Genomic DNA, 54,396 nt, shown 5'->3' with positions numbered 1-54,396 from the left:
GCGGTGAATCGCTCCATCCACGCCGCCCCCGCCCATAAGTGTGGAGTTGGCGGCGTTCACGATAGCATCGGTCTTTGAGAGCGTAATATCTCCGCGTACCAGGAATGTTGTTTTCCCAGGCGGCACAACAATGCGCACTCGGTTTTCCTGCACGGTTTATGTACTGTGGCCTACTTGTCGGTCAGAGCCTCGACCCCCGGCAGCTTCTTGCCTTCCAGAAATTCCAGAGAAGCGCCGCCACCGGTGGAGATGTGCGTAATCTTACTGCTTACGCCGGCCGCATGCACGGCGGCCACCGAATCGCCTCCGCCCACGATGGAGGTTGCGTCGGTATTTCCGGCAACTGCTTTGGCCACAGCAATCGTACCGAAATCGAACGGATGGGTTTCAAAAACCCCCATCGGCCCATTCCAGACGATGGTCTTGGCCTTTGCGATCTCATCGGCGTAGAGCTTTGCCGTCTGTGGGCCGATATCGAGGCCCATCTGGTCGGCGGGAATAGGCTGCGAGGCCGCGAGCGTAGAGGTTTTTGCGCCGGCTTCGATCTTCGGTGCAATCACATCATCCACCGGCAAAAACAATTTGATGTTCTTTGACTTCGTCTGCTCCAGCAACTGCTTCGCCAGCTCAAGCTTGTCATCTTCCACCAGGGATTTCCCCACCTGCCGCCCGCTGGCCTTGAAGAAGGTGTAGGCCATGGCGCCGCCAATGAGCAGGGCGTCAACCTTGGTTAGCAGGTTTTGGATCACGCCAATTTTGTCGGAAACTTTGGCCCCGCCCAGGATGGCGACAAACGGACGTTGCGGATTCTGCAATGCGCGGCCCATGTATTCCAGTTCTTTTTCCATGAGGAAGCCGGCGGCGGATTTTTGCACAAACTTCGTAATCCCTTCCGTGGAAGCGTGCGCCCGATGTGCCGAGCCGAATGCGTCATTGACGTAATAATCCGCCAGGCTGGCCAACTCTTTGGCGAACGCCGGATCGTTGGCTTCTTCCTCCGCATGAAAGCGAAGATTTTCCAACAGCAGGATGTGCCCAGCACCCAACTTGCCGGCCATCTCTCGGGCTTCAGCGCCGACGCAATCCGGACAAAACCCAACGTTCTCACTCGGACCGAGGTCATGGTCCAGCAGCATACGCAAGCGCTCCGCTACCGCCTTCAGGCTCATCTTCGGGTTGGGTTTGCCCTTGGGACGTCCCAGGTGCGAAGCCAGAATCACTTTGGCTTTGTGCTTCACCGCATACTCAATGGTGGGCAGGGTTTCAACGATGCGTGTGTCGTCGGTGACGCGGCCGTCTTCGGAAAGGGGCACGTTGAAATCCACCCGCACAAATATGCGCTTGTTTTCCAGGTTCAGGTCTTTGATCGAAAGTTTTGCCATAAATTTGTTTCACCACAAAGGACACAAAGGAATCACAGAGGAACACAAAGAAAGGCAATCAAACATCAAAAGATGGCCGAATCGAATGATTCAAATCCCTTCGTGTCCTTTGGGTTGTACTTCGTGTCCTTTGTGGTTAGATTCCTTTTGCGCCGATGTAGTTGATCAGATCGCGCACACGGCACGAGTATCCCCACTCGTTGTCGTACCACGCGATGACTTTGACGCAATTGCCATCCACCACGCGCGTCATGGGAGCATCGACGATCGAGGAGCGCGAGTCGCCCTTGTAGTCCGAGGAAACGAGCTCCGCCGTCTCGTATCCCAGGTATCCCTTCAGCGGACCGGCCTCAGAAGCCTGCTTTAACGCAGCGTTGACTTCTTCTACCGAGGTCTTCTTCTCCACGAACACAACCAGGTCCACGACTGAGACGTTGGGTGTGGGCACACGCATGGCAAATCCATCAAGCTTGCCTTTCATCTCGGGAATCACCAGGTAAATGGCTTTGGCTGCGCCGGTGCTGGTTGGGATCATCGAGAGCGCCGCCGCGCGTGCGCGCCGCAGGTCTTTGTGCGGGAAATCGAGGATCACCTGGTCGTTCGTATACGAGTGAATCGTGGTCATGGTGCCGTTCTTGATCTTGAAGTTGTCGTGTACGACCTTCGTCACCGGGGCCAGGCAGTTCGTCGTGCACGAGGCGTTGGAAAGTACGTGGTGCTTGGCCGCATCGTAGGCGCTTTCATTGACGCCCATCACAATGGTGATGTCTTCGTTGGTTGCCGGGGCCGAGATAATCACTTTCTTCACCGGGCCGCGCAGGTGCTTGCGGGCATCCTCGGCGTTGGTGAATCGGCCGGTGGATTCCACTACCACCTGGACGCCAACGGAGGCCCAATCCAGCTTGGCCGGGTCTTTTTCCGCAAAGACGCGAATCTTGCGGCCATCAACACTGATGCTGTCGCTTTCGGCTTTAATGTCGTTCTTCAGGTTGCCGAGGATCGAATCGTATTTCAGCAGGTGGGCCAGCGTGCGCGGATCAGTAAGGTCGTTGACCGCCACGAATTCCAGGTTTTTGTCTTGCAGGGCCGTACGCAGAATATTGCGTCCAATGCGGCCGAAGCCGTTAATTCCAACTTTAATTGCCATTCTTCCTCCCGGGAAAAGTAAAGACTCAATAGGTTGATGAAAATGTAGTGTTTGAAACCTTCAATCCTAACATGCCGGGCCTTTCTGGAAAAACTGTTCGCAGCCGTGGGCAATGGTACAGTTTGAGATATCCGGCCACGGGAGTATGGGCAAGATGCCCACACGACAGCCGGCGAGACGCCGGCGCTACGTCAAACTGAACCACCACCCAGCCGCGATGCGAAGGAAATCTCAACGAGTGATTTGCATCACAGAGATAGAGAGAAAATTGTTCAAGAAACATTGCTATCCTCTCTGCTTCCTCTGCATACTCTGCGGTTAGGCCGCTGCTTCTCCCTGAGGACTGACGACTGACGACCGCTCTTGAAAAACCCCTACAAATCCAAGTTTTTTCAAGTTTACAGAGCTGGGACTCCCACAGAGAATGGATTGCCCAACCAGACGGTTTTGTGTTACACAAGGCCTACATGGGCAAATGGAACCGTTTCCGCCGTAGTAAAAAGAAGCCTGCCTCCCCCGCAGCTCAGGATTCAGAGTCCACGGGCCGGGTGGGCCAGCCGTTGGGGCCGGGGCAAAGCGCAATACAACCTTCATATCTACAGGATGATGACCCGCAAGATACCGGTGCTGCGAGAGAAGAGCACGAGCCTGATATCCATAGACCCGAGTCTGACATCCATAGACGTAAGTACCATATGGAGACGCAGCCGGAGGAGCCTATGCTGCCGCCCGCGCCGCCAGGGCAGGCTACGGGACGTCCGCCGCAAAAGGCCCCCCGCGCTCTTAAGGGCGTAGTTGTCTTGGCCATCGGATTACCCGGATCGGGCAAAACCACCTGGTTCAAGCGGCGTGGTGTCACCCCGCTTTCGAGCGATATGCTGCGCACCATCCTTTTCGATGACATTACCGAGCAGCGCTATCAGAGCCTGGTGTTCTCAACCCTGCGCTCGCTCTTGCGCGCCCGCCTGATCGCGCGCATGCCGTGGAACTACGTGGATGCCACCAATCTCTCTCCGCATGAGCGCCGGCAATGGATCCAGATGGCGCGCCAACTCGGCTACGAGGTGCAGGCCGTGTTTTTCGACGTGCCGGTCGAGGTCTGCCTGGAGCGCAACCGCAAACGCGAGCGCATGGTCTCGGAAGACATTATGCGGCGCATGTCGTCGAAGCTGCGTCCGCCGACGTTTGAAGAGGGTTTTTCCAAAATTGTTGTCGTCCGCGTCAAAAGCAAAGAGGGAAGCGGCGAAGCCGTCGAAGGCGAAATTTAAGCCAAGAATTGGCTGCCCAGTGCATTGGCCAGCTCTGACGCAGCCGGATGCCCTCGTCTGCGGGCCAACTGCCAAGCCGTACAATAGCCGCAATGCTGACCATCGCTGGAGTCCTGAGCCTGCTGATCTGGCTTTATCTTTTTGCTGCACATGGAAATTTCTGGCGGACCGGCAAGATCGTGGCCCAATCGCCGCAGGCCAGAGCGGCGTCCTTGCGCATCGCCGTGATCATTCCCGCGCGTGACGAAGCCGACGTCGTGGGCTGTTGCGTTACCTCGTTGCTGCATCAAATCGGCGGCCATTCTCTCCATGTCTTTCTCGTCGACGATGCCAGCAGCGACTCGACGGCGCAGGCTGCGAACGAAGCCGCCCAGGCGGCGGGGAAGTTCGAGATGCTCACCGTGATCCAGGGCCGTCCACTGGTTCCTGGCTGGTCGGGAAAACTTTGGGCGGTCGAGCAGGGAGTACAGCAGGCGCGCGCGCTGAATCCGGACTTTTTCCTGCTCACCGACGCCGACATCGAGCACGCCCCGGATAGCGTCGCCACGCTGGCGGCAGTTGCCCAGGCCGGCAGTTACGATCTGGCTTCCTGCATGGTACGGCTCCAGTGCCGGACGCTGGCCGAACGGATGCTGGTTCCGGCTTTCGTCTTTTTCTTCCTCAAGCTTTACCCGCCCGCCTGGATCGCCAATCCCCGGCGCAAGACGGCAGGCGCTGCCGGCGGTAGCATTCTCATCCGCCCGGAAGCGCTGGAGCGTGCCGGAGGCATCGAATCCATTCGCGGCCAAATCATTGATGATTGTGCTCTGGCCCGCAGAGTCAAGCAGAGCGACGGAAAAGTTTGGCTCGGACTTTCCACCGCAACCTGCAGCCTTCGCTCTTACAGCTCGTTGGCTGCGATTGGGCGGATGATCTCGCGCACCGCCTTTAACCAGTTGCAGCACTCGAACCTGCTGCTTCTGCTGTCGCTTCTGGGACTAGGCATCACCTATCTTGTGCCGCCGGCATTGCTGTTTTTTAGCCGGCAGTTGGTTCCGGCGCTCCTCGGAGCCGCCGCATGGGTGCTGATGACCATATGTTTTCTTCCGACGGTTCGCCTCTATCGCCTGAGTCCGCTTTGGGCCGCAGCTCTGCCCGCGATTGCGGCCTTCTATATGGGGGCGACTTTCCACTCCGCCTTCAAATTCTGGACGGGCCGCGGCGGCAAGTGGAAGGGCAGGGTCCAAGACCCGGCAGGAAACCAAAGCTGACAAGCCCTTTGAGCGGTCAGCTAGTCCCCCGCCCGAAAGCGGTTACCCCCCAGTAAATGCGGACATAGTGCTTTTTCCGTCGGGCCGATTTAGAAGTAAGTTATTGATTTTGATTTGGCTGCCCCCCAGGGATTCGAACCCCGATATGCTGATCCAGAGTCAGCTGTCCTACCATTGAACGAGGGGGCAGTGAGAACGATTGGTTTGCAGCAATTCGATTGTATGATGCGCTCGAACAGCCGGTCAACCAACCTCTTATCCAGGCAGTACCTACAGTTCTAAAGATACAGATTCGAAATGATCAGTTCATGCGCGGCCACCATCGCCTAGCCTGGCGGCAGTATGCTTCGTACTCTTGCCCGAAGGCTCGACGTAGAGTGGGCTCCTCGTAGAACACCACGAAGAGGTGAGTCGCGAGAAAGAAAAAGCCAGCATAAGCCAGAAGCGGCAACGACTTGTAGAAGAGCGCGGCGCTGGCGAGGGCGAGTCCTGCACCAATGTACATGGGATTCCGCACGAAACGGTAGGGACCTTGAATCACCAGCCGGCGAGGCGGATCGAAGGGCGCGGGAGTGCCTCTGCCGATGGATACGAAGGTGAATATGCACCACAGGGCGATCGCCGCACCAGCGGCCCCGATAACCATCCCAGCAACCTGCGGCACTGCAATCGCCGCAGGGCGCACAATGCCCGACCAAGACAAGAGACGTGCCGGCATGTAGATGAGCACGAGGCCAATAAAGAGCGCAGCGTAGGTGATCGCACGAACAAGAACAAACATGGTTACCTTAGCAATCCATATCAATCCATCGTGGAACAAACAGAAAGAAGGACACGATGCCGGCCTTCCGATGGTACATGTACCATAGATTAATATGCTTATTTATCAATACTTTATACGAGTTAATTTATGATGACCTAAAGTAACCTTGACTGTGACTCGGTTTCTGGATTGTGCATCTTACGTTAAGATGGCCAATTAAGATGAGCAATAAAATTATTATCCCACACTCCAGCTATGAGCAAGCAACACAGAACGGTCACGGTGCAAATACCAATTCCCGGAAACGGCCGGCAAAAGCTCCGGATGTCGCCAAGCTCCGGACGGCGCGTGACAAAATCACCAGAGTTTTTCGTTACCTCGAAGCCCTCAATCAGCATCGCAATCCTGTGCAGCGGCAGATCAGTTCTCAGCTCTGGAGTCTATGGCTGCATGACCTGCCCAGTCATTCCTCCGTACAGCGAGGCGTCACGCGCCCGGACTCAGTGACGCCCAACAGACTCGATACCAAAGTTCAAAGCATTGACAGGCCCAGCAGGGAAACATTCGTTTTCAAAGTGGAGAGGCCAAGATTGAGCCAGGCGCCAGAGCCTCCTAAAGAACTTGCGTTGTGGCTCAAAGAAGACTGGGACGATCCGGCAAAAGAAGTTGCTTTGCATGAAACGCGAAATGAGCGGGGCCGTGACGGCGATACCAAAGTCGAAAAATTCCGCGATGATCCAGCCAGGGTTACGGTTTTTCGGCGTTGGCAGTTGCAGCGCGATGAGTGGGCCGTGGCTGAAAAGCCTGCGCGTGCCGCTATGAAGATTTTTGAAAGCTTATATGAATTGCATGGACGGCTGGAGCGCGAAGCGGAACGAGTGGAGCTCATTCTGGGCGACGGCATTTTGAGTTGGCGCCGAGCGGAGGGAGACATCTGTCATCCGGTCCTGCTGCAGCGTCTGCAGCTGGAATTCAATGCGGCTGTGCCGGAGTTCATTCTCGCGGAAGCGGAGTATCCGGTGGAATTGTATTCTGCATTGTTCCAGACTCTAATCGACGTGGATGGGCGCGCCATAGGACGTTGCCGTGAAGAGTTGGAGCAAGGAGGCTATCATCCGCTGGGCGAAGAACCTACTTCTTCTTTTCTGAAGCGCCTGGTTGTGCAACTCTCCCCGCGCGGGGAGTTCGTTGAGGAAAAAGCGCCTCAAGGTGAACGGAACGAGCCGCGCATCTATCGCGATCCGATTATTTTCCTGCGTTCCCGCACGCTGGGTTTTGCTTCCGCGATTGAGGGTGTACTTGAGGACTTGCGTACTCGCCAGGATTTGCCCTGGTCACTGTTGAACATCGTGGGAGAAGAATCGCCGATTTTCACGGACGATACGGCAATCGAGGAACAAGAGTTGGCGCCCCATCCTCTTCGTCAAGCCGAGACAGATGTGCTTCTCAGTAAGCCGGCAAATCCAGAGCAGATCAGAATTGCCCAACAACTGGAAAAGCACGGCGGGGTCTTGGTTCAGGGGCCTCCGGGAACGGGCAAGACGCATACCATCGGTAATTTAATCGGCCATCTTCTGGCACAAGGGAAGAGTGTTCTGGTCACAAGCCATACGACGAAAGCCTTGCGAATGGTGCGGCATCATATTGTCCCGGGGTTGCGGCCGCTGTGCGTGAGCGTTCTGGAAAATGACCTCGACAGCCGACGACAGTTGGAAAGCGCTGTAGCTTCGATTGCCGAAAGACTGGGAAGCGTCGAGCCTGGTTCACTGGAGAGTGAGGCCAGCAAACTGGAGGCCGAACGATATGCCTTGCTCGGAGGATTAGACCGAGTGCTGCAACAACTGGCGGAAGCAAGAGCTGATGAGTATCGCAAAATCATAGTAGACGGCAAAGCCTGGACTCCTGCCGATGCAGCTCGCGCAGTCGCACAAGAGAAAGAAATCCACGGGTGGATTCCTGCCCCGCTACAAGCAGAAGCCCCGCTGCCGCTTTCTGACGCTGAATTATCAGAGCTGTATCGAACGAATGTTTCACTTTCTCCGGAAGATGAGCATGAGCTCGCAGGTGATCTTCCGGAGGTTGCCGATCTTCCTACGCCTGAAGACTTTGAGGCGACGGTTCGCGAAAGAAGTCGGCTTCGTCTTGAAAAATTGGATCTCCGTTCCGATCTTTGGCAGCCTGGCGCGGCCCGAGGATCGGAGGAGCAAATCGAAGCTCTGGCGGCCCGATTGACGCAAGCTGTAGAACCATTGTCGGGCAAAGAGAAGTGGAAGCTCGCCGCGGTCTACGCGGGCAAATATGGCGCGACATATCGGCAACCCTGGGACCAACTGGTTAGTTTTATACAGCTTGTTCATCGCGAGGCGGCAGATGCGCAGGAGACGCTCCTGCAATATGGTCCTGTGCTGCCTGGCAACAGGCGACCCGAGGAGCAGGAACAAATCGCGACAGAGATTCTTGCTCATCTCGAACAAGGAGGGAAACTCGGTTCCTTCGTTTTGTGGAAGCACAAGCCTTGGGAAGAGTTCGTGGCAACCACGCGCGTCAATGGCGGACGGCCATGCCTGACTGAACACTTCTATGCACTGCGCCGGTTGTGCAGGTTGAAAATTCTGCGGCAGGATCTCGCAGTGCGATGGGACCGACAGGTTGCTTCATTAGATGCTGCTCCTTCGAGTCAAATGGGAGACGCAATTGAGAACACGCTCATCCAGTTCTGCGGCCCCATTCAGGGTTGCCTGGCGTGGCATGAACTCGCCTGGGCCCCGCTGCAAGAAGAGCTCAAGGACCTCGGTTTTTGCTGGGAGAAGTTCATTGCCGAGCAACCCGTGTGTATTGGCACGTATGGAGAGTTGACCCGCATTGAGCGGGCTGTCATTACAGCTCTTCTTCCCATTCTGGGAGCACACCTGCAAAAACTCAAATTACAGCGCATAGAGAATCAATTGCACGAGTTATCGATCGGCCTCGATCTCGCGTGGCAGAACTTCGGCTCATCTAGAGTGATTGCCGGACTCACAGACGCGGTCAATCGCATGGATTCTGGCAGCTATGCTGAAGCCCATGCACGCCTTGCCGATGTTGCGAGCCGGCGGGCTGATTGCGATTTGCGTCATATCTTGCTCAACCGGCTTGAGAGTGCAGCTCCGGCGTGGGCCACATGCATTCGCAATCGTGATGGCGTTCATGGCGGCGCTCAGATTCCTGGTGATCCCACACGTGCCTGGACTTGGCGCCGGCTGAATGACGAATTGGAGCGGCGAGGCGGCGTTTCTCTGGAAGATCTGCAAAATCAGAGCGAGAAACTCCGCGAGCAGATTCGTAGAGTCACTGTTGATCTCATTGACCGGCGAGCGTGGGCGCATCAGGCCCGCCGGACATCATCGCATCAGCGGCAAGCGCTCATCGGCTGGTTGGATACCATCCGGCGGATTGGCAAAGGAACCGGTATCCGCGTTCCCTTGCTGCGCGCGGAGGCCGCTCGAAAAATGAGTGAGTGCCGCAGCGCTGTTCCAGTTTGGGTCATGCCGCTTTCGCGGGTGGTGGAGAATTTTGATCCGCGAGTGACCCGATTTGACGTCGTTATTATTGACGAAGCCAGCCAAAGCGACGTCATGGCACTTCTGGCGCTCTACCTAGGCAAAACTGTTCTGGTCGTTGGAGATCATGAACAGGTAAGCCCAACCGCTGTAGGCCAGGACCTCGGCATGGTCGGAAACCTGATTTCTCAATACCTACACGGCATTCCCAATGCTCATTTGTATGACGGCCAAATTTCCATCTATGACCTCGCGCGCCAGTCTTTTGGCGGAACCACTTGCCTGGTCGAGCATTTCCGTTGTGCGCCGGAGATCATTCAATTCAGCAACATGGTTTCGTACGATCAACGGGTGAAACCGCTGCGCGACGCAAGCCGGGTTCAAATCCGGCCGCCAGTGGTTTCTTACCAGGTTTCCGGATCCAGCCGCGACGAAAAGATCAATCGTCCGGAGGCCCTGGCGGTTACCTCTTTGATTGCCGCGGCCATCGAACAACCGGAGTATCAAATCAACGAGGCCGGAGGGCCAGTGAGCTTCGGCGTTGTTTCTCTGCTCGGGGACGAGCAAGCGGTTGAGATTGACAGGTTGCTGAGAGCTCATCTGTCGCCCGATCGCTACGAGATGCACCGCTTGCTTTGTGGAAACGCGGCCCAATTTCAGGGAGACGAGCGTGACGTTATCTTCATCTCAATGGTGGACACCTCCGAGCGCGGTCCATTGCGCTTGCGCGATCAACAAATATTTAAGCAGCGCTTCAATGTGGCCGCCAGCCGGGGACGCGATCAAATGTGGATTATCCACTCGCTGAATCCAGAGCGGGATCTTAAAGATGGCGATCTGCGCCGGCAATTGATCGAACACGCATACGATCCAACCCATCTCATGCTCGCACCTGAGAAAACAGAAAAGAGAGCTCGGTCGTCTTTCGAGCGCGAACTCATGAAACACCTTGAGGGACACGGCTACCAGGTAACGCCACAGTGGCAGGTAGGGGCGTATCGAATTGATCTGGTGGTTGAGGGCAATGGAAAACGGCTTGCTATTGAATGCGACGGCGATCCATATCATGCCTTCGATATGGATAAGCTATCGAGCAAACTATCTGAAGACATGGAAAGACAAGCTATCCTTGAGCGCTTGGGATGGGTTTTCACGCGCGTTCGAGCTACGGAATTTTTCCGGGATGCTGAGCGAGCTTTGCGCCCGGTCTTTGAAAGACTGGATGTGCTGGAAATACCTCCGGTGTCGGATATGACGCGCCGACCGAGGCCAGCTGACATACCAGATCAAACCGGATTGATGGACACAAACGAGTCACTTGTTTTGGCTGGTGCAGATACCGGTGCGGAGAATGAAGAACCGCAGCCTATCGCGCCTGCTGATCTGGTCGCGCGCGTGATTCACCGTGCAGATGAATTGCGCGAAAAATGGGCGTTGCGGCAGTGAGATGAGTACATGTACTATCCGCTGATCTAACAGGTTTTCTGGATTGACAACGTTTCTGTCTTTGTATATATACTAGTCGGCCCCGATTCTTGTTCCCGGGACTTCCGGAAGCCGACAGGAGATTTGGCCCAGAGAGTACACCTCTCTGGGCCATTTTGTTTTTAAACCATTTTGTTTTAGCCATGCGGTACGAAAGGTTGTGGAAATCATGGCAAGGACATCTGTCTACCCTGAGCGCTCACCCCGCCGCGCAACGCTCCTGCTTGTGCTGGTGATGCTTGCGAGTGGGATACAGAGAGCAAACGCTCAAGACGATGACAGCAATCCCGGCGGGGCCAAGTTTTCTCCTGATGCAGTGGCCACTTTCAATAAGCGCTGCAGTGCTTGCCATACCTACGGGAAGGGAATCAAGGTTGGGCCTGACCTGAAAGGCGTTACTGAGCGGCGTAAGCGGGAGTGGCTACTCCGGTTTATTCACGGATCCTCGGGCGTAATCAAGTCGGGAGACCCAACTGCCACAGCGTTGTTCGTACAGTTCAAACAGCAGCGCATGCCGGACTGGACGGACCTGTCAGAAAAACAGATCAACGACATCCTGGATTACCTGGCAGGCGGTGGCCCCGACATCAAACCACTCGACGAGCGCAACGCAAATCTCTCCACTCGTGCAGAGATCGAGACAGGACGACAGTTGTTTTACGGCCAAATGCACTTCAAGCACGATGCGCAGCCGTGCGCTACCTGTCATAGCGTTCAAGGTTCCGGGCTGCGTGGGGGCTCGCTTGGCCCAAACCTGAGCAGCGTTTATTTCAAGTATCAGGATAAGGCACTCACATCATTCTTGCGACATCCGTGCTTTCAGTGGGATTCAGACATTTCCGCGACGAGCTATCTGACAGCAAAAGAGTCATTTGCCCTGAAGGCTTTTCTGCGGCAGGTGGCCCTGCAACAGCCAACCAACACTGCAAAAGCCGCCGACCGCTCTGAAGGAAGCAGCAACCGATGAAGCCCAACTTTTTGTTCGTGGCATGGCCTTATGTAGCACTCGCACTGTTTTGCTTCGGCATCGCAGGCCGCTACCTGCTATCGCGAAAACAAATGGCTGCGGTGGAGGCAGAGCTGACCGATGCCTGGGCGGTGTTCGGTGGCAGCAAACTGTGTCGCGTTAGCCTGCTGTTGCTGTTGCTGGGACACCTTGCGGGATTGATTTTCCCACACGGAATTCTTTTATGGAACGGCAGCACGATACGGCTCTACCTGTTGGAAGGTTTCGCTTTTACGGTTGGAGTCGTGGCGTTCGTGAGCTGGGCTGCGCTGATGTGGCGGCACCTGGAACGATCTAGCGACTCGGCCGCAGCCGAGTTCGCGGACACGGTTTTTCTCGCGCTCTTGTTTGTGGGACTTCTTTCCGGTTTGCTCATGGCGGCCTTTTATCGCTGGGGTTCATCGTGGGGCGCGATGACGTTGACGCCTTACGCGGTCTCGCTGCTCCGAGCGAATCCGACGGCTGGGTTCGTGATGCAGATGCCATTTCTGGTGCGCCTCCATATCTTCTCTTGGTTTGCGGCAGTTGCTGTACTTCCGCTTACGCGTCTGGCCGCGTTTATAGTGCTCGCGCTGCATCGCTGCTTTGGGCTGATGGGCAGACCAGTTATTGCTGTTGGCCGTGCCGCCGAAGCGTGGATGCAACGGCATGACCCGGCAGCACGAATTTGGCCGGAGGAGGACTGAAGCGCGATGCGACTGCAGTTGGTTCTCTGTGGCGTTGTTGGCCTGGGTCTGGTGAGCGGACTTGGAGCGTGGCAACTCTCGCGGGTGGGAATCCATCAGGGTTACGCGCCGGAGCAGCCTATCGCCTTTCCCCATAAGGTGCACGCCGGAGACAACAAGATTCCGTGTTTGTATTGCCACTATGCCGCACGCACCAGCCGCCATGCAGGAATTCCGCCAGCCAGTCTCTGCATGAACTGCCATACCATGCTGGAGAAGCAAACAGTTGCCATTGAAAAGCTCAAAGAAGCCGTGCAACAGCAGCGCCCGATCGTGTGGGTGAAGGTGCACAACCTGCCCGATTTTGTTTATTTCAACCACAGCCAGCACGTTCTTTCGGGAGTCGCTTGTCAGCGCTGCCACGGGCCCGTGGAGAGCATGGACCGGGTGCAGCAAGTTGCTCCACTGACGATGGGCTGGTGCCTGCAATGTCATCGTGAGCACGCAAATATACCGACGGTAGATCTTCAGCGAGCGGCACTAAGCCTTTCCCATAAGCAGAAGCCGGTGGCGGGACTTGATTGCGCGAGTTGCCACTACTAAAGAGAACGCCCGAGGAGCAAGGTGTTCGGGGTTGAAGTTGAAGGAAGAAGGAAAAACAGGAATGAACCACGATGATGAGAGCGGCGGAAGCAAAGGCTCCTGCAAGAGTTCGAAGAAGCAGTTGGTGCAGATCGGCGAGCCAGCGGCCCCCGCTTATTGGAAAAGTATAGAGGACTTGCGCAACGGCCCGCGCTTTACAGGCGAGTTTCCCGGAGGACTGCCCCCGATCCTCTCTGACTTGCCTGCGAAGACTGAAACTACGCGGCGTGATTTTCTTACGCTCATGGGATTCTCCCTTGCCGTCGCTGGTCTTTCCGGATGCCGCGCGCCGGTGCAAAGCGCCATCCCGTTGCTGGTGGGCTCGGACCAGATCGTTCCCGGCGTTTCCAGTTGGTATGCCACGACGTGCCGAGGCTGCGCGTCTTCCTGCAGCTTGCTGGTTAAACAGCGAGACGGACGGCCTATCAAAATTGAAGGCAACGCTCAATCAACTCTGTTCGGCAGTGGTACGTGTGCTACGGGCCAGGCAAGCGTTCTTTCGCTCTATGACGATGCGCGCCTGCGCGGGCCACTCTGGCATGGGCAGCCGGTGAAGTGGGAAGAGTTAGACCAACATGTGCTCGAATCGCTGAGCGCGTCGCAAGCCGGCAAGCGCAAGGTTGTTCTTCTCTCTGGGACGATTACCAGTCCTTCGACGCGAGAGATTATTAGCGAATGGGGCAAGAGCTATTCCAACTTGCGTCACGTGGTGTATGACGCCGTCTCGCTGAGCGCGATGCGAGCGGCCAATGCACAGTCCTTTGGCCGAGCGGTGATTCCACATTACATGTTTGATAAAGCACGCGTCATTGTGGGATTGGAAGCGGACTTCCTGGGTACATGGCTTTCGCCGGTGGAATTTGCCCGGCAATATGCCAGCAATCGCAAGCCTGAGGGTACGCCGTCGCTGCATATTCAATTTGAATCAGGCATGTCGGTGACCGGAAGCAATGCCGATGCACGAATTGCAGTTGCTCCATCGGACTTGGGAGTGATCGCTGTGGCGCTGCTCAGGCGCATTGCACGCAGAGCTGGGATTGTAGACGCTCTGGAAATGCCCGAGATGATTCTCGATCTGGACGTGAATCTGGATGGCGAGAAGCTGGATGCAGTGGCAGAAGCGCTATGGAAGCATCGTGGCCAAGGATTGGTCGTCAGCGGCAGCAACGACGTGGCCGTGCAGATGGTGGTAAATGCGCTGAACGCTTTTCTGGGCAACATCGGCAAAACTATTGACCTGGCCCGGCCCTCGTTGCAGCGCAGCGGTGACGATACTGCAATGGGGGAACTGGTAGAAGAGATGAATCGTGGCGAGGTGCATACACTGATTCTCTATGGCGCGAATCCTGCTTATGACTATCCCAATGCGCAGGAGTTTCTCAAAGGTCTGGAGAAAGTCACGCTTTCGGTTTCGTTTTCTGACCGGCCGGACGAAACCAGCTCTCATGTTCATGCGATCTGCCCGGACCATCATTTTCTCGAGGCGTGGGGTGATGCTGAGCCGGTAGAGTCTCACTACAGCCTCGCTCAGCCGTTGATTGCGCCATTGTTTGAAACGCGCGCAGCGCAAGAGAGCCTGCTGCGGTGGCTCGGTCACCCCCAGCCTGACTACTATCCCTATCTGCGGGAATATTGGCAGAAAAACATATTCACGCGCCAGAGTGAAATTCAGAACTTCGACGCTTTTTGGGACCGTTCTCTGCAGGATGGGCTGGTTGAACTTCCTGGCAGGCGCGCCTTCTATGTGCCAGTCTTCCACGGTGAGTGGAGGAGTGCGATACACTCCATCGCCGACCGCACTCAGCCAGCGCACATCCCAAAGGACGAAACTTACGAACTTCATTTCTATGAAAACGTAGCGCTGCGCGACGGTCGTCATGCGAACAATCCGTGGTTGCAGGAGCTTCCCGACCCCATAAGTAAAGTCACGTGGGGGAACTACGCTGCGGTTGCTCCTAAGCTGGCGGAGAAGCTAAATGTCGCCGATGGTGACGTTGTTGCGCTCAAGACCGCGAACGGCCAGATCGAACTCCCTGTGTTTATCCAACCGGGGCAGGAGGGCCGGACGATTTCCGTGGCCCTGGGTTACGGACGGAGACAAGCCGGCAAGGCGGGAAATAAGGTGGGCGTCAATGCGTCTCCGCTCATGCCGATGGTGCGCGGGTTCCCTCAGTATTCCGCAGCCAATACAACGCTGGTGAAAACCGGACACCGGGAAAAAGTCGCCAGCACGCAAAGCCATTTCTCCATGGAAGGCCGGCCCATCGTTCTGGAGACAACACTCGAAGATCTTCACAAAGGAGGCGCAGCGGACGCTGAAACTTCGGCCCTTCCCACGTTGTGGGCGGAGCGGCTGCACGGAGAGCACGCCTGGGGCATGGCCATTGACATGAACTCGTGCACGGGCTGCTCAGCATGTGTGGTTGCCTGCCAGGCAGAGAACAATGTTCCCGTAGTGGGAAAAGACCAGGTTGAACGAAACCGCATCATGCACTGGATCCGCATTGACCGCTATTACAATGGTCCCGAAGATAACCCGGTCAGCGTTCACCAGCCCATGATGTGCCAGCACTGCCAGAACGCTCCATGCGAGACGGTATGCCCGGTGCTGGCCACTACCACGAGTTCGGAAGGTTTGAACCAGCAGGTCTACAACCGCTGCATTGGCACGCGATATTGCGCTAACAATTGCCCCTACAAGGTGCGGCGCTTCAACTGGTACAACTACACCGAAAATCAGGATTTCGATTTCAACATGGCCAATCCCCTGGGCCGCATGGTGCTGAATCCCGATGTGGCGGTGCGTTCGCGCGGAGTGATGGAAAAGTGCAGCATGTGCGTGCAACGGATCCAGCTAGCCAAGAACGTTGCTCTGCAAGGCAAGCGCGAGCTGGTAGATGGAGACATCCAAACAGCGTGCCAGCAGGCATGTCCCACGCAAGCCATTGTCTTTGGCGACCTCAAAGATCCCAACAGCCGAGTTTCGCAACAGCAACGAAGCCAGCGGCACTACCAGGTGCTGGAAGACCTGGGTGTGCGGCCCAACGTCAGCTATCTGAAAAAAGTCCGTAATCCACTGGAGACGGCGTAAGGAGAGAGAATGAGCAGCGCAGCGACCGCGAAAATGATACCAACCGGAATCAACGAGGCGGATGTCCTTCCGCTGCCGAGGTGGGTCGATGGAGATCCTTCCCTGGGTGAGATCACCGATGATATCGCTCGGCCGCTCGAGGGAAGAGCGGGAAGAGGTTGGTGGATTTGCCTTGGCATTGCAAGCGCCGCTCTACTGAACCTGGGAGCGATGGTCGCTTGGCTCATCTCGCACGGCGTCGGGGTCTGGGGTCTCAACAACAGTGTTGGCTGGGCCTTTGACATTACCAATTTTGTCTTCTGGATCGGAATCGGCCACGCCGGCACGCTCATCTCCGCGATTCTGCTGTTGTTCCGTCAGCAGTGGCGAACCTCGATCAACCGCTCAGCAGAGGCGATGACGATTTTCGCGGTTATGTGCGCCGCCATGTTTCCCGGGATCCACATGGGTAGGCCGTGGCTCGCCTACTTTATCTTTCCCTACTTCCCGAACCAACGCGGCCCGCTGTGGGTTAATTTTCGCTCACCCCTGGTTTGGGACGTGGTCGCAATCAATACCTATTTAACGATTTCCCTGGTCTTCTGGTATTTGGGAATGGTGCCCGACCTGGCGACCTTGCGAGACCGGGCTCTCGGAGGCATTAAGAAATTTGTCTTTCGACTTGTGAGCCTGGGATGGAACGGTTCACACCGGACCTGGGCGCGTTACGAAGTCGTCTGCCTGGTTCTGGCCGGTCTGGCTACGCCGCTGGTTCTTTCGGTGCACTCCATCGTGAGTATGGACTTCGCTACCTCCGTCGTGCCGGGATGGCATACCACCATCTTTCCTCCTTACTTCGTGGCAGGAGCCATTTACTCCGGTTTTGGCATGGTGCTGACGCTGCTTATCATTACCCGGCAAACCATGCATCTGGAGCGCTATATCACCCTGCGCCACCTGGACAAAATGGCCAAGGTCACAATGCTCACCGGCATGATCGTAAGTTATGCCTACGCCACGGAGTTTTTCAGCGCGTGGTACAGCGGCAATTTGTACGAGCGCTATCACTTCATTAACCGCGCCACCGGACCTTATGCCTGGTGCTTCTATCTCATGGTGTTGTGCAACGTCATCACCCCGCACTTGCTCTGGACGAAAAAAGCCAGAGCCAACGTGCCCCTGCTTTTTGTCGTCTCGATTTTAGTCAACATAGGAATGTGGTTTGAGCGCTTTGTCATCATTGTGACTTCGTTGCATCGTGCGTTTCTGCCTTCAGGCTGGGGCATGTTTTATCCGACGGTCTTCGATGTCGGCATTCTTGTAGGCAGCTTCGGGCTTTTCTTTACCTGCTTCCTGGTGTTTATCCGCTTTTTGCCTATGGTTGCAATGTGGGAAATCAAAGGCGTGGTTGCGCATGGGGCACATAAGATGGCCCTCAGTAGCGGTGAGGTTGAAGACCGGCAGGTGGCCGCCAATGCCTAAGAGTTTTCTGGTCGCGACTTTTTCTAATGCAGAAGAGCTGCTGCGGGCAGTACGCGCTGCGCGTGAGAGGGATTTTCGGATCTACGACGTTTATGCGCCTTATCCCATTCATGGGCTGGATCAGGCGATGGGTATTCGCCGGACGCGCCTGCCCTGGGTCACATTGATTGCGGGAACCTGCGCATTGCTATTTGCAGTTGCGTTTCAGTTCTATACCACGGTTTTGGATTGGCCGATGAACGTGGGAGGCAAGCCCGATAACTCAATGCTCGCGTTTGTCCCGATTACTTTTGAACTCACCGTGCTTCTTGGAGGCCTGGCGACAGTGGCAGCACTTTTGTTTCGTACGCGGATGTATCCGGGGAAGAGAGAGCAACTGATTGTAGAGGGCGTGACGAATGACAGCTTTGCCCTGGTGTTGCGAAAGCGCGATGCGTTCTTCAATACCAAATACGCCTGTGAACTGCTGGAAGAGTGCGGTGCTTGTGAGATCGAAGAAAAGGAGGCCGAGCTATGATGCGCATTCTCTGCAGCGTTACGTTGCTAGTGTTAGGGGCGGTGCTGGTGGGTTGCGGCGCCAGTTCTCAGCAACGCGCCTTCGAGTATATGCCCGACATGGCGCGCGGGCCTGCGTACAAGGCTTATGCTCCTAATTCAGTGACGCGTGATGGGCTGACATTGCAGCGTCCGGTAGCAGGAACGATTCCGCGGGGCTACCATCCTTTTCATTATGGGCCTGGCGAAGAAGAAGCGGCCCGCGCAGGACGCGAGTTGCCGAACCCGTATCGTGCAACGGCACAGACATTGGAAGAAGGCAAAGCGCTCTATCAGACTTACTGCCTGGTCTGTCACGGAGAGCAGGGCAGAGGAGACGGACCGATCTCAGGGAAGATTCCTCCGCCTCCGTCGTATGTCTCTGATCGTCTCATGCAATTTCCTCAAGGACGCATCTTTCATGTGATCACTATGGGAACGAACAAGATGCCTTCTTATGCCACACAGCTTAGCAGCGACGAGCGCTGGAAGGTCGTGACGTATGTGCACGCCTCACTGCAGGGGTTTGGAAATGGGCCTCGGGCCAATCAGCCTCAACAGGGAGGAATGCGTTGATCAACAGCCCGCGATTCGCAATCTCTCTACGCAGCCGTAGCCGGGCGAAGGCGTTGGTGTTTTTGGCTGCGATGGTCGCCATCTTCGGTGTGTGTTACGCGCCGGAACGCGCTTGGCCCAATCTTTTGCTGAATAGCTTTTACGTTGCCTCGCTTGCGGTTTCCGGCATTTTCTTTCTGGCTACGCAGCGGCTCACGGGAGCGCGTTGGTCTGCCAGTCTGCGCAGGATTCCAGAGGCCTTCATGCTGGCGATGCCGTTAGCTGCCGTACTCATGCTGGTGCTTTTCTTTGGCCGGGAAACGCTCTATTCATGGAGTCATCCCGGAGCGCTCGCCAACGCCCCAGCCATCGCAGGCAAGGTGCACTACCTGCAGATGCCATGGATGTTCGTGCGCGTGACCGGCTCGCTGGTGCTATGGGGAGTTTTTGCCTGGCTCTTTCGCAGGACCTCGTTGGAGCAGGACAGAAATCCGAGACAGAACCTGGTCCTTCACCAACGCCTGACCCGCTATGCAGCGTGGTTTATTCCGGTCTTCGCCGTGACATTTTCCTTGAGCGCCTACGACTGGTTGATCTCGCTTGACAGCCAATGGTTCAGCACCATGTTTGCCGTCTATGTATTTGCCGGCACATTTGTTCAGGGGATCGCCGCGGTAACTCTGGCAGCCGTTTTGCTGAAGGAGCGCGGCTTTCTGGCGCACTCGGTGAGTGAGCATCAACTCCACGACCTGGGAAAGATGCTTTTTGCCTTCTCAACTTTTTGGGCCTACATCTGGACCTGCCAATACCTGCTGATCTGGTATGGGAACATCCCGGAAGAAGTGACGCACTATCTGAAACGCACAAGCGGACCGTGGCTTTACCTGTTTGCGTTGAACCTCATCGTGAATTGGGCCGTGCCATTTATCGTGCTGCTATCGGTGCGGGCAAAGTGCACTCCGCGAGTGCTCAAAGCAATCTGTGTGCTGCTTTTGTGCGGGCACTGGCTGGACCTCTATCTCTTAATTATGCCCTCCCTCTGGATCACGCCGAAGATCGGGCCCTTTGAAATCGCAATCGCCGCAGGCTACAGCGCACTTCTATACCTGGTGTTTGCGCGCAACCTTGCCCAGGCGCCGCTGGTGCCAGTGAATGATCCCATCCTGGCGGCGGAGAGACCAACACTGGTTCATCGGAATGTTCATACCGCTGTGAGATTCTCCGGAGCAGAGCAATGATCAACGGAAACGGAAAAGTTCTCAAATTGGTGGTGCTGGCGGCTACCACGCTGGCTACGTGCGCCCTGGTTTATTACCAGCCCGATCCAAGCAAGATGATCGACATCCCTAACCGGATTCCGGAAGCAGCTCCGTACGTTCTCGCGGAGGCGCAGGCCTTTCCACCTCCCTATCATGACCATTGGGAGCAGGAGGACAGCCCCGCACAGTGTAAGACTTGCCACCAGAAAATTTTCGATGAGTGGAATGGGTCTATGATGTCGAACGCCTGGCGCGATCCAGTCTGGCGCGCGGCTTTTCTGGCGCTGGCGCGTGGGACCTCGCTTAACGGTGAATGCGATACCCCCGAGCCTCCGGATGGTACGCGCAAAGCGACACACAATCCTTTCGCGAACCAAGGCGAATGCTCTTCAACATTCAACCTGGGCACGGAGAAATACACTGTCTCCCGCCAGGGCTCACTTCTGGATTTCTTCTGCTCGCGTTGCCACATGCCCACGGACTACGTAGACAACGTTCCACTCAAGAACGTGAAGTTTGATCCGCTGACACACCTGGAGTCGGCCCTGGGTGACCCCAACTTCAATCCGACCTCAGATAATGGAACGGGCATCGCATTTGCCACGCTTGAGCCGCAATACCGCAACACCGAGGCCGGCAAGAGCGGAGTGATTTGCGCCGTATGCCATACCAACGCAGAGACTCGCGACACACCATTTCATACTTTCGAACACGGCAACAGCCAGTACGTTCCTGCTTCGGGAACAGGGTCCCGATCAGAGCTGTTGGCCAGCAACCAACAAGACACATTCCAGGTAGCAGACCAAAGCAAGCTCAACCTGGGATACAGCATCGGTGCGGGGTCGTATCGGCTATCGCCTCATGCGATTGGCTTTCCGGAGCGATTTGGGCCGCTGGCGGCCAATACCCCACCGAATCCTACCGACCTCAACACCAGCACGGTATTCGGCCAAAACATTCCTTACCAGCACATGGATCCTTCAAAACACAAGGGATACTATCAGGCCATGACCGTGCGCGCAGAAATGTGCGCGGCCTGCCATGATGTGACCAATGCGCTTCCCATCAAGAATCCGTTGGGCAAGTGGGTGGGTGCGTTCCCGATTGAGCGCACCTATACCGAGTGGGCCAACAGCGCGTATGCTGATCGCCCCGGCAATACGAACTTCGATCCGCATTTTAAGCGGGACTGCCAGAGCTGCCACATGCAGCAGGATTACGGTCAACCAGGCACGGCGCAGACCTTATATAAGGATGGCAGCCCGCTTCCGCCGCCGGTGGACCGCGTGGCCAACGAAGGGGGTGGACCGCATCCTTTCTTTACGCATCATTTTGTCGGTGGGAATGCTTACATTACCGGACTAGTAGGTAAAGGTGTTGACCAAAGCGGGAATGTCGCGCCTTATCCTGAACTCTCGACTTTCAGCTTCTCTTCCGCCGACGATAGAAGTGTCTACTCCCGAGGTTTCTGGACGCACACGGAAAGACGAGGAGCATATTCCCAGCAGGCACGACTCGCCTGGGACCGTTTGCGCCATGTGCTCAGCATGGATCTTTCAGGCCCCGAGGCCGCATCAGCGAACGCGACAGTTCCCATTTCGGTTGTGATTGCCAATACCGGCAGCGGTCATAACTTCCCCACTGGTTTCCCCGAAGGCCGCACCGCCTGGCTGGCGATCCATGCGTATGACCTGGCGACCGGGCAAGAGCTGCCTATCTACGACAAGGTTTGGAACCGCACTTCGATCGGCGTAGGAAATCTGACGACAGAAGAGATGGTTGATCCGAATTTCCCGGGTTGCAACTGGAAAATTCCGGCTGGGTCAGCCGATCCGTACTCTATGCAGTTCAAGGCAGTGGCGTCGCTCGGTAATGGCTGCCCAACACTCGATCTACCGTACGCCACGCCGCTTAATCTGGTCACCAACAAGGATGGTCTCCCGATTGATAAGAATGGTAGGGTCATCAATGCCTCGAACCCCACCGGGCTGCCGCAGTTCAAAGACATCAACGGCAATGGAGATTACTTTGACGACTCGTTCCTCAGGGACACCCGCCTCAAGCCCAGAGGACACTCCGAGTCGCAGATCAAGATAGACCGATATTCCATTGTCGTTCCAGCAGGGACGCAGGGGCCAGTCGCGGTCTCGTCGGCTGTCTATTATCAATCCGTCGAAGCAGTGGTGGCTTTGCATTTTCTTGGCAACCTGGCAGACACCAACAATAACTTTGTGCTTGAACCATGTGTGCTCGGCGGTTTATGCGACGGCCGCGCACCCCGCACGGAGCCACCGGTCGTGGAGGGAGCGCCACCAGTGCCCATGGCGGTGCGCAACTGGGTGATTTCGATTCACCGTGCACCTGTCCACAAGACGCCGCTGCGAGTCGCGACTTATCCAGCACCCGGAGCGGAACATGTCTATCAAGACGCCGTGGTGAAAGCGTTCTTCTCCATGCCAGTGCATGGCGTGGATACACAAAGTTTTACCGTTACTGACTCTCATGGAGTTCAGCTTCCAGGCTGGGTTGATCAGATTGGAGAGGGAACATGGGGGTTCTTCCCGAACCAGGTCATCCTGAAAGGCAGCGAAAGCTACACCGCACGGCTCAAGGCAGGAATCTGCGACTCCTACGGCAACTGCACCAGGCAAGACGTAGTGTGGAGATTTACCGTGAGCAAAGAGTCCGGGGAGGGAAGTGGTAATACCAGTATCCCCGTGGGTTTCCGTTTGCCGGGTCAAACTCCAGTCAAACCTTGGGCGACCTCACAGGTGGCATCGGTGCGCGGCAAAACCCGGAGCAGGGTGCGAATGGCAATGCGATAGTGCATGGCGCGGGAAGACCGCACGTTAGTATTTTTTTGCCTAACTATTGCCTTTCTATTACACAGCAAAGTAGTACCCCACCCCCTCATTACTCAGAGTAGTCTCCGTTGAGTTAAGTCATTCCAATTCAAGTACATATGGGGGTGGTCGAAGTAGTCCCGAATAGATACTCATCAGTAAACTGTGGGTGGTGAACAGTTCGCGGTTCCAAGGGCCGACGAATCGGCAGCAGATATTCATCAGCTCTCAGCAGGGAACAAGTTTTCAAAGACCGAACCAAGCCAGGCATTCTTGAATGCTTAGGAGCAATGATACCTGCAATTCCTGAAGAATCAGCGAAGTGATATCACTCCAGCTTGTTTCAGAAAACGGTAAGTGGGCGCTTCCACGTGGTTTAAATTATGAAGGAAAAGCGGCCCGGAGAAATTCCATTCTCCGAGCCGAGTTTCTGCAATACGGATCTGCGTGTTTTGCTGCTGGCTGATCTCAAGCAGCGTCAGGGATTGCGATAGGTTTTTTTGGCCACCGCCTCCACACAAATAATTTCGCCGCTGCGAAACTGAATCGTGATGGAACCCGGCCCCTTGCGCGTTTTCATAAAATCCTGGAGCGCAAGGAACAGCTCTTTTGGAATCTGTACATGCGTACCGTTAGGAGATACAGCAACATACTTCCCCTCCAGATCGGACTCTTCGGCGTGAGACGCTTTATCGACGTTCAGGGAAGGGGGAGGCGGTGCGGCATCATCGTTCTTCTGCAATTGCAAAGTGGCATTTGCCAAATAAGCTCTGGTTTCTGTCATAAACTCCTAATTCTCTTCTTTAGGTGATAGTGCGTTCCCGTGGGGAGCAACACACAAGAGAGAGGTCACCCGCATGAGGTCTTCAGCAGAACAAGACCAGCCGCACACGGAAAAGATAAGAGTAGCGTTCCAAACTTTGTCTTTACGTCGTAACGAGACGCACGGATGAGAGTTGGTTTCGCCTGAACTCCGCGACGCCAGCTTTTTCGAAAAAGACAAAATCTTCGAGGGAACCCAATTTTGGCCGAAGAAATTAAGGAGATCCCGCTATTACCACATGACTTGGGATTGTTGGATATTTGTTGACGGGCCAATTGCCCCGTCAAACTTTGCGGCGCCGGCCCCTAGAAACGGTTTATCTTTACTTTTCTACTCGACGCCCACCGCTTGTCTTGCGGTTACAAGACTTATTACTACTGTCGGGAGCAACTTTTTGTAAAGCCATTATTAAACCGTTTATTCCGGCGTCTGGCTTGGGTAGCAATTTATGCAATTCGGGAAGCTATGTCAAATAGATTTTCTACTTAGAATGTATTTGGAAACCAAATCGAAATTACATTTCATGAAACTTGGTTATCGGTTGTTCCATTTTGGTAATGGATTCCCACTTTGAACCTAAATGAGAACACATAGTAGCCCGTCCCTGGAAGGAACCTGAGATTGGAGAAAGGCCCCAATCTCTTCATTTGTAAATCTTCTTGACCTGCGCCTCCAAACCGGCAATGCCCCCGTTCCTGAACTGGATGACAACCGATCCGGTAGGTCTGTTCCCCTGGAGAAAATCACACAATGCCCCGAACAGTTCCTGGGGAATCTCAATCTGGATTCCTTCGGGAGAGACCACTAAGTATTGGTGCGCTCGCTGCTGAAATGGCAATGCCGACGACATACGTACTCCTTCCAGGGCGCAAAAACGCCCACTGACAACCAACCGCTGAATCGAGGCTCATTCAGCGACTCACTAGGGTACTCCTATTTATATTTTTTGTATTATTTTTCTGTTTTCGAAAGCCAAAATCCGGGGTCTCCTAAGTACTTGACCTAAAGCCGTTTGCATATCTGTACTAACGGACATTCGTTTTAATTCTCCCAAAGTATAGACCTGTTTAGCGCATTTGCTGCCCACTTTAGAAATCCGGGTGGCGGTAAAGTGTGAACAAGCTTTAATGCGAAACGACCGGCATTGAGAACGTAAACTTGCACGTCCGCCACATCCCGGCGATAGCTTCCCGCTCAGAGATCTCACATCGTCAGGACGACGCGGAACTCCGCTTTCCCACTCATCATGCGAGCGTAGCCTTCTGCCGCCTTCGCGAGCGGGTACTTTTCAATCATGGGGCGAACGCCAGTCATTTCCGCAAAGCGCAACGTGTCCTCGGAGTCGGTTGGGATCCCGGCCGACCAGCCCTGGATCCGCTTTTTGCCGAGTAGCAACTGAATGGGCTGCACTTCGATGGGATCCGCCGAAGCTCCTATGACCACGAGCGTGCCGTTTGCCCCCAAGCCGCCGATCAGCGCCGACATTGATTTCCCGCTGGGCGCAGTAGCAAGAATCACTTGCGCGCCGCCAAGTTTCTGCAGTTCAGCCGCCGGATCCACCGCGGCGCTGTCGATATAAACGTCTGCGCCGAGTTTTTTCGCAAGCGCGGCATTATCGGCGCCGCGGCCTATGGCGGCAACGCGATAGCCGAATTTCTTTGCGAACTGAACTCCCAGATGGCCAAGCCCGCCAATTCCCTGGATGGCAACAAGGTCGCTGGGCAGCGCACTACTATGACGGAGAGCATTGAACGTAGTAATGCCCGCGCACATCAGCGGCGCGGCTTCGGCGACATCGAGCGATTCGGGCATACGGGCCACTGCTTCCACCGGCGCCACCATGAATTCCTGATAGCCTCCGTCATAGCTGATTCCGCAAACCTTCCCATTCACGCAGTTCACGAAATCTCCCCTCCGGCACGCGAGGCAAGTACCGTCCTGTCCGCCATGCCAGCCGACGCCGACCCGTTGGCCCTTCTTCCAGTCCTTCACACCGGCTCCGACCTCGTCGATCACGCCGGCCACCTCGTGTCCGGGCACACGCGGATACGAAATGCCGGGAAAGAGGCCTTCCTTGGTGAGCACATCGCTGTGGCAGATTCCACAGGCTTGAACGCGAATCCTTACCTGGCCCGATCCGGGCTCGGGGATTTCACGCTCGACGATTTCAAAGTCCGCCCCGGGTTTTGGTACTTGCACTGCTTTCATTTTTGACATTGCCGTTCTCCTTGATTGAATCCAAACTCGTTTTTCGTCCGACCTCGCGGTTACCCATTCACCAGGCAGCTGGTGCATTCGCCGCCTTTGAGCGGCTGGCGCTGCGTGACCTTTCGGGAGCCCGCTTCTTCACTACGTGATCCTACACAAATATGCAGGCCAATATACAATTGAAAGCTTTGTGTGAGAACTTTTCAAAGACTGAAATCTCAAAAAGAGTGCGCGCGAGTATGCAGCAAAAAAAGTTTTCAAAATTAAGCACAGGTTTGATATTGGGTCTGTTGCTTGCAGGCTGCACGCATGACACTCATGTACAGCTACCGGCGAACGCGACGGCGCCGGTAAGCATCACGGACGACGAAATTCGCGACGTGGTCAACCGCGTGGCACATCATCAGCTCCATCCCTTGAAGGATGGCGATTACACTTCAGGCAAAGATCCCAATACGCTTGCGTTGGCGCAAGCTGCAGCAAAACCCGATGGCATCGCCTGGTCTTACCCGTGGGGCGTAGCGCTGTACGGAATGATACGTTCTACCGACGCCACCGGAGACAAAGAAGTCGAAAAGTTTGTCCTCGAGCACGATCAGATTTGTTCGCGCTATTACACCTGGCTGACGGATTTGCGGGCCAACGCGGGGGAATCTCCACAAATGGCCGAGTTGTATGACAAAGCCAGCATTCACCTGCTATTGCGTCTGGGCAACCTGGATAGTTGTGGTTCGATGGGTGCGCAAATGCTGGAAGGAATTCTGCGCCATCCTGAGCGAGAGAGTCCGCAGGAAAAAGTTGTAGTCGCGCGCATCGCTGACTGGATTGTCAACAAGCAAGACCGTATGCCCGATGGCACGCTGTGGCGATCGGACCGGTTGGGTGGCACAGTCTGGCCCGATGATCTTTATATGTCGGCCCCGTTCCTTATCCGCTGGGCGAAATATACCGGGGACCAGAAATATCTGGACGACGCTGCTAACCAGATCATCCATCAGGCCGCCCTGGAGCAGGATAGCGACGGTCTTTGGTTCCACGGTTATTTTGTCAAAGACAAAAAGCCTGCTCCCTATAAATGGGGGCGCGGCAATGGATGGGCAACGCTGACGCTGGTGGAGGTGCTTTCGGTGATGCCGGAGAATCATCCTGCGCGCGCTCAGCTTATCGAAATTCTGCGCAAGCAGATTGAGGGCCTGAAGAAGGTGCAGGCGGATGACGGCATGTGGCGCCAGGTGCTCGACCACCCTGAGTTATGGGAAGAAACTTCCTCTACTGCAATGTTTGCTTACGGCATTGCGCGTGCCGTCAATCGCGGCTGGATTGACCCCTCTAACATGGCCGTAGCCCGCAAGGCCTTTGCCGGCATCGCGAAAAACGTGTCTGCTGATGGCATGGTCAAAGGTACCTGCATGGGCACGGGTATCAGCACAGATTTGAATTACTACATTGAGCGGCCGCATCCGGATGATGACATGCATGGACGAGGGCCGGTCATGCTGGCGGGGGCCGAAATTTTGTTGGCGGGGACGAAATAATGTAAAGAGGCCGGGGCTAAAGCCCAAACTCTACGAACCTTACCCCCCCGGCTAAAGCCGGGGGCTCCCACCGATGCGCGCACAAGCGCGCAACAAAAAGGTACGGGGCTTCCACTTGTGCGCCGCAAGCTGCGCATTTGGGACATTACTAATGCAGGGATCAATAAAGCCTCGGGCCTGAAGACGCTTGTTAATGAAAATAATCCAACTCACGATTTTCCTACGGCGGCTGCTTTTTGCGCCTGGGCGCGTTCGGCCACCAGCTTGGGAAGAGTGGGCAGAAGTTTTTCGCCGAGCTTTCTGAGAGCATCAGCTTCGGTCGAGGAAAGCAGCAGTTGGCGCAGAACTTCGCTCTGCGTGGTTTCGGTCTTTATCTTTTTGCCTTCAATCTTGCTTTGCACTTGTGTGACCCGCAGGGTGTTGGTCATGTTGCATTGCGGGCAGCTCGTCAGGTCAAATTGGTACCACGCGATGGCCTCCGGCTGTACTGCACCAAGTTGCTCGACGTAGGAGAAATCCTTGACCTCCAGGTGTGGCTTTAGCTCAGTGGCGTGCTGTTTAAGCCCCTTGAGATAATTTTTGAATGCGGCTTTTTCTTCTATCGCGGGGGCTTTTCCGGCGCCGGTATAGCAGACGCCCTTGCTTAACTTCGCAAAGCGATCGCAACCCTCGCAGTAACTAGCCTGCTGCATGCTACTGACAGCCGTGAGGACAGCGGCGCCCACGATAAACGCGGCTTCGAGTCCCCATGCAATCCACAGGGGAATTCCTGTTACCAGACCGCTGCCGCGCAGACTCCAGGCGCCGTGGCTGTTCACGTACAGGATCGCGTCCCACATATCTGCCGGGCTTCTGAGAAACCCGGTCGCGGGATAGTTCAGCAGCGTATGCAGCCAGACTGCCCAGCTTACGTAATAGGCAACCAGCACGACCAGCAAGGCCGCTAATCCTGCGACCGGAACGCTGCGGCACTTGTGCGATTCCAGGGACGATTCGGTTACTATTCCGATGATTGCGCCGAATCCGAGGGCTGCCAAAACGTCAATATAGATGAATGGATTCCAGTGGATGAGCCAGGCATACAACCAGGCGCAAGGCAGACCCACAAGCAAGCCGACCAGGATAGCTACTAAAACGCCGCCGGCAAAGAATTTTCCCGAATGTTTGTAATAGAGCCCCGGACCAAAGGATGTGTCCATAGATCACCCCACCACAAAAATTAAAGTATTGGCTTGGAGAAACGGTAGGCTGCAAACCAGGTGGTGTCAAGGCAAAAGGCAAAGTTTATCTTTTAGTAATCTTTCGGCCTTTGTATTTTATGCCCGCAGGCCCCCACTTGCTGCACTAGTGTTTTCAATTCTAAGTAATTGATGTGTAAGCTCTTGAGTAACACTAGCTAGGAGGTCTGGATATTAACTCATCTATTAACAAGAGCGTGGCGCGCAATACGAATATAAGTATCGCGTCAGACGATGAATTTTCAAAGACCGAGGAGGGCAATGCCCCCGCATCCCAGGATGCTGGACAATGATAATCCGCGCTGCCTCAGGAACCAATATTTTGATATCAGAATGGTACTACTTTGTGGAGCCGGCGGGACGCCGGCACTACCAGTTTTTCCGCACTGCTAGTGGGTTTGTTCGGAGACTGCCGTGGGGTGGTCAAGGACGCGGACCGAGATCAACTGGGGCTCGTAGGAGACGTTTCTTGCGCGGCGCGCTACGATCAACGCCTCAAAGTAGGGCAGCTTCTGCCCAAGATCAACGCCGAGAGCAGCGTGTAGTTTGTGGACCGCATCCTCATCACAAAGAAAGCGGCTGCCGGCGTCCACCGCGGTCATGTCGGTGCCGCCGATCAGTAGAGCCGTGCCTTGATCCATGGGCATATAGGAGAGGGTGGCGTAGGTACTGTTGGCAGGTATGTTCCACTCGTAGGTCGCGCTCTCCTCGCCCTTGGGTTTGCGGTTGAGCAGCAATCCCTTGCGCGCATCCTGGCGCCATTCATAAGTAAAATTCAGTTGGCTGTCGAACAGCTCTACCCATGGATTCGCCTTGCGGTGGCCAAGAAAGATGACATTGCTGGGCTGGGATGGCCAGCGAAAATTACGCGCATAGATAACGGTTGTGGCAATTTTGCCGTGCTCTGCCGTCTGGGTAAGCCTGGCGACGGCGAAATTATCCTGGCTGCCGGTGAAATAGGTGCTCATGAAATGGCCTAACGTGACTCGGGCTTGCGGATCTGAAATCCACTTATCCACCAGGCCGCTGGGGTAGCTGGGATCGCGATATTCATCCAGAGTGATGGGCTTATCCATGAAATCGGAGAAGAACATTGCATTTGCGTCAGAGCTGACAATCGAGGTAGGCCGTCCGTTGTCGAATAGCTGCTTCCATAGATGATCGAGATAGGGCGAGCGCGAATTTGAGAGAACGCGCTCAGCACGCAAACGAGAGTTTTGCCAGACCAACCACCCACAGAGCACTATCAAAACTGTCACCACAGCCCAGACGCTGTAGCCAAGCACGCGCGAGCCCGGCGTCTTGTCAGGCATCAGTGCAGGCGGAGTCGCTGCCGGTGAAGCGCCGTCACCGGTTTCTTTGTGAGGTTTGGGTTGTTCCTTGCGTGGCTGGAAAACCGGCAAGTAAGAACCCACGGGAATTTCGATGACGATCGGCTCCTCGCTGCCTTCGGAGAGGAAATATTGCAGGAGTCGCTTGCGGAGCTGCGAAATCTGGGTCCGGACAATGGTGTCGCCGTCGGAATTGTATCCGGGCTTGCGGCCGAATACTTCTACTCCAACCTGATGTTCTGAAATGAACTCGCCAGGCGCGCTCAAGCCGCGCTCACAAAGGTAGTGAAAGAGCTGCAGCAATCGCGGTGAGTTCTTCAAAGCGATGCTGGCGCTGACTCGTTGTATCAACTCCCCATAGGGCTGCTGAGATACCGGGTCATTGTTCGGTGTTGTTTGAGGTGATTGCGGCATGTTGAGGAACATAAGCCCGGGGCCATGACTTCCGGACCCTTTAACGGCGTTTTATCGGTCAATATCGGTTATTAACTTCCACTAGCGACTAAAAAATTATAAAGGAATGCTGACAGATGCTGCATTAAAGCGAACACTCCTATGTGTACCGGAGATACTACCATCCACCGGGGCACGGTTTCGATACAAAAAGGAGCAACCACAATGAGATTAGCATTTTTTGCGGCAAGCATCATTCAGATTTTGGATTTAAAGGATAAAAAAATCCTCTTTATTGCTTCATCTCGCATTGTGGGATTTGAATGAGCTCGACCAGCACGACCAGTACGAAAACTTAGGCGTTCATCAATCTCTGACGCTAAACGCGAGGAGAAACGGATGGTAAGTCCCCAAATACCGACAACGGTAAAAGGCGCAGGCAACTCCCTGCCAGCGCCTGGTAAGTATGCTCATCCTCCATTCACTTTCACCTTCCTCCGCCCTCAAGGAACAACCGAACCTGAAAGCAAAGCACTTTTGGGTCGCATTAAAAAACCTCAAGGAGTCAACAGCATGAAACCAACGCAGCGTGAGTTTCGCAAGGGAGTTAGGTTACAGCAAAAGCATTTGCTTCTGCTGTTAGCAGTATTGTGCTTTGTCCTCGTTTCAGTCGGCAGCCAACTTGCCGCGGCCCAGACCACGTTTCAGCATCCCGGCGTTCTGGTCAGCCGGGCACAGTTGGATTTTATTAAAGCGCAGGTGAACGCCAAGGTTGATCCCATCTACACCGAGTTTTTGAATGCACAAAAGAGTACTTACGGATCTTTGACCTACAGCCCGCAAGGGCCTCCTTCTGGCGGAGTCATAGACTGCGGATCCTTTTCCAATCCTGATATCGGTTGTTCAACCGAGGACGAAGACGGCACGGCCGCCTATACCCAAGCTCTACTGTATTGGATCACCGGGAATAACACGTACGGGCAAAACGCGATCAGAATCCTGAACGCCTACGGGCACAACCTCACCGGCTACACCAACTCCAACGGCCCGTTACAGGCTGGCTGGGGAGCTTCGAAGTGGCCGCGCGCGGCGGAGATCATCCGCTACAGCAATGCGGGTTGGGCGCCGGCCGATGCTCAGGCCTTCGGCACCATGATGACCAACGCCATGTTGCCCACTATCATCAACGGCTCGGGAAACAACGGCAACTGGGAGCTGAGCATGATCGAGGGCATGATCGGCATCGCCGTGTATAACGACGATACCAACCTGTTCAATCATGCTGTTACCTTTTGGCATCAACGCGTGCCTGCCTACTTCTACTACTTTCCTGTTGACGGACCTAATCCGGTGCCTGCGCCCCGAGGATCCACCAACTGGAATGGGCAGACCGTGTTCAACGCCAGCGTCAACGGCGTAGCGCAGGAAACCTGCCGCGATTTTGGACATACCGAGTTCGGTATTGCAGCGGCCATCGCTGCGGCTGAGACCGCGCATATCCAGGGTGTGGACCTCTACGGGTCAGAGAAACCACGCTTGGAGGCCACGCTGGAATTTCACGCCCACTATCTGCTGGGCAATTCCGTGCCGAGTTCAGTTTGCGGCGGGCACGTAACTCTGGCTTCGCGTCCTACATTTGAGATTGGTTACAACGAGTATCACAACCGCCTGGGCGATTCGTTGCCCGACACGCTGAATTGGCTGACGACCGGCATCAGAACACAGTCGGTTGAAGTTGACCATCACATGATGGTTTTTGAGACGTTGAGTCACGGCGCCGACGCGGGTGCCGGAGTGCCGCAACCCGACTTCTCGCTGTCGGCATCGCCGGCTTCACAGACCGTCATCGCGGGTAACAGCGCCAATTACACAGCCTCGGTGAGTCCGATCAACAGCTTCAACGGCAACGTATCGCTGAGCGTTAGCGGATTGCCTGCAGGGGCTGCGAGCAGTTTCAACCCGTCTTCGATCAGCGGCGGCTCGGGCTCTTCCACGCTGAACGTTACAACCAGCAGTTCAACCCCGGCAGGCAATTACACCCTGACCGCCACGGGCGCGAGCGGCAGCACATCGCATACAGCCACGGTCACGCTATCAGTGAACGCGCCGCCTGACTTCTCGCTGTCGGCGACACCCAGTTCACAAACGGTGACAGCAGGGAATGGCACCAGCTACACCGCAACGGTAACCCCAAGCAACGGCTTCAACGCAAGCGTAGCGCTGACGGTGAGCGGTGCGCCTGCGGGAGTTACGGCTACGTTGAGTCCGAGCTCATTGAGTGGTTCGGGTTCTTCCACGCTCAGTATTACCACCAGCACTTCGACGGTTGCGGGCACGTATCCGTTGACTATTACAGGCGTGAGCGGGACTCTTTCGCATTCCGCGAATGTGACGTTAGTGGTCAATCCGGCACCTGTACCAGATTTCACTTTGACAGTGAGCCCCAGTTCGCAGAGTGTAATCGTTGGGAGCGGGAGTAGTTACACAGCAACCGTTAGCCCGGTTAATAGCTTCAGCGGAACCGTCGCGCTGACTGTAAGCGGCGCGCCTGCTGGAGTCACGGCTACGTTGACGCCGAACTCGTTGAGTGGTTCTGGTTCTTCCACACTAAGCGTTACCACCAGCAGTTCGACTATCGTTGGCAGCTACACACTGACCATCACAGGCACGAGCGGGAGCCTGACGCACAGCGCTAATGTGACGTTAGTGGTTAACCCGCCACCTGATTTCTCATTGTCTGCATGCTCGAGTCCGCTAACGGTAGTCGTAGGGAACAGCACCACATGCACAGTGAGAGTGACCCCAATCAACAGTTACACAGGAACAGCAGCTTTGAGCGTGAGCGGACTGCCGTCGGGCGCGACGGCCAGCTTCAATCCGACTTCGATCAGCGGGTCGGGAACCTCGACGCTGACCATCTCGACCAGCAGTTCAACTCTAGCGGGCAGCTATCCGTTGACGATCACAGGCACCGACAGCAGTGCAGGTCTCTCGCACTCGGTTGCAGTGACTCTACAGGTCAACTCGCCTCCGCCGGTTGACTTCACTCTAACCGCAAGTCCGGCTTCGCAGACGGTCACTGTGGGAAACAGCACTACCTACACGGTGACAGTAAGTCCGGTCAATGCTTACGCTGGAACGGTTGTGCTTAGCACGAGCGGATTGCCAGCGGGTGCGACGGCCAGCTTCAGTCCGGCGTCGGTGAGCGGCGGCTCGGGGACATCCACGCTGACCGTCACCACCAGCAGCTCGACTCCAACCAACAGCTCTACGCTAACTATCACAGGCGGCGACAGCAGTGCAGGTCTGTCGCACTCGGCGAACGTGACGCTGGTGGTCAATCCCGTGCAGCAATGTGTAACCGCAACCGGCAGCACATGGCAGAACACCGCTTTTGCCAACCAGACAGGGACTTTCACGGTTACGTTTGACGCTACGCCCTCGGCTTCGCCTATCAATGCCGTGGTCGGACTCTCGAACGGTGCGCAGACGGCTTACACCGGCTTCGCAACCCTGGCGCGCTTCAATCCTTCAGGAAATATTGATGCGCGTGACGGCGGCGCTTACAACACTACGACCATCCCCTACGCTGGCGGAGTGACCTATCACTTCCGCATGGTGGTCAACATCCCGGCGCATACCTACTCGGTCTTTGTGACGGCGCCAGGCGGAGCGGAGCAGACGGTGGGCAGCAACCTTGCCTTCCGTACCGAGCAGAACACAGTGTCGCAACTGAATTGGTGGGGAGCGTTTGCCGCCACCGGTTCGGATACGGTTTGCAACTTCATATTAGTGGGGAGCGGTGGAACTGGTGACTTCTCGCTGGCGGCCTCACCCAGTGCGCTGACGGTGACAGCGGGAAGCAGCACCAGCTCCACGGTAAACGTGGGCGCAACCGGTGGGTTCAGCGCAGCGGTAGCGCTGAGCGTAACCGGTGCGCCAGCGGGCGTGACAGCTACGTTGAATCCGACTTCGGTAAGCGGCTCGGGTTCTTCGACACTGAGTGTTTCTACCAGCAGTTCGACTGTAGCGGGTACCTATACGCTGACCATCACTGGGACGAGCGGCAGCCTATCGCACTCGGCCAGCGTAACGTTGACCATCAATCCACAACCCGTGCCTGATTTCTCATTGACGGCATCACCAAGTACGCAAACTGTGACTGCCGGAAATGGGACCAGCTACACTGCGACGGTTAGTGCGATCAATGGTTTCAGTGGAGCGGTAGCGTTGGGCGTGAGCGGCGCGCCGGCGGGAGTGACAGCAACTCTGAGTCCGGCTTCGGTGAGCGGCTCGGGCACATCTACGCTAACCATAACCACCAGCAGTTCGGCGGCTGCTGGCACCTCAACTCTGACGATCACGGGGACGAGCGGCAGTCTGACGCACTCGGCCAGCGTAAGCTTGACCGTCAATTCCGTCACGCCAGTGTGTGCAGTCACGACAACCAATGGGCCATGGCAAAACACCGCCTTTGCTAACCAGACCGGGACTTTCACGGTTGCATTTGACGCGACGCCTTCGGCATCGCCCATCAATGCCGTGATCGGGCTCTCGAACGGCGCGCAAACTGCCTACACCGGGTTTGCAGCCCTTGCGCGCTTTAATCCTTCGGGAAATATTGATGCGCGTGACGGCGGTGCTTACAACACCACGACTATCACCTACTCTGGTGGAATGACCTATCACTTCCGCATGGTGGTCAACATCCCGGCGCATACTTACTCGGTCTTTGTGACGGCGCCAGGTGGAGCGGAGCAGACGGTGGGCAGCGGCTTGGCCTTCCGTACGGAGCAGAATACGGTCACACAACTGAACTGGTGGGGGGCCTTTAGTGGGGTGGGTTCAGAGACCGTTTGCAACTTCACGCTTCAATAGGCACCTGCGGTAGTGCCTAATGAACCTCGCAAAAAAGCCTGCGGGCCGACCACGCCCGCAGGCTTACCGTTTTAGTTTCCGCCAATTGAACCCCAAGTATTTATTCGACAGCCTTTTGAATCAATGTTCCTGCGCCAGCGATGTTTTTGAGCAAACCGTCAGGAATATTGTGGCGCTGCTTGAGGTATTCGGGGGTGTTATACGACAGCCAGACTTTGCCATCCGCATCTTCCCAGGCCAGGGCTTTGAGAGGAAGATCAATAGCGAGAGTCGGAGAAGCGATCATCAGGGGCGTGCCGGCTTTGGGACTCCCGAAGATGACCAGTTGAGTCGGACGCATCTTCATGCCGACCTTCTCGGCTTCACCGCTGTGGTCAATTCGGGCAAAAATGGTGAGCCCCTTGGCTTGCAATACCGATTCCAGCCGCTGCAATGTCTCCGGTACGGAATAAGGACTGGATACGTGAGCCATTCCATTATCAGGCAACGACGGCATACGTTCCTCCTGCATCAAATTAAAATTCAAACAGAAATCAACGCCGTTCTTGCTTTGAATTTTCAGACAAGCGACGTTGTAAATAGGGTAATACGTCCGTAGTGTTATCGGCTGTTCTTGAGGGTTCTATTCGCCGGAATAAGCTCTTACGTTATACTCATCCAAAACCACATGGCTAACATACTTTACGGGGTCAATGGAGAAGGCTCAGGCCACTCCACGCGCGCCAAAGAAGTTATCACGCATCTTCAGCAAAAGGGACACACGGTGCATGTGGTCTCCTTCGATCGCGGGCAAAAAAACCTGGCTGAGAGTTTCGAGGTTACCGAGATTTACGGTTTTCGCATCGCCTATGTCAACAACCAGGTGCGATACAAACGCACACTCGCTAAAAATCTCATCACTGCTCCCAAGGCGGCCAGAAGCATTCGCCAACTGATGCGGCTGGTGAAACAGTGGGCGATTGATCTGGTGGTCACTGACTTTGAGCCGTTGTCTTGTCACGTGGGGCACTTGAAACGTCTACCGGTGATTTCCATAGACAATCAGCACATCCTGACGAATACAGATATCAGCTATCCGCGGCAGTACAAACGCGACGCCGCAGCGGTAAAACTGGTTACACATTTGATGACTCCGCGAGCTGATGCTTATCTGGTCATCTCGTTTTTCCCGGCGCAGATACGGCGCAAAGGCACCTTCTTATTTCCACCTATTTTGCGGGAGGAAATTCTTCAGGCCAAAACTCACCAGGGTGAAGATATTCTGGTGTACGTCACCTCTCCTTCTCCCGATCTTGTAAAGCTGCTCAAGAGCGTGCGCGGCTCTTTCATTGCCTACGGGTTTGACCGCGAAGGGCAGGAGGAGAACATCCTCTTCAAGAAACCCTCGTTGAGCAGTTTTTTTCAAGACTTGACTGGCTGTAAGGCGGTAGTCGCAAACGCCGGTTTCTCGCTGTTGAGCGAGGCGTTATATTTAGGCAAGCCCTACCTTGCGGTTCCGGTGAAGAACCAGTTTGAACAGATCTTGAATGCCTATTACGTCGGCAAAATGGGCTACGGTTCATATTGGGAGGATTTGAATAAGGAGAGGGTCGAGGCATTTCTCTTTAATCTTCCGCAGTATCTGGAAAATTTGAAGCAATATCCGCGCCAGGATAATTCAGCGCTGTTGGCCAAAGTTGATGCGCTTATAGCACAGCACGTTGAAGCACCGTCTCATGTAAACCCATAGTGCTGCAGCCGACAATAGAAGGGAGATTTGACTCTGCAAATTGCGGCGCTTTCTGTCTTAGAACGGTTTAATAAACCACTACAAGCGCCCTCCGGCCAGGTGATTGCATTTCACCCAGCATGAAAAGTTTGTTATTGTGGACCTTTTATGCAAAGCTTGGCAGAAGTTGAGATAATGATTTTGTTAAAGCTGACATGAAAAGGCGCAAGTTCCTCGTTTCCCTTACAACGAACGACAACGACTATCAGCAGGAGCAGGCGACGGCTGCTGAGGAGACAGCGCGCCGGCTCGGCGTAGACGTGGATATCATCTACGCGGACAATGACACGATTAATCAAAGCCAGCAAATATTGCAGGTTATTCAATCCGCTTCTAATTCACATCCTGACGCGATTGTCCTGGAACCGGTGGGCGGAACAGCTCTGCCGACTGTGGCACGCGCGGCCGTTGCTGCCGGAATCGGATGGGTAGTTCTCAATCGTGAGATCGATTACATTGCAGAAATCCGCAACACTCTTAATGTTCCTATCTTTTCTATTACCTCAGATCACGAAGAGATTGGCCGGATTCAGGGAAAGCAGTTTGCCGCACTTCTGCCCAAGGGCGGTTCCGTCCTTTATATACAGGGCCCTTCCAACAGTTCGGCCGCCAAGCAGCGAACATCCGGCATGTACGAGACAAAGCCTGGCAACATTGAGGTAAGGATGCTGAAAGGCGAATGGACTTCGGAAAGCGCCCAGCGATCGGTTCAAGCCTGGTTGCGACTCTCGACCTCTGTGAAAACTGCAATTGACGTGATTGGGTGCCAAGACGACTCGATGGCCCTGGGGGCGCGGAAGGCATTTCAGGAGTTGTTCGATTCCGAGGACCGGGAGAAGTGGCTCGGGTTGCCCTACACTGGTTGCGATGGTCTTCCCAAAGGAGGACAGCAATGGGTTCGAGATGGCCTGCTGGCCGCCACAGTTGTGGTCCCAGCCAATACCGGCCTGGCTTTGGAGATGCTGGTCCAGGCGTTCCAGAAAGGCCTGAAGCCGCCCGAGCGAACGCTAACCGCAGCTACGTCGTTTCCATCGATGGAAGTGCTGGCTTCAAACGCAAAAAAATAATGATCTTTACCCGTTGCGTTTTTTCAATAGCTCTGGTGGTAATACAAAGAAAATTGCCAGGACGCCGTTGATTGCCAGACTCGCCGGCACACTGAACCATGCCAAGGCCAGGCAGATCAAATACATAACCGGCCCTAAAGCATATTGTCTGGAAATGTTTTGTGAGAAGGGAAGAGTGCTCTTGTCGAGGAGTTGGCGGGAAACGGAGTAGTGCCACAGTATATTGAACAACAACGCAATCACGAAGTATGTTCCGTTGTACAACATCGCTGCCACCCTTTGATCGCGATCACCCAGATATGCCGCCAATACTGCAGTGGGAAAAGGCACAATTGTAACCCCCAACAGCAACAGAAGGTTCAAAATGAGCAGTACGTCATTCGACCGTCTGATGTGGGTGAACAGCCGGTGATGGTTGATCCACATGATGCCGATAAAGGCGAAGCTCATCAGGAAAGCCAGGTACGATGGCCATTGCTGCAACAGAGCAACAGCAAGACTGCCCTTTGCCGGAGTGGGTATTTTTATCTCCAGGATCAGCAGTGTGATTGCAATGGCAAACACTCCGTCTGAAAATGCTTCGATGCGCGATGTTTCAGACTGCATGGGTCACTGCTCCCTTGCATTAGAATTACAGCCGGCTGCTTCGCTTTTCCAAAAATTGGTTATAGCTGTGCATCTGGATAAAATCGTATAAACACATGCCAAAGACTCTCAAGAGAATTGCGCGCAAGAACGGCTTTTTGTATGTACTCTACAACATTCCTCGATTGCTAAAAGGGTACTACCCCATCTTTCTCGATTACCCTTTTGTGCCGACTCCACGATACGGATACGGCAAGCCACCGCACCAAAAACTTTATCAATTGTTTTCTGCTGATAGGTCCAAGTTCGCAGCGACCTTGAAGGAGTTTCGCAGTTTGGATTCGCATCTTTTGCAGATACCACTCAACGAACCCAAGGAATCAACCGAACCTTGCTGGATCAACAAATGGTTGGATGGGCTCGATACGCTGGCGTTATATGGTTTTGTGGCCTTGAGAAAACCCGGTCAATACCTGGAAATAGGCTCGGGATACTCCACGAAAGTTGTGCGCCGTGCGATTCGCGACCACAAGCTCGCGACCAGGATTACCTCGATTGATCCTCATCCGCGAGCTGGAATTGATGCTATCTGCGATCAGGTCATTCGAAGACCGGCACAGGATGTTGACCTGAAATTATTTGAGGGCCTTCAGTCCGGCGACATTCTGTTCGTAGACGGTTCTCACCGCAGCTTCATGAATTCTGATGTCAGTGTTTTTTTTCTGGATATTTTGCCAAACTTACGTCCCGGGGTCCTGGTTCATATCCACGATATTGATTTGCCTTACGACTACATGCCAGAGTGGGCAGAATGGTACTACTCAGAGCAATATTTGCTGGCAACTTCGTTGCTTGCCGGACACGAGAACTTCAAAGTTGTGCTGCCGAACGCATTCATCAGCCAGGAAAGTGATTGTATGGAGCCATTGGAATCGCTGTGGGCAAGCCCTAAATTAACAGGTGTTGCTCGAAAAGGGATTTCCTTCTGGCTGGAAATTGTCTGAACTATTCGATCTCAACATGCGAGACTCTTAACGCCACGATGAATTTACATTTTTATGACAATTTCAAAATTCTTTCTGTGTGATGATTCTAGTGACATTTATCCAGCAGGTTGTATTTGCTGGGTATGCTCAGGGAGATTTTGTTTTTACCATGCAGGATTTCACACCTATCCAGCAAGAAGATGACGCAGACATAAAGGAAAAAGCCGACTCTAGCCAGGTTTCGAGTCAGTCATACTCGGAGCCGCCGCTTCCGAAGTACAATTACGGGATGGAACGAGTTCTGGTGGTGGAAGATGACCGCGCAGTCCAAAGAGCATTGAAGCGGTTGTTCGAGTCGAAAGGATACGGCGTTGATATCGCCGGCAGCGGAACGGCTGCGCTAGAGTTATTTCAAAATGCCCCACCTTCGGTAGTTCTCCTGGATCTGAGGTTGCCGGGTGCATCCGGGAAAGAAGTTTGCCGCGAAATCAAGAGCAAGAACCCCTCGCTTCCAGTCATAGTCCTGAGCGCGACAACCGACGTGGTGGATAAAGTTCTTCTGCTGGAACTTGGTGCAGACGATTACGTTACAAAACCATTCAGCCCAAGAGAGTTGCTGGCGCGAGTTCAGGGCGCCCTCCGGCGTTCTGCGCGGAGCGGGACAGTTTCCGATTTGTTTGTTTTCGGAAATATCTCGGTGGATTTCACCAAGATGGAACTCAAACGGGCGGGCCAGCAAATTTCTCTCACAGCGCAGGAATTCAAGGTTTTGAAGTTCTTTTCACAAAACCTGGAACGTGTGGTCACGCGGGAAGAGCTTCTGAATGAGGTTTGGGGCTATCAAAATTATCCTTCCACGCGCACAGTGGATAACCACATCCTGAAGCTCCGGCAAAAAATTGAAAAAGACCCGGCATTCCCCGTACACTTTCGCACCGTGCATGGCACTGGGTATAAATTTGTGCGATAGCGGCTGGAGTTCCGGTGCTGTCGGAGGGGTGAGTCATAGTGAAGGTTCGATTACGAACCAAGTTTCTCATTGCATTATTGTTGATCTCGACCGGGTTAACGGGGACGAGTTTGCTCATCGTGCGTCGGAGCGTAAACTCGCAGATTCGTGACCAGATTATTGCAGACCTGCGCAACTCAATTCTTACCTTCCAGAACTTTCAATATGAACGCGAGATTGCCCTGAGCCACTCGGCGGAGCTGCTTTCCAACCTGCCCACCCTTAAAGCGCTCATGACAACCGAACATGCGGCGACCATCCAGGATGCGTCCACTGACTTCTGGAAGCGTGGCGGAAGCGATTTATTTGTTCTGGCAAACCGTTCCGGAAAAATTGTTGCCCTCCACACTTCAGCTCCGGTATTCACCATTGGGATAGCCCAGGAATCGCTGGATCGTTCTTTACAATCGGGTGAACCGAGGCAGTGGTGGTTTGGAGCTGGGCATTTGTACGAAGTTTTTCTTCAGCCGGTTTATTCTGGTCCGGAGAATGCCAATAATCCGTTGGGAGTGCTGGCTGTAGGTTACGAAATTGATGACCGCGTAGCTAAGGAAATCAGCCAGATCTCAACCAGTCAGGTTGCTTTCTGGTACGGGAACTCCATTGCGAGGAGCACACTTTCTTCCGGTCAGGAATCGGAGCTGGCCCGGCAAGGTGGCGGAGGGCTAAAGCCAGATCCGGGAGACATCCAATTAGGGGATGAACGTTATCTGGCGTCATCACTTGAGCTTGCGCCCAGTGCTTCTTCAGGCGTCCACTTGAGCGTTTTGAAGTCTTACGACCAGGCGACCAGGTTCTTGACGGGTCTATACCGCTTTCTTATGGGACTGGGCTTAATCGCAATCGTGTGCCAGGGACTGCTCGTTTTCTTAATCTCGCATCGCTTCACGCGCCCCCTGGGAAACCTGGTAGCTGGTGTCCGCGCTCTGGAGAAGGGAGACTTTGCTTATCCTCTGGAGCCGCATGGTGGCGACGAAGTCGCTGAGGTGACCGCAGCTTTTGATCGAATGCGTACCAACTTGCAAAAAGCTCAGCAAAAGCTGCTTGAATCAGAACGCCTGGCCACCATCGGACAGATGGCGAGCTCTATTTCACACGATATGCGCCATCAGTTGACCGCCATTGTGGCGAATTCAGAGTTCCTGTCGGAGCACAAGTTCGATCTGCACCAGCGGGAAGAGTTTTATCATGAGATACGCCTGGCCGTCGCGCAAATGACAGATCTGATCGAGTCGCTTCTGGAATTCTCGCGCACCCGGGAGTCGCTCTCCCTGATTTATGGCAACGTAGAGGACGCGATGAAGCACGCGATTCAGTCGGTTCGAGCCAATCCCGAGTTCCATGGTGTGAATATTACCCTGGCCAGCCAGGGTCCGAGCAACTGTTGGTACGATACGAAAAAACTGGAACGGGTTTTTTACAACTTACTGCTAAATGCCTGTCAGGCTGTACCCTGTGATTCAGGAAAAATCGAAATCACGATTCATAGCAACGAGAAATTCCTGGAAGTCTGCATTGCCGACAACGGTCCGGGAATTGCAGAAGCAATTCGTGGTAGGCTGTTTGAACCTTTTGTCAGCTTTGGAAAAGAAAATGGTACAGGCCTGGGATTAACGATTGTTCAAAAGATCATTGAAGACCACGGAGGCAGTGTAAAGATAGAGAGCACTGCTGCCGGACACACGGTATTCAAGCTCACGTTGCCACTCTCTTTCAATCAACGGCCCGCGACTGCTGAGGGGAGAGAAGCGACTGCCAGTTCGCTGTCCACACATTGAGCCGTTAGCAAGCGGAAGCATCGGGAACCTGGGCGGCGCTGCTGCCGGGCGGAATCCCGAGCTCAGTAAAGGACCTCATCTTAAAAACATATTTGAGGACATCGGTCCATGAGGCCCTGAAATGTTTCAATCAAACCCGAAATAGCTTTAGGCCAGCATAATTCTTTTTGTAAGGGAGGCTCATTATGCCATGGAGAAACCTATCTCGTTCGCGTTATCGTCTTCTTCTATTACTTTCAATTTCTTTGCTTTTGATGAATAGGCCTTTACGGTCTCAGGCCCAGGAGCCGGTCACAGCAAGCCCACAGAATGCGTCGCTGCAAGATTCGGTAATCGAATTGCAAAAGCAAGTTCGCGAACTTCAGGCCGCAGTGCGTGAGATTCACGCCGAAGCGGTCCGCTATCGAACTCAAGTTGATGTCTTGCAGGAAGAGCTTGAAGCCACGGAAAGAAAGCTCGATGCCAAACCTGGGTCCGTGGTTCCCGTGGAGGCCTCTGCAGAAATTCCAGGCAATGCGGTGGACGAATCGAATCAGGGTGAGGGGGCCGAACAACGGCTGGCCAAGGTGGAAGAAGAGCAGCAACTTCTAAGCGAAAAAATCAATGAACAATATCAAACCAAGGTGGAGAGTGCATCCAAGTACCGCGTAAAGCTCTCTGGCATTGTGCTCTTGAATTTGTTCGGGAACGAGGGGTCGGTGGACAATCTTGATTTTCCCACGACGGCAATGCCGCGAGCGACCCTGGATTCGCGCGGCAGTTTTGGGGGTAGCTTGCGTCAATCCCAACTTGGTCTGGAAGTTTTTGGTCCGGAGTTTGCGGGCGCGAAAACCAGCGCCAGCGTGCAGTTTGATTTTTCAGGAGGGTTTCCTGGTTACTCGAACGGTGTAACCCAAGGAATTATGCGCCTGCGTACCGGTACGGTGCGACTGGATTGGAAAAATACATCTATTGTTGCCGGACAAGACAGCTTATTTTTTGCGCCACTGTCGCCAACAAGCTTCGTTACGCTGTCAACACCAGCACTTTCTTACGCGGGAAATCTATGGGCGTGGACTCCACAGTTCCGAGTAGAACATCGCACCGAGATCAGCGAGGGTTCAAGCGTTCTGGTCCAGGGTGGAATTCTCGATTCGTTGACAGGGGAAACGCCCATGTCGCAGTACTTCCGTCAGCCCCAGGCGGGAGAGCGATCGCGGACACCCGGAGCGGCCGCCCGTGTAGCCTGGACGCAGAATATTTTCGGACGGCCATTTACGCTGGGTGTGGGTGGATATTATGGCAGCCAAAAATGGGGATTCCAGCGAAAAGTTTACGGCTGGGCAGGTACTACGGATTGGAGCCTGCCGCTGAATCGCTGGTTCTCGCTTACCGGCGAGTTCCATCGCGGGCGCGCTATCGGAGGTTTAGGCGGCGGTTTGGGCCGCAGCGCACTGTGGGAAACCCCACTCTCAAATCCGCTGACTGAAGTCGATGGACTGGATACGTTGGGGGGATGGACACAACTGAAATTCAAACCGACGGAAAGCCCCTTCGAATTCAACGCTGCGTTTGGACAGGAGAATCCATTTGCTCGAGAGGTGGATGGCTTCTCTGGAGGACAGATTTCTTACTTCGATACCGTCGTGCGGAACCAGAGTGCATTTGCCAATGTCATTTACCGGCCACGATCAAACTTGATATTCTCGATCGAGTACCGGCATTTGCGGACCTTTAGTCTTGATCACAGCAGCGAGATTGCAAACCACATTAGTACTGCTATGGGCATTGTTTTCTGAAGCAACCATGGACGCATCTCCAATGAGGTATTGGGCCAGATACGGTTTGTTGCTCTCTCTGCTGCTTACACCGGCTTTGGGCTGGTGTCAGAAAACGACAGTCACAGGCCGCATTGATTTGACCCGTATTGATTCAACGAAAGACAAAGCGAGTTCGGCCATTGCCGATAAATCGAACATCGTGGTTTGGTTGACGCCGGTGGATAATTCTTCCGGGAAGAATGCCGATCTTGCTCCTGCTGCCCCACAACGTGCACAGTTGTTGCAAAAAGATAAAAGCTTCAAGCCTCACATCCTCGTGATCCCGATGGGGACGGTCGTGGAATTCCCCAATCGCGATCCGATTTTCCACAACGTATTTTCCTTATTTGAAGGCAAGCGCTTCGACCTCGGACTCTACGAAGCAGGAACCACTCGTGCCGTTCGCTTCGATCACCCCGGCATATCGTACATTTTCTGCAACATTCATCCTGAAATGAGTGCTGTAGTAGTTGTTATGGCCACACCCTATTACGGAACTTCTGACCGTGCCGGACAGATAAGTATCGCCAGCGTTCCGCCGGGGCGCTATATTCTGCACGTTTGGCATGAACGCTCGTTGCCGGAGATGCTGAAAAATCTAACTCGAGAAATTGTGGTTCCGGAAGGCGCGGCTTCCTTCGGTACGCTCCACGTGGCGGAAGCTGGAAGCCTATATAAATCCCACAAAAACAAATACGGCCGTGATTACGACCCACCTGTGCCCGCAAGCCCTGTCTACAATCACTGAACGTCCCGTAATGTTGCTTGCGCTAGACCTAACCTACCCAGAATGCGCCGGACCACAGCCTCCCTCAACTTTGATTCGACGCATTCTGGTCCTGGAGACGCATAAGGTATTGCCTTCTCTGTCCAGTTCAGTTTTTAGAGCTCTTTGGCTCTTTACCTTACAGCATCTATTTACAACATTGAGGAGGAGACTACTCGTTTAGCCGGTATGAAGTGTCACTACCTGATCGTTTATTTGTAAAAAAATTGTAAAACCCATATTCCGGATTTTTCGTTTGAAGAAATCGTCCTAAAACAATCCAAGACCCGCACGGCAGCGGGTCTTGGATGTTTTCTTTTAAAGACTACTGCTCATCATCTTCACCCAGTTCGGCAGCAACAGGTGTCAGAGTGCCGAACAGGCCATCCACTTCGCCGTTGATACCAGCAGTAAAGAACAGCGTAGTGGCAGGGCCGGCGTTGTGGTCGTTACCGAAAGTGAGCGCCCACAATCCATCGATATTCAGGGTTGTGCCGTCGGGATTCAAGACGTTGCCCAGGAATCGGCCGGTTAACGGATTAAATGCCGCGATGGTGCCGCCGCGGAAGTTACCCACCAGCAGTGTATGGCTGAACTCGCCGTAGTGCTCCGTGGTCAGCACCACGCCCCAGGGAGCATTGAGCCACGGCCCATGCTGCAGCCGGGCCCTCAATCTGCCCTCAGGGCTGAAAACGTCAACGAACCCGAAGCCGGTGCCTCCCACCGGGTCATGCTTTGCCGCATTCTGTTTGGCATAGGTTACGTAGATGTTGGGGCCAATCGCCTGCACGTTAAAAGGAGCAAAATCGCGTGGGATGCGATCATCATCGAAAGCGTCATCTGAGATTTTTACCTGCTTGAAGTTGGTGTCAAAAACGTCGATATTCCCGCTGCGGAAGTTAGCCGCCAGGATGAACTTCTTTCCGTCGATTTCAGCGATCGTCGCACCCTTGTAAACCGCTCCGTTGGCTGCGTCGGGAACCTGTGAATTGTCGGCTTCAATAACCGCCGTCGTTGGTTGTACACCGGGGTTCCAGCCGGAGATGGTGCCATCTTCGGTTACAAATATGAAAATGGCCCGCTTGCCTGGGGCAAGAAGAAAATCAGTTGCACTTCCGTTGAACATGACCCCCGTTGGGGAACCAGGGGCCGGCTGGCTGGGCGCATTGGGCACCGTTACCACCAGCGGAACAATCGTTGCCGCTGTACCGGTGGGCGTCGCATACAGAGTGGAAGTGCCACCAGCATTGTTGGAAAGCCACCAGGGAGAAGTTGGGCTGGCAACCAGTCCCCAGGGATTCTGCAGATTTGGATCCGTTACCGGTGCAAGACCAGCCTTATTAGAGACCAGGTTGGTCTGCGTGTAGTGTTGAGCAATCGTAAGGGTTGAAAACAGGACGACTACAAAGCCGACAGCGAGCGGCTTCAAACGGGTAAAAGGGGAGTTATGCATTTGAAATTGTCCTCCATTCGATCTTCTTGACAAGCTTTTAACGGTGAGCACATACGTGTGAAATTGAATTGGGTACGTGTTTGTGCAGGTTGTTTGGCGATATACTGCCTCGAATAGCCCGACGCCGGATTCAAGAGACAGCTCAGTTAACTTCGCATCTGGAATGATGCGATAAGGAAGTATAAAAAGAGAGGCGGTTGGGAATTGTCTTGTAGATGTAATTTTCTTGTTAAGGATTGCAGATGTCGGGTGGATTTCAGTTATGGTCTTTTAGCCGCGTTTTCTCGGTCAATCTCGGTTATTAACTTTTCCTTCCAGTTCCCCAAGTTGTAAATGCATACTGGCAGGTACTATGTCAGAACCAAGAAATATCAACCAGGGAGAGTGATCATGAGATTTGTTTTGTCGGCACCAACATCAGGAATCACCAGGGCGGCCGCGATTCTAGTCGGCGCCCTGATGGCGCTTGCAGGATGGAGCAACGCGCACGCACAAATGCCAAAAGAGCTTGCGGGGTGCTGGCAGACTACCAGGGCACTACAAACATCTAACCCGCAATCGCTCAGCCCGGTAGAAGCGCGCGCCTTCCTCGGAAGAAAGTTGAGATTTACGCCATCCCTGGCCCGCTCCGGGGACGCTGTCCTCAAGGCGCCACAATACTATGTGAGGCAGGTTAAAGCCTCAGATTTTGCCGATGCATTCACGATTACCCTAAAGGACATTGGCATAAGCGGAGATTCTGCCGTCGAGGTAGACATCTATCGTGAAAAGAATCAACTGACTGAGTTTCCCGGAAACCTTGTGCTTCTGAAAAACAAACAAAGCATTCTTTGGAACTGGCGGGGCGTCTTCTTCGAAGCAAAGCGCTGTACTGCGAAGTAGAGGAATCATCAACCTAGCAGGTCCCCTGACTGGCCTTGCCTGTATGCCATTCATCATTCATTTTCATGAATCCCACTAAAAACTTTGGCGGCTAACGAGGGCAGGGAAGACTGTACCTTTATAAAAGTTAAAGTCTCATAATACGGTATATATAACTCCTGTTTCTGAACGAGAGCGGGCCTGCGATTTTGATCTACCCGGTCAGGACAAACCGCCTAACGCAGGTCGCCGTGACAGGGGCCGAAAGCACCATCACAAATGGGTCGGGTCTTCAGGACAATATCTGGAGCAGACCACTGTTATTGTTCACGAGGGATGCAGAGATACCCGATTGTGGCAGACTGAGGAACATATCTAACATATATCTAACACCTTCGGTCATGGCAGCTGCGTCTTTTGGTCAGTGTTTATCGGTCAATATCGGTTATTAACTTCCCCTTCCAATTCCTAAAGTTGTATATGCATGCTGACAAATGCCGCGTTAAGAACGGCGGACTGATAAGTACGTGCGGCAAGGCCGGTCTGTAGCAGGTTCTCCATACAAATAAGGAATGATCCCGATGGAGTTGGAGTTTCTACATCCGCGCTCATCCGCATTTTGGATTTGTCGAATAAAAAAACCTTTGACACGATGCGAAGACAAGGTTAGGATGTGTCCCGTTATTAAGTACATAGTCTCATAATATGAGACTATGAGAATCCGCGAAATCTGACAACAAACGATGACGCAGTTGCATCGCCGAAGCCAGTAAGACCAGTACGAAGACTTAGGCCCTCATTCAGTCTCTGACGTTAATCGCGAGGAGAAACGGATGGTAAGTCCTCAGATGCTGTTAAAGAATCTCGAGCGCGCGCATGATTCCAAGCGGGCGCCTGGTGGCTGTCATTTTCATCAATCTTCTATTTTCCTCCATCCACAAAACACAACCGAATCCCGAAGCAGAGCACTTTGGGGTCGCAGCGAAAAATTTAAGGAGTCAACAACATGGAGCCGAAACAGCGTGAGTTTTGCAGGACAGAAGTTCTTGGAGCCAATTCTGTAAAGAGATACGTAGTTCTAACGTTCGTGGCAATGTGCCTGGTCTTCATGGTCATGGGAAGCCAGGTCGCCGCAGCACAAACCTTTGTGCACCCAGGCGTGCTGGTAAGCAAAGCACAACTGGATTTTATTAAAGCGCAGGTCAACGCGCATGTCGAGCCCGCTTTCTCGGCCTACCAAAATGCGATCTCGCATCCTTATGGATCGCTCACGCCGACAGTGACTCCCAGCAACAGTCTTGCAGCAGGTCCATCACCGGCCGGGCCCCCATCGGGCGGGGTCATCGACTGCGGATCAAGTTCGAGCCCGGATAATGGCTGCACCGCCGATGACGAAGACGGCGCGGTGGCCTATGTGCAGGCTTTGCTTTGGTACATCACCGGCAATCAGACCTATGCGAATAATGCCATCAAGAACCTGAACGCATACAGCCACGTGACCAGCTTCACCAATTCCAATGGGCCGTTGCAGGCGGCCTGGTCGAGCTCCAAGTGGCCGCGGGCGGCGGAGATCATCCGTTACTCGAATGCAGGCTGGTCGGCGGCCGATGCCACGGCTTTTGGGAACATGATGAATTCGGTGATGGTGCCGCCGATCCACAACGGTTCCAGCAACAACCCCAACTGGGAACTGAGCATGATCGAGGGGATGATCGGCATCGCGGTGTACAACAACGATGCCACGCTGTACAACCACGCGCTGGGCATGTTGAACGCGGACATCCCGAGGTTCGTGCAGTCGAGCGGGCAGAATGCGGAGACCTGCCGCGACATGGGACACGCGCTGTTTGAACTGGCGGCCATGATCGATGCGGCGGAGACGGTACATATTCAGGGGGGCAACGTGTATGAGACGCAAAAGGCGCTTCTGTCCGCCACTCTGGATTTTCACGCGGGGCTACTGCTGGGTCGGTCGGAGCCGGTTACGTGCAGCGTGACCCTGACGCCCGATCGTCCGACGTTTGTGATCGGTTACAACGAGTACCACAACCGGCTGGGCATGACGTTGACGAATACGCATGATTGGTTGCCGACGGTGTTCGCGAATTCGGTCACCTCGCCGGGAGCAGCGCCGGGCACTCCTGTGGACCACCATATTGTTGTCTACGAAACTTTGACTCACGGTGCCGATGCAGGGACAGTACTGCAACCAGATTTCTCGCTGACAGCCACGCCGAGTTCACAAACCATATCGGCCGGCGGCAGCACCAGTTACACAGCATCTGTAAGTCCTGTTAATAGCTTCACGGGAAGTGTTGCGCTTACCGTAAGCGGCCTGCCTTCGGGCGCCTCGGCCAGCTTCAATCCAAGCTCAATCAGCGGGGGCACGGGATCTTCTACCCTGAGCATTACCACCAACAACACAGTGGCGCCTGGCAACTATACGCTGACCATCACGGGAACAAGCGGCGGCAGCACCTCGCACACCGCGACGGTGACACTCTCGGTCAACGCCCAGGCTGACTTCACCTTGGCGGCGAACCCGAATTCGCTATCGGTGATCGTCGGCAACAGCACCAGCTCCACGGTGAGCGTGGGTGCGCTCAATGGGTTCAGTGGCAGTGTTGCGCTGAGCGTGAGTGGCGTTCCAACCGGAGTTACAGCTTCATTGAGTCCAACTTCGGTGAGCGGTTCGGGTTCATCCACGCTGAGCGTGTCAACCGGCAGTTCGGCTGTGGCGGGTACGTATACACTGACCGTTACGGGAACCAGTGGCGGTCTGACCCACAGTGCCAGTGTGACGCTGCAGGTAAACCCAGTGCAGCAACCGGACTTCACGGTGTCTGCCAACCCGACTTCGCTGACGGTGAATGCGGGCAGCAGCGGCAGTTCGACGGTAAGCGTAGGCGTGGTAAACGGGTTTAGCGGAGCAGTAGCGCTGAGCGTGAGCGGAGCGCCGGCAGGTGTAACGGCCACGTTGAGTTCGAGCTCGGTGAACGCGCCGGGTTCGGCAACGCTGACAGTTAGCGCCCCCAGTTCGGCGGCGGCCAGCACTTCAACCCTGACCATCACGGGGACTAACGGCAGCACCAGCCACACCGCAACCGTAAACCTGACGGTGAAAACGGTAAGTCAATGCGTGAGCACGACCACCAACGGGCCCTGGCAGAACGCCGCCTTCGCCAACCAGACGGGGACCTTCACAGCGACCTATGACGCGACGCCATCGGCCTCGCCCATCAACGCGGTGGTGGGTCTTTCGAACGGGGTGCAGACGGCCTACACCGGGTTTGCGGTCATTACGCGCTTCAATCCCTCGGGGAACATCGATGCGCGCAGCGGGGGGGCATACACGGCCACCAATATCATTCCCTACTCGGGCGGAGTGACCTACCACTTCCGCGTGGTGGTAAATATAGCGGCGCACACGTACGCAGCGTATGTGACGCCACAGAATGGAACGGAGCAGACCATCAGCACCAACCTGAGCTTCCGCACGGAGCAGGCGACGGTGTCGCAACTGAACTGGGTGGGAGCGTTCAGTGAGGTTGGCACAGAGATGTTGTGCAACTTCACGTTGCCCAGCGCAGCCGATTTTGCGTTGTCGGCGACACCTGCTTCGCAGACGGTAACGGCGGGAGGCAGCACCAGCTACACGGTGAACGTAACACCGAGCGGCGGGTTCAGCGGAGCAGTAGGGCTGAGCGTAAACGGAGCGCCTGCGGGCGTGACGGCTACGTTGAATCCGACCTCGGTCACCGGCTCGGGTTCATCCACGCTGAGCGTGTCAACCGGCAGTTCGGCTGTGGCGGGTACGTATACACTGACCGTTACGGGAACCAGTGGCGGTCTGACCCACAGTGCCAGTGTGAGCTTAGTGGTGCAGGCCACGCAGGCTGCTGACTTCTCGCTTGCAGCATCGCCCAGCACGGTAACGGTCACCGCCGGCAGCGCAGCCAGCTACACGGCCAGCGTGAGCCCGATCAATGGGTACACGGGAACTGTGACGCTGAGCGCCAGCGGCTTGCCCTCGGGAGCGACGGCCAGCTTCAATCCGGCCTCGATCAGCGGCGGTTCAGGGTCATCTACTCTGACTGTCAGCACGGCCAGTTCGACGCTTGCCGGAAGCTACACGGTGACGATTACGGGGAAGGACACGAGTGGAAGTCCGATACACACGACCAACGTGACCTTAACTGTCAATCCGGTGTTGGTGCCCAACTTCTCACTGTCGGCAACGCCTGCCTCGCAGACGGTAACCGCAGGGAGTAACACCAGCTACACTGCGTCTGTAAGCCCGGTGAATGGGTACACAGGCACGGTGACGCTGAGCGCGAGCGGCTTGCCTTCCGGAGCCACGGCCAGCTTCAGCCCGGCCTCCATCAGCGGAGGTTCGGGATCATCCACGCTGACCATCACCACAACCAGCAGCACCACGACCGGTACCGTAACCGTAACCATTGGCGGCACTGATGGCTCTCTCACGCACACCACCACCGTGTCGTTGACGGTCAATCCGGGAGGCACCTGCGCTCACGGAAACGGCCCACTCGATCCAAACGCGACTCCGGGATGCAACTTCGACATGTCGATCTGGTCACTGCAACTGCCAATCGGCTCGCCCGGAAGCCCGACGACCATCTCGAACACCCAGCTCGAAAACGGCTTCACGGACCCGTACTTCTTCACCGGCAGTGACGGCGCGATGGACTTCTTCGACCCCGGAGTCAATTGCGTCACCACTGCCAACTCCACCCACTGCCGGTCGGAGCTGCGTGAAGTAAATCCGGACGGCAGCAATGCTGTCTGGTCCGCGAGCGGCACCAACACACTTAGCGCGACGCTCACGGTCACGCAAGCCGCTGGTGCTCCGGTGGTCGGCCAGATCCACGACGACCCAGCCGTATCGGTTCGTCCGCTGATCGAGCTGTTCTACACTTCGAGCGGCGACGTGGTGGCAGGTGTGGAGCAGTGCACGGCCGGTGGTTGCATAAACAGGACGACAGTGGGCCACGTTCCACCGGGTACGAAGTTCAGCTATGTGATCTCGTACAGCCAGAACAAGCTCACTGTCAGCATCAACGGGGGCGCGCCAGTCTCGCTCAGTTCCCCAATACTCGGAATCGGGGGCTACTTCAAGGCGGGCGATTATGGCCAGTCTCCAACCAACGCGAGCGTCTCGTTCTACTCGCTGAAGGTTGTCCACACACCATAACAGCTTCGGCTGTTCTGGCCTTGCTGCAAAAACCGGGAGACCTCGTGCACCAGCGCGGGGTCTCCTTTTTAATGTTCCCGGGTATCAGCCTGAGAATCGTCAGCGCGGGCAGAGGTTCACTTTCTCGATAGAAAGTGGGAATTTTTCCAGCGCTGATCTTAATTCGCATTTTCTTATTCTTATTTTCCAGCACTCACCCACAACACCGGCTGGCGGATAGGGTAATTGCGAATCACTTCCTCCACATTCGGATCGGGATCTAAAGTGCGCCACAGCTCAAGGTAGGGAAGCCGCGAGAGCGCCAGACCAGCAAACAGAAGACTGGGTTGGCGGACAGGGAAGTCGTCGAAGTATTCAACATCGGGCTTATAGGGCCAGCTCTTTTTATTGGCGATAAACGGAAACATGAAGGCCATTGCGGCTCCGATGCCTCGGCCATCGGGAAGCGTGAAGGTCCACAAGTTATCTTCCGCAGTGGAGAGGGTCTGGCACACTGTGGCCATAGCATCCAGGTTAAACAGGCAATAGCTGTAAGGTTTGGTGCGTCTCAGCTCCTGGGGGAAGCTGCCGTCGGCTGCAATCTGGTTGGGAACCAGGACAGTTTTAAACCGATTGCGGCAAAAGGCAGTAAGCTCCTGATTCCCCGTGTAGGAAGCAAACTCCGCAACCTGCACGGTCCAGCAGGTACCATGATTGTTCCTGGCCTCGCGCTCTTCTTCCCCGTGCGGGGAAGTAGTCATCCAGGTCAGATAATCCGCAAACCACTTCTTCAATCCTTTGTGCTCATCGCTGCTCAGGGCCTTGGAGCCTTCCAACGCAGTGATGGCCCGCGCCACTTCGACAAGATGCAGGGTGTCAATAATGCCGATGCCGCGTCCGGTAAAGCGGCCTTTGATCGCTTGTGAATACTGCAAATTCGGATTCATAAGCGTGGCCGGATCCAAAAACCAGGCACGCAGATGTTTGGCCGCATGCGTGGCGTACTTTTCTTCTTTGGTGAGCAGCCAGGCGGCAGCCAAAGCAGGCGCCTGCAGGCTCAACCGGATAAGCGCATGACGATGGTCGGTGAAGTTATCTGGATTGGTCATCCCATCGCGCTGTATATAAGGTCCGTCAGGGTCCTTGGGGTCGGGCCACCAGTAATCGCCCTCGGAAAAATAATCGTGTTTCCCGCCGGCGCTTCGAGGACTCGTAAAAGAGGTTATTGTGACCGGCAGCTCAAGCAGGTAACGTTGGGCCGCGGTTACTACACGCTCGCGGTCAATCCCAGCCACATCAAACACCGGCAGTTTGGTTTTGTTATGGCGGGCCGACAAAAGCTCCGGCATGGTGATCGTCGTGAGAAAAACACCGGCGGCGGTTGCGCAAAAATCTCGGCGGGAAATCATGGATTTTTCTCCATCATCTACATGCGGGAAATGGCTTTTTGTGCCACGATTTTCTCAGCTTCTTCTACTGCTTTGGCATGATCGGGCCGGTCAACGTCCTTCATGACGCCAACCGTCATAGAGCGCTGTTTACTCAGTACTGCCAAGTCATCCAGGAGAAAATAAGCATCTTCTCCTATTCCTGGCACAGGCCGCAGATCTTTCGCGTCAAGTTTCTTGCCGGCATCCCACACTTCCTGCGTCTCGTGCGAGATAGCGATATGGACGTAGTAGGGTAGGACCCCGCCATGGACCGTGACCGTGTTGAAGTCGCAGATGCTCACGCCTCCCAGAGTTTTCGGTTCCGGATCCCGAACTGGTTCACCCAGCACCGCTTCAGCCTCGGTCTTAGTAATAAGTTGGCAAGGATCGGGCAAGCTGGAGCT

The 54,396-nt window shown here is 54.8% G+C and carries 36 protein-coding genes and 1 tRNA gene; 23 read left to right on the top strand and 14 right to left on the bottom strand.

Going from position 1 to position 54,396, the window contains the following annotated elements; genetic code table 11:
- Positions 1-170: 170 nt before the first annotated feature.
- A complete protein-coding gene (locus VK738_02475; GenBank protein ID HTD21488.1) occupies positions 171-1,382 on the bottom strand; it encodes a phosphoglycerate kinase in 1,212 nt (403 codons plus the stop codon).
- Positions 1,383-1,518: 136 nt separating this feature from the next.
- Positions 1,519-2,529: a type I glyceraldehyde-3-phosphate dehydrogenase gene (gene gap / locus VK738_02470; protein ID HTD21487.1), complete on the bottom strand. Its 1,011-nt coding sequence runs from the start codon at positions 2,527-2,529 to the stop codon at positions 1,519-1,521.
- Positions 2,530-2,996: 467 nt separating this feature from the next.
- Between gap and VK738_02465 the strand changes: the two genes are divergently transcribed.
- Complete coding sequence (locus tag VK738_02465) at positions 2,997-3,797, top strand: ATP-binding protein (GenBank protein ID HTD21486.1); 801 nt, start codon at positions 2,997-2,999, stop codon at positions 3,795-3,797.
- Between the two features lie 92 nt (positions 3,798-3,889).
- Positions 3,890-5,047: a glycosyltransferase gene (locus VK738_02460; protein HTD21485.1), complete on the top strand. Its 1,158-nt coding sequence runs from the start codon at positions 3,890-3,892 to the stop codon at positions 5,045-5,047.
- A 115-nt stretch (positions 5,048-5,162) separates the two neighbouring features.
- Here the strand turns inward: VK738_02460 and VK738_02455 are convergent.
- Positions 5,163-5,236 (bottom strand) — tRNA-Gln (locus VK738_02455).
- 112 nt (positions 5,237-5,348) lie between these two features.
- Entirely contained in the window at positions 5,349-5,828 is a 480-nt protein-coding gene (locus tag VK738_02450) for an isoprenylcysteine carboxylmethyltransferase family protein (protein ID HTD21484.1), read from the bottom strand.
- 203 nt (positions 5,829-6,031) lie between these two features.
- On the opposite strand from VK738_02450, the gene VK738_02445 reads away from it, so the two are divergent.
- The 10 genes from VK738_02445 to VK738_02400 all read left to right on the top strand — a co-directional run bounded on the left by VK738_02445 (position 6,032) and on the right by VK738_02400 (position 22,872).
- Positions 6,032-10,795, top strand: a complete 4,764-nt coding sequence (locus VK738_02445) for an AAA domain-containing protein (GenBank protein HTD21483.1) — start codon at positions 6,032-6,034, stop codon at positions 10,793-10,795.
- Positions 10,796-11,003: 208 nt separating this feature from the next.
- Positions 11,004-11,801 carry a c-type cytochrome gene (locus VK738_02440; protein HTD21482.1) on the top strand — a complete coding sequence of 266 codons (798 nt, stop codon included), beginning with the start codon at positions 11,004-11,006 and terminating at the stop codon, positions 11,799-11,801.
- Positions 11,798-12,526, top strand: coding sequence for a respiratory nitrate reductase subunit gamma (locus tag VK738_02435; protein ID HTD21481.1), 729 nt, complete (start codon positions 11,798-11,800; stop codon positions 12,524-12,526). The genes VK738_02440 and VK738_02435 overlap by 4 nt, the downstream gene beginning before the upstream one ends.
- 6 nt (positions 12,527-12,532) lie before the next feature.
- Complete coding sequence (locus VK738_02430; protein ID HTD21480.1) at positions 12,533-13,108, top strand: cytochrome c3 family protein; 576 nt, start codon at positions 12,533-12,535, stop codon at positions 13,106-13,108.
- A gap of 61 nt (positions 13,109-13,169) precedes the next feature.
- Positions 13,170-16,238 (top strand): TAT-variant-translocated molybdopterin oxidoreductase, encoded by a 3,069-nt coding sequence (locus VK738_02425; GenBank protein HTD21479.1) that lies wholly within the window; start codon positions 13,170-13,172, stop codon positions 16,236-16,238.
- 9 nt (positions 16,239-16,247) lie between these two features.
- A complete protein-coding gene (gene nrfD / locus VK738_02420; protein ID HTD21478.1) occupies positions 16,248-17,699 on the top strand; it encodes an NrfD/PsrC family molybdoenzyme membrane anchor subunit in 1,452 nt (483 codons plus the stop codon).
- The gene (locus VK738_02415; GenBank protein HTD21477.1) at positions 17,692-18,216 is read left to right on the top strand and encodes a DUF3341 domain-containing protein; all 525 of its coding nucleotides are present in this window, start codon (positions 17,692-17,694) and stop codon (positions 18,214-18,216) included. Before nrfD ends, VK738_02415 begins: the two co-directional genes overlap by 8 nt.
- Positions 18,213-18,809 (top strand): cytochrome c, encoded by a 597-nt coding sequence (locus VK738_02410; protein ID HTD21476.1) that lies wholly within the window; start codon positions 18,213-18,215, stop codon positions 18,807-18,809. Before VK738_02415 ends, VK738_02410 begins: the two co-directional genes overlap by 4 nt.
- Before the next feature lie 62 nt (positions 18,810-18,871).
- The gene (locus VK738_02405; GenBank protein HTD21475.1) at positions 18,872-20,026 is read left to right on the top strand and encodes a hypothetical protein; all 1,155 of its coding nucleotides are present in this window, start codon (positions 18,872-18,874) and stop codon (positions 20,024-20,026) included.
- Entirely contained in the window at positions 20,023-22,872 is a 2,850-nt protein-coding gene (locus VK738_02400; GenBank protein ID HTD21474.1) for an Ig-like domain-containing protein, read from the top strand. The genes VK738_02405 and VK738_02400 overlap by 4 nt, the downstream gene beginning before the upstream one ends.
- Positions 22,873-23,368: 496 nt before the next feature.
- Here the strand turns inward: VK738_02400 and VK738_02395 are convergent, their stop codons facing one another.
- The 3 genes from VK738_02395 to VK738_02385 form a co-directional block, all read right to left on the bottom strand.
- Positions 23,369-23,674, bottom strand: a complete 306-nt coding sequence (locus tag VK738_02395; protein HTD21473.1) for a hypothetical protein — start codon at positions 23,672-23,674, stop codon at positions 23,369-23,371.
- A gap of 682 nt (positions 23,675-24,356) precedes the next feature.
- Positions 24,357-24,563: a hypothetical protein gene (locus tag VK738_02390; protein ID HTD21472.1), complete on the bottom strand. Its 207-nt coding sequence runs from the start codon at positions 24,561-24,563 to the stop codon at positions 24,357-24,359.
- 353 nt (positions 24,564-24,916) lie between these two features.
- Positions 24,917-25,930, bottom strand: a complete 1,014-nt coding sequence (locus VK738_02385; GenBank protein HTD21471.1) for an alcohol dehydrogenase — start codon at positions 25,928-25,930, stop codon at positions 24,917-24,919.
- A gap of 230 nt (positions 25,931-26,160) precedes the next feature.
- Between VK738_02385 and VK738_02380 the strand changes: the two genes are divergently transcribed.
- A complete protein-coding gene (locus VK738_02380; GenBank protein ID HTD21470.1) occupies positions 26,161-27,456 on the top strand; it encodes a glycoside hydrolase family 88 protein in 1,296 nt (431 codons plus the stop codon).
- Between the two features lie 209 nt (positions 27,457-27,665).
- Here the strand turns inward: VK738_02380 and VK738_02375 are convergent, their stop codons facing one another.
- Together VK738_02375 and VK738_02370 are read right to left on the bottom strand one after the other, a co-directional pair.
- Positions 27,666-28,655, bottom strand: a complete 990-nt coding sequence (locus tag VK738_02375) for a hypothetical protein (protein HTD21469.1) — start codon at positions 28,653-28,655, stop codon at positions 27,666-27,668.
- Between the two features lie 428 nt (positions 28,656-29,083).
- Complete coding sequence (locus VK738_02370; protein HTD21468.1) at positions 29,084-30,439, bottom strand: hypothetical protein; 1,356 nt, start codon at positions 30,437-30,439, stop codon at positions 29,084-29,086.
- A 552-nt stretch (positions 30,440-30,991) separates the two neighbouring features.
- On the opposite strand from VK738_02370, the gene VK738_02365 reads away from it, so the two are divergent.
- Positions 30,992-35,296 (top strand): alginate lyase family protein, encoded by a 4,305-nt coding sequence (locus tag VK738_02365; protein ID HTD21467.1) that lies wholly within the window; start codon positions 30,992-30,994, stop codon positions 35,294-35,296.
- Between the two features lie 100 nt (positions 35,297-35,396).
- On the opposite strand, the gene VK738_02360 is transcribed toward VK738_02365, so the two are convergent.
- Entirely contained in the window at positions 35,397-35,792 is a 396-nt protein-coding gene (locus VK738_02360; protein ID HTD21466.1) for a DUF302 domain-containing protein, read from the bottom strand.
- A 171-nt stretch (positions 35,793-35,963) separates the two neighbouring features.
- Between VK738_02360 and VK738_02355 the strand changes: the two genes are divergently transcribed.
- Together VK738_02355 and VK738_02350 are read left to right on the top strand one after the other, a co-directional pair.
- Positions 35,964-37,025 carry an MJ1255/VC2487 family glycosyltransferase gene (locus tag VK738_02355; GenBank protein ID HTD21465.1) on the top strand — a complete coding sequence of 354 codons (1,062 nt, stop codon included), beginning with the start codon at positions 35,964-35,966 and terminating at the stop codon, positions 37,023-37,025.
- A 194-nt stretch (positions 37,026-37,219) separates the two neighbouring features.
- Positions 37,220-38,131 (top strand): sugar ABC transporter substrate-binding protein, encoded by a 912-nt coding sequence (locus tag VK738_02350; GenBank protein ID HTD21464.1) that lies wholly within the window; start codon positions 37,220-37,222, stop codon positions 38,129-38,131.
- A gap of 6 nt (positions 38,132-38,137) precedes the next feature.
- On the opposite strand, the gene VK738_02345 is transcribed toward VK738_02350, so the two are convergent.
- Positions 38,138-38,737 (bottom strand): TMEM175 family protein, encoded by a 600-nt coding sequence (locus tag VK738_02345; GenBank protein ID HTD21463.1) that lies wholly within the window; start codon positions 38,735-38,737, stop codon positions 38,138-38,140.
- Between the two features lie 95 nt (positions 38,738-38,832).
- On the opposite strand from VK738_02345, the gene VK738_02340 reads away from it, so the two are divergent.
- From VK738_02340 to VK738_02320, 5 genes are all read left to right on the top strand, one after another.
- Positions 38,833-39,720 carry a class I SAM-dependent methyltransferase gene (locus VK738_02340; protein ID HTD21462.1) on the top strand — a complete coding sequence of 296 codons (888 nt, stop codon included), beginning with the start codon at positions 38,833-38,835 and terminating at the stop codon, positions 39,718-39,720.
- Positions 39,721-39,802: 82 nt separating this feature from the next.
- The gene (locus VK738_02335; GenBank protein HTD21461.1) at positions 39,803-40,672 is read left to right on the top strand and encodes a response regulator transcription factor; all 870 of its coding nucleotides are present in this window, start codon (positions 39,803-39,805) and stop codon (positions 40,670-40,672) included.
- A 119-nt stretch (positions 40,673-40,791) separates the two neighbouring features.
- Complete coding sequence (locus VK738_02330; protein ID HTD21460.1) at positions 40,792-42,489, top strand: HAMP domain-containing sensor histidine kinase; 1,698 nt, start codon at positions 40,792-40,794, stop codon at positions 42,487-42,489.
- Positions 42,490-42,827: 338 nt separating this feature from the next.
- On the top strand, positions 42,828-44,267 hold the full coding sequence (locus tag VK738_02325; protein ID HTD21459.1) for a hypothetical protein: 1,440 nt from the start codon (positions 42,828-42,830) through the stop codon (positions 44,265-44,267).
- A 7-nt stretch (positions 44,268-44,274) separates the two neighbouring features.
- Positions 44,275-45,036: a hypothetical protein gene (locus VK738_02320; GenBank protein HTD21458.1), complete on the top strand. Its 762-nt coding sequence runs from the start codon at positions 44,275-44,277 to the stop codon at positions 45,034-45,036.
- Positions 45,037-45,379: 343 nt separating this feature from the next.
- On the opposite strand, the gene VK738_02315 is transcribed toward VK738_02320, so the two are convergent.
- Complete coding sequence (locus VK738_02315; protein HTD21457.1) at positions 45,380-46,507, bottom strand: TIGR03118 family protein; 1,128 nt, start codon at positions 46,505-46,507, stop codon at positions 45,380-45,382.
- Positions 46,508-46,897: 390 nt separating this feature from the next.
- On the opposite strand from VK738_02315, the gene VK738_02310 reads away from it, so the two are divergent.
- Both VK738_02310 and VK738_02305 read left to right on the top strand, forming a co-directional pair.
- Entirely contained in the window at positions 46,898-47,389 is a 492-nt protein-coding gene (locus VK738_02310) for a hypothetical protein (GenBank protein ID HTD21456.1), read from the top strand.
- Positions 47,390-48,374: 985 nt separating this feature from the next.
- Positions 48,375-52,583 carry a polysaccharide lyase family 7 protein gene (locus VK738_02305; protein HTD21455.1) on the top strand — a complete coding sequence of 1,403 codons (4,209 nt, stop codon included), beginning with the start codon at positions 48,375-48,377 and terminating at the stop codon, positions 52,581-52,583.
- Positions 52,584-52,762: 179 nt separating this feature from the next.
- Here VK738_02305 and VK738_02300 read toward each other — a convergent pair whose 3' ends face one another.
- Entirely contained in the window at positions 52,763-53,971 is a 1,209-nt protein-coding gene (locus VK738_02300; GenBank protein ID HTD21454.1) for an alginate lyase family protein, read from the bottom strand.
- Positions 53,972-53,988: 17 nt separating this feature from the next.
- The coding region (locus VK738_02295) for a hypothetical protein (GenBank protein ID HTD21453.1) at positions 53,989-54,396 on the bottom strand (408 nt) is incomplete at its 5' end.

The sequence above is a fragment of the Terriglobales bacterium genome (assembly GCA_035487355.1).
Lineage (GTDB): Bacteria > Acidobacteriota > Terriglobia > Terriglobales > Acidobacteriaceae > QIAW01.
Note: the sequence above shows the minus strand (reverse complement) of the source record. Positions and strands in the feature narration are given on the sequence as shown.

Excerpts from the sequence above, each read along its gene's own strand:
- VK738_02475 (HTD21488.1), bottom strand. The coding sequence starts at position 1,382 with ATGGCAAAACTTTCGATCAAAGACCTGAACCTGGAAAACAAGCGCATA.
- gap (HTD21487.1), bottom strand. The coding sequence starts at position 2,529 with ATGGCAATTAAAGTTGGAATTAACGGCTTCGGCCGCATTGGACGCAAT.
- VK738_02465 (HTD21486.1), top strand. The coding sequence starts at position 2,997 with ATGGGCAAATGGAACCGTTTCCGCCGTAGTAAAAAGAAGCCTGCCTCC.
- VK738_02460 (HTD21485.1), top strand. The coding sequence starts at position 3,890 with ATGCTGACCATCGCTGGAGTCCTGAGCCTGCTGATCTGGCTTTATCTT.
- VK738_02450 (HTD21484.1), bottom strand. The coding sequence starts at position 5,828 with ATGTTTGTTCTTGTTCGTGCGATCACCTACGCTGCGCTCTTTATTGGC.
- VK738_02445 (HTD21483.1), top strand. The coding sequence starts at position 6,032 with ATGAGCAATAAAATTATTATCCCACACTCCAGCTATGAGCAAGCAACA.
- VK738_02440 (HTD21482.1), top strand. The coding sequence starts at position 11,004 with ATGGCAAGGACATCTGTCTACCCTGAGCGCTCACCCCGCCGCGCAACG.
- VK738_02435 (HTD21481.1), top strand. The coding sequence starts at position 11,798 with ATGAAGCCCAACTTTTTGTTCGTGGCATGGCCTTATGTAGCACTCGCA.
- VK738_02430 (HTD21480.1), top strand. The coding sequence starts at position 12,533 with ATGCGACTGCAGTTGGTTCTCTGTGGCGTTGTTGGCCTGGGTCTGGTG.
- VK738_02425 (HTD21479.1), top strand. The coding sequence starts at position 13,170 with ATGAACCACGATGATGAGAGCGGCGGAAGCAAAGGCTCCTGCAAGAGT.
- nrfD (HTD21478.1), top strand. The coding sequence starts at position 16,248 with ATGAGCAGCGCAGCGACCGCGAAAATGATACCAACCGGAATCAACGAG.
- VK738_02415 (HTD21477.1), top strand. The coding sequence starts at position 17,692 with ATGCCTAAGAGTTTTCTGGTCGCGACTTTTTCTAATGCAGAAGAGCTG.
- VK738_02410 (HTD21476.1), top strand. The coding sequence starts at position 18,213 with ATGATGCGCATTCTCTGCAGCGTTACGTTGCTAGTGTTAGGGGCGGTG.
- VK738_02400 (HTD21474.1), top strand. The coding sequence starts at position 20,023 with ATGATCAACGGAAACGGAAAAGTTCTCAAATTGGTGGTGCTGGCGGCT.
- VK738_02395 (HTD21473.1), bottom strand. The coding sequence starts at position 23,674 with ATGACAGAAACCAGAGCTTATTTGGCAAATGCCACTTTGCAATTGCAG.
- VK738_02390 (HTD21472.1), bottom strand. The coding sequence starts at position 24,563 with ATGTCGTCGGCATTGCCATTTCAGCAGCGAGCGCACCAATACTTAGTG.
- VK738_02385 (HTD21471.1), bottom strand. The coding sequence starts at position 25,930 with ATGTCAAAAATGAAAGCAGTGCAAGTACCAAAACCCGGGGCGGACTTT.
- VK738_02380 (HTD21470.1), top strand. The coding sequence starts at position 26,161 with ATGCAGCAAAAAAAGTTTTCAAAATTAAGCACAGGTTTGATATTGGGT.
- VK738_02375 (HTD21469.1), bottom strand. The coding sequence starts at position 28,655 with ATGGACACATCCTTTGGTCCGGGGCTCTATTACAAACATTCGGGAAAA.
- VK738_02370 (HTD21468.1), bottom strand. The coding sequence starts at position 30,439 with ATGCCGCAATCACCTCAAACAACACCGAACAATGACCCGGTATCTCAG.
- VK738_02365 (HTD21467.1), top strand. The coding sequence starts at position 30,992 with ATGAAACCAACGCAGCGTGAGTTTCGCAAGGGAGTTAGGTTACAGCAA.
- VK738_02360 (HTD21466.1), bottom strand. The coding sequence starts at position 35,792 with ATGCCGTCGTTGCCTGATAATGGAATGGCTCACGTATCCAGTCCTTAT.
- VK738_02355 (HTD21465.1), top strand. The coding sequence starts at position 35,964 with ATGGCTAACATACTTTACGGGGTCAATGGAGAAGGCTCAGGCCACTCC.
- VK738_02350 (HTD21464.1), top strand. The coding sequence starts at position 37,220 with ATGAAAAGGCGCAAGTTCCTCGTTTCCCTTACAACGAACGACAACGAC.
- VK738_02345 (HTD21463.1), bottom strand. The coding sequence starts at position 38,737 with ATGCAGTCTGAAACATCGCGCATCGAAGCATTTTCAGACGGAGTGTTT.
- VK738_02340 (HTD21462.1), top strand. The coding sequence starts at position 38,833 with ATGCCAAAGACTCTCAAGAGAATTGCGCGCAAGAACGGCTTTTTGTAT.
- VK738_02335 (HTD21461.1), top strand. The coding sequence starts at position 39,803 with ATGATTCTAGTGACATTTATCCAGCAGGTTGTATTTGCTGGGTATGCT.
- VK738_02320 (HTD21458.1), top strand. The coding sequence starts at position 44,275 with ATGGACGCATCTCCAATGAGGTATTGGGCCAGATACGGTTTGTTGCTC.
- VK738_02315 (HTD21457.1), bottom strand. The coding sequence starts at position 46,507 with ATGCATAACTCCCCTTTTACCCGTTTGAAGCCGCTCGCTGTCGGCTTT.
- VK738_02310 (HTD21456.1), top strand. The coding sequence starts at position 46,898 with ATGAGATTTGTTTTGTCGGCACCAACATCAGGAATCACCAGGGCGGCC.
- VK738_02305 (HTD21455.1), top strand. The coding sequence starts at position 48,375 with ATGGAGCCGAAACAGCGTGAGTTTTGCAGGACAGAAGTTCTTGGAGCC.
- VK738_02300 (HTD21454.1), bottom strand. The coding sequence starts at position 53,971 with ATGATTTCCCGCCGAGATTTTTGCGCAACCGCCGCCGGTGTTTTTCTC.